Annotated in this window: 51 protein-coding genes and 8 pseudogenes (1 of these 59 only partly in view); 37 read left to right on the top strand and 22 right to left on the bottom strand. The window is 64.5% G+C overall.

The window, feature by feature from the left end; all coding sequences use genetic code 11:
* The 8 genes and pseudogenes from ccoN to ccoS all read left to right on the top strand — a co-directional run.
* Positions 1-291, top strand: the 3' portion of a protein-coding gene (gene ccoN, locus ABIF91_RS03555) for a cytochrome-c oxidase, cbb3-type subunit I (RefSeq protein ID WP_284281466.1). It extends 1,359 nt beyond the left edge of the window; the window shows 291 of its 1,650 coding nt (coding positions 1,360-1,650); its start codon lies off the left edge, out of view; its stop codon occupies positions 289-291.
* Between the two features lie 12 nt (positions 292-303).
* Positions 304-1,038, top strand: a complete 735-nt coding sequence (gene ccoO, locus ABIF91_RS03550; protein ID WP_028179362.1) for a cytochrome-c oxidase, cbb3-type subunit II — start codon at positions 304-306, stop codon at positions 1,036-1,038.
* 13 nt (positions 1,039-1,051) lie between these two features.
* Positions 1,052-1,216, top strand: a complete 165-nt coding sequence (locus tag ABIF91_RS03545) for a cbb3-type cytochrome oxidase subunit 3 (RefSeq protein WP_028179361.1) — start codon at positions 1,052-1,054, stop codon at positions 1,214-1,216.
* A gap of 6 nt (positions 1,217-1,222) precedes the next feature.
* Entirely contained in the window at positions 1,223-2,098 is an 876-nt protein-coding gene (gene ccoP, locus ABIF91_RS03540; RefSeq protein WP_035674806.1) for a cytochrome-c oxidase, cbb3-type subunit III, read from the top strand.
* A 118-nt stretch (positions 2,099-2,216) separates the two neighbouring features.
* The gene (ccoG, locus tag ABIF91_RS03535) at positions 2,217-3,683 is read left to right on the top strand and encodes a cytochrome c oxidase accessory protein CcoG (protein ID WP_028179359.1); all 1,467 of its coding nucleotides are present in this window, start codon (positions 2,217-2,219) and stop codon (positions 3,681-3,683) included.
* Positions 3,684-3,699: 16 nt separating this feature from the next.
* Positions 3,700-4,185 (top strand): FixH family protein, encoded by a 486-nt coding sequence (locus ABIF91_RS03530; RefSeq protein ID WP_028179358.1) that lies wholly within the window; start codon positions 3,700-3,702, stop codon positions 4,183-4,185.
* 11 nt (positions 4,186-4,196) lie between these two features.
* A pseudogene (locus ABIF91_RS03525) lies at positions 4,197-6,387 on the top strand (cation-translocating P-type ATPase).
* The gene (gene ccoS / locus ABIF91_RS03520) at positions 6,387-6,554 is read left to right on the top strand and encodes a cbb3-type cytochrome oxidase assembly protein CcoS (RefSeq protein WP_028179356.1); all 168 of its coding nucleotides are present in this window, start codon (positions 6,387-6,389) and stop codon (positions 6,552-6,554) included. The pseudogene ABIF91_RS03525 and the gene ccoS overlap by 1 nt, the downstream one beginning before the upstream one ends.
* Here ccoS and ABIF91_RS03515 read toward each other — a convergent pair.
* From ABIF91_RS03515 to ABIF91_RS03500, 4 genes and pseudogenes are all read right to left on the bottom strand, one after another.
* Positions 6,551-7,828 (bottom strand): MFS transporter, encoded by a 1,278-nt coding sequence (locus tag ABIF91_RS03515; RefSeq protein ID WP_424578760.1) that lies wholly within the window; start codon positions 7,826-7,828, stop codon positions 6,551-6,553. The two genes, ccoS and ABIF91_RS03515, sit on opposite strands and share 4 nt — an antisense overlap.
* A gap of 100 nt (positions 7,829-7,928) precedes the next feature.
* Positions 7,929-8,099, bottom strand: a pseudogene (locus tag ABIF91_RS03510) (cupin); the annotation flags it as partial.
* 76 nt (positions 8,100-8,175) lie between these two features.
* The gene (gene istB, locus ABIF91_RS03505) at positions 8,176-8,943 is read right to left on the bottom strand and encodes an IS21-like element IS1631 family helper ATPase IstB (RefSeq protein ID WP_038952109.1); all 768 of its coding nucleotides are present in this window, start codon (positions 8,941-8,943) and stop codon (positions 8,176-8,178) included.
* Positions 8,944-8,947: 4 nt separating this feature from the next.
* Positions 8,948-9,778, bottom strand: a pseudogene (locus ABIF91_RS03500) (Mu transposase domain-containing protein); the annotation flags it as partial.
* Between the two features lie 60 nt (positions 9,779-9,838).
* Between ABIF91_RS03500 and ABIF91_RS03495 the strand changes: the two are divergent.
* A complete protein-coding gene (locus ABIF91_RS03495; protein ID WP_424578759.1) occupies positions 9,839-11,065 on the top strand; it encodes an IS256 family transposase in 1,227 nt (408 codons plus the stop codon).
* A 74-nt stretch (positions 11,066-11,139) separates the two neighbouring features.
* Here the strand turns inward: ABIF91_RS03495 and istA are convergent.
* Positions 11,140-12,075: pseudogene (gene istA / locus ABIF91_RS03490) on the bottom strand (IS21-like element IS1631 family transposase); the annotation flags it as partial.
* Between the two features lie 107 nt (positions 12,076-12,182).
* Positions 12,183-12,497 (bottom strand): annotated as a pseudogene (locus tag ABIF91_RS03485) (cupin); the annotation flags it as partial.
* Positions 12,498-12,735: 238 nt separating this feature from the next.
* On the opposite strand from ABIF91_RS03485, the gene ABIF91_RS03480 reads away from it, so the two are divergent.
* The 4 genes and pseudogenes from ABIF91_RS03480 to ABIF91_RS03465 all read left to right on the top strand — a co-directional run bounded on the left by ABIF91_RS03480 (position 12,736) and on the right by ABIF91_RS03465 (position 15,312).
* Positions 12,736-13,020 (top strand): hypothetical protein, encoded by a 285-nt coding sequence (locus ABIF91_RS03480; protein WP_028179995.1) that lies wholly within the window; start codon positions 12,736-12,738, stop codon positions 13,018-13,020.
* Positions 13,021-13,105: 85 nt separating this feature from the next.
* The gene (locus ABIF91_RS03475; protein ID WP_424578758.1) at positions 13,106-13,822 is read left to right on the top strand and encodes a peroxiredoxin-like family protein; all 717 of its coding nucleotides are present in this window, start codon (positions 13,106-13,108) and stop codon (positions 13,820-13,822) included.
* A 9-nt stretch (positions 13,823-13,831) separates the two neighbouring features.
* A pseudogene (locus tag ABIF91_RS03470) lies at positions 13,832-14,286 on the top strand (DUF3734 domain-containing protein); the annotation flags it as partial.
* Between the two features lie 78 nt (positions 14,287-14,364).
* The gene (locus ABIF91_RS03465; RefSeq protein WP_028179992.1) at positions 14,365-15,312 is read left to right on the top strand and encodes an oxygenase MpaB family protein; all 948 of its coding nucleotides are present in this window, start codon (positions 14,365-14,367) and stop codon (positions 15,310-15,312) included.
* A gap of 165 nt (positions 15,313-15,477) precedes the next feature.
* Here ABIF91_RS03465 and glgA read toward each other — a convergent pair whose 3' ends face one another.
* The gene (gene glgA / locus ABIF91_RS03460) at positions 15,478-16,893 is read right to left on the bottom strand and encodes a glycogen synthase GlgA (RefSeq protein ID WP_035670405.1); all 1,416 of its coding nucleotides are present in this window, start codon (positions 16,891-16,893) and stop codon (positions 15,478-15,480) included.
* 192 nt (positions 16,894-17,085) lie between these two features.
* Between glgA and ABIF91_RS03455 the strand changes: the two genes are divergently transcribed.
* The 10 genes and pseudogenes from ABIF91_RS03455 (at position 17,086) to ABIF91_RS03410 (ending at position 26,498) form a co-directional block, all read left to right on the top strand.
* Complete coding sequence (locus tag ABIF91_RS03455; protein ID WP_028179990.1) at positions 17,086-18,282, top strand: CaiB/BaiF CoA transferase family protein; 1,197 nt, start codon at positions 17,086-17,088, stop codon at positions 18,280-18,282.
* 131 nt (positions 18,283-18,413) lie between these two features.
* On the top strand, positions 18,414-19,949 hold the full coding sequence (locus ABIF91_RS03450) for an ABC transporter substrate-binding protein (protein ID WP_028179989.1): 1,536 nt from the start codon (positions 18,414-18,416) through the stop codon (positions 19,947-19,949).
* A 7-nt stretch (positions 19,950-19,956) separates the two neighbouring features.
* Positions 19,957-20,598, top strand: a pseudogene (locus tag ABIF91_RS03445) (ABC transporter permease); the annotation flags it as partial.
* A gap of 46 nt (positions 20,599-20,644) precedes the next feature.
* Positions 20,645-20,908 carry an ABC transporter permease subunit gene (locus ABIF91_RS03440; RefSeq protein WP_028179988.1) on the top strand — a complete coding sequence of 88 codons (264 nt, stop codon included), beginning with the start codon at positions 20,645-20,647 and terminating at the stop codon, positions 20,906-20,908.
* The gene (locus tag ABIF91_RS03435) at positions 20,895-21,767 is read left to right on the top strand and encodes an ABC transporter permease (RefSeq protein WP_028179987.1); all 873 of its coding nucleotides are present in this window, start codon (positions 20,895-20,897) and stop codon (positions 21,765-21,767) included. The genes ABIF91_RS03440 and ABIF91_RS03435 overlap by 14 nt, the downstream gene beginning before the upstream one ends.
* Positions 21,764-22,756: an ABC transporter ATP-binding protein gene (locus ABIF91_RS03430; protein WP_028179986.1), complete on the top strand. Its 993-nt coding sequence runs from the start codon at positions 21,764-21,766 to the stop codon at positions 22,754-22,756. The genes ABIF91_RS03435 and ABIF91_RS03430 overlap by 4 nt, the downstream gene beginning before the upstream one ends.
* Before the next feature lie 11 nt (positions 22,757-22,767).
* The gene (locus tag ABIF91_RS03425) at positions 22,768-23,724 is read left to right on the top strand and encodes an ABC transporter ATP-binding protein (RefSeq protein WP_424579077.1); all 957 of its coding nucleotides are present in this window, start codon (positions 22,768-22,770) and stop codon (positions 23,722-23,724) included.
* Positions 23,725-23,807: 83 nt separating this feature from the next.
* Positions 23,808-24,875, top strand: a complete 1,068-nt coding sequence (locus ABIF91_RS03420; RefSeq protein ID WP_028179984.1) for an alcohol dehydrogenase — start codon at positions 23,808-23,810, stop codon at positions 24,873-24,875.
* Positions 24,876-25,001: 126 nt separating this feature from the next.
* Positions 25,002-26,081, top strand: a complete 1,080-nt coding sequence (locus tag ABIF91_RS03415) for an isocitrate/isopropylmalate dehydrogenase family protein (protein ID WP_028179983.1) — start codon at positions 25,002-25,004, stop codon at positions 26,079-26,081.
* A 9-nt stretch (positions 26,082-26,090) separates the two neighbouring features.
* A complete protein-coding gene (locus ABIF91_RS03410; protein WP_028179982.1) occupies positions 26,091-26,498 on the top strand; it encodes an ASCH domain-containing protein in 408 nt (135 codons plus the stop codon).
* Between the two features lie 44 nt (positions 26,499-26,542).
* On the opposite strand, the gene ABIF91_RS03405 is transcribed toward ABIF91_RS03410, so the two are convergent.
* From ABIF91_RS03405 to ABIF91_RS03390, 4 genes are all read right to left on the bottom strand, one after another.
* Positions 26,543-26,824, bottom strand: coding sequence for a hypothetical protein (locus ABIF91_RS03405; protein ID WP_035718118.1), 282 nt, complete (start codon positions 26,822-26,824; stop codon positions 26,543-26,545).
* A gap of 104 nt (positions 26,825-26,928) precedes the next feature.
* On the bottom strand, positions 26,929-27,750 hold the full coding sequence (locus tag ABIF91_RS03400; protein WP_028179981.1) for an enoyl-CoA hydratase: 822 nt from the start codon (positions 27,748-27,750) through the stop codon (positions 26,929-26,931).
* 288 nt (positions 27,751-28,038) lie between these two features.
* Positions 28,039-28,410: a helix-turn-helix domain-containing protein gene (locus ABIF91_RS03395; protein ID WP_028179980.1), complete on the bottom strand. Its 372-nt coding sequence runs from the start codon at positions 28,408-28,410 to the stop codon at positions 28,039-28,041.
* A 29-nt stretch (positions 28,411-28,439) separates the two neighbouring features.
* Positions 28,440-29,489, bottom strand: a complete 1,050-nt coding sequence (locus ABIF91_RS03390; protein WP_028179979.1) for a LysR family transcriptional regulator — start codon at positions 29,487-29,489, stop codon at positions 28,440-28,442.
* Between the two features lie 483 nt (positions 29,490-29,972).
* Here ABIF91_RS03390 and ABIF91_RS03385 point away from each other — a divergent pair, with 483 nt between their 5' ends.
* The 5 genes and pseudogenes from ABIF91_RS03385 (at position 29,973) to ABIF91_RS03365 (ending at position 34,333) form a co-directional block, all read left to right on the top strand.
* Positions 29,973-30,239, top strand: a complete 267-nt coding sequence (locus ABIF91_RS03385; RefSeq protein WP_028179978.1) for a hypothetical protein — start codon at positions 29,973-29,975, stop codon at positions 30,237-30,239.
* Positions 30,240-30,445: 206 nt separating this feature from the next.
* The gene (locus tag ABIF91_RS03380) at positions 30,446-31,177 is read left to right on the top strand and encodes a cytochrome c biogenesis CcdA family protein (RefSeq protein WP_035718117.1); all 732 of its coding nucleotides are present in this window, start codon (positions 30,446-30,448) and stop codon (positions 31,175-31,177) included.
* Between the two features lie 140 nt (positions 31,178-31,317).
* Complete coding sequence (locus tag ABIF91_RS03375) at positions 31,318-31,590, top strand: hypothetical protein (protein WP_028179976.1); 273 nt, start codon at positions 31,318-31,320, stop codon at positions 31,588-31,590.
* 261 nt (positions 31,591-31,851) lie between these two features.
* Positions 31,852-33,399: a peroxidase family protein gene (locus ABIF91_RS03370; protein ID WP_028179975.1), complete on the top strand. Its 1,548-nt coding sequence runs from the start codon at positions 31,852-31,854 to the stop codon at positions 33,397-33,399.
* Between the two features lie 160 nt (positions 33,400-33,559).
* Positions 33,560-34,333 (top strand): annotated as a pseudogene (locus ABIF91_RS03365) (IS5 family transposase).
* A gap of 9 nt (positions 34,334-34,342) precedes the next feature.
* On the opposite strand, the gene ABIF91_RS03360 reads toward ABIF91_RS03365, so the two are convergent.
* From ABIF91_RS03360 to ABIF91_RS03330, 7 genes are all read right to left on the bottom strand, one after another.
* Positions 34,343-35,398, bottom strand: coding sequence for an ABC transporter substrate-binding protein (locus ABIF91_RS03360; RefSeq protein WP_028177798.1), 1,056 nt, complete (start codon positions 35,396-35,398; stop codon positions 34,343-34,345).
* Between the two features lie 4 nt (positions 35,399-35,402).
* Positions 35,403-35,735 carry a hypothetical protein gene (locus ABIF91_RS03355; protein WP_028177799.1) on the bottom strand — a complete coding sequence of 111 codons (333 nt, stop codon included), beginning with the start codon at positions 35,733-35,735 and terminating at the stop codon, positions 35,403-35,405.
* Complete coding sequence (locus tag ABIF91_RS03350) at positions 35,732-36,490, bottom strand: ABC transporter ATP-binding protein (protein WP_028177800.1); 759 nt, start codon at positions 36,488-36,490, stop codon at positions 35,732-35,734. The genes ABIF91_RS03355 and ABIF91_RS03350 overlap by 4 nt, the downstream gene beginning before the upstream one ends.
* Entirely contained in the window at positions 36,487-37,293 is an 807-nt protein-coding gene (locus ABIF91_RS03345; protein WP_080659888.1) for an ABC transporter permease, read from the bottom strand. Before ABIF91_RS03345 ends, ABIF91_RS03350 begins: the two co-directional genes overlap by 4 nt.
* The gene (locus tag ABIF91_RS03340; RefSeq protein WP_424578757.1) at positions 37,290-38,105 is read right to left on the bottom strand and encodes an ABC transporter permease; all 816 of its coding nucleotides are present in this window, start codon (positions 38,103-38,105) and stop codon (positions 37,290-37,292) included. Before ABIF91_RS03340 ends, ABIF91_RS03345 begins: the two co-directional genes overlap by 4 nt.
* Before the next feature lie 156 nt (positions 38,106-38,261).
* The gene (locus tag ABIF91_RS03335; RefSeq protein WP_028177803.1) at positions 38,262-39,083 is read right to left on the bottom strand and encodes a FadR/GntR family transcriptional regulator; all 822 of its coding nucleotides are present in this window, start codon (positions 39,081-39,083) and stop codon (positions 38,262-38,264) included.
* A 172-nt stretch (positions 39,084-39,255) separates the two neighbouring features.
* Complete coding sequence (locus ABIF91_RS03330; RefSeq protein ID WP_051393887.1) at positions 39,256-40,713, bottom strand: sensor histidine kinase; 1,458 nt, start codon at positions 40,711-40,713, stop codon at positions 39,256-39,258.
* Positions 40,714-41,092: 379 nt separating this feature from the next.
* On the opposite strand from ABIF91_RS03330, the gene ABIF91_RS03325 reads away from it, so the two are divergent.
* The 3 genes from ABIF91_RS03325 (at position 41,093) to ABIF91_RS03315 (ending at position 44,005) form a co-directional block, all read left to right on the top strand.
* Positions 41,093-42,091 carry a TRAP transporter substrate-binding protein gene (locus tag ABIF91_RS03325; RefSeq protein ID WP_028177805.1) on the top strand — a complete coding sequence of 333 codons (999 nt, stop codon included), beginning with the start codon at positions 41,093-41,095 and terminating at the stop codon, positions 42,089-42,091.
* An 82-nt stretch (positions 42,092-42,173) separates the two neighbouring features.
* On the top strand, positions 42,174-42,689 hold the full coding sequence (locus tag ABIF91_RS03320; protein WP_028177806.1) for a TRAP transporter small permease: 516 nt from the start codon (positions 42,174-42,176) through the stop codon (positions 42,687-42,689).
* On the top strand, positions 42,686-44,005 hold the full coding sequence (locus ABIF91_RS03315; protein WP_028177807.1) for a TRAP transporter large permease: 1,320 nt from the start codon (positions 42,686-42,688) through the stop codon (positions 44,003-44,005). Before ABIF91_RS03320 ends, ABIF91_RS03315 begins: the two co-directional genes overlap by 4 nt.
* A gap of 64 nt (positions 44,006-44,069) precedes the next feature.
* Here the strand turns inward: ABIF91_RS03315 and ABIF91_RS03310 are convergent, their stop codons facing one another.
* The gene (locus ABIF91_RS03310; protein ID WP_028177808.1) at positions 44,070-45,344 is read right to left on the bottom strand and encodes a serine hydrolase domain-containing protein; all 1,275 of its coding nucleotides are present in this window, start codon (positions 45,342-45,344) and stop codon (positions 44,070-44,072) included.
* A 164-nt stretch (positions 45,345-45,508) separates the two neighbouring features.
* On the opposite strand from ABIF91_RS03310, the gene ABIF91_RS03305 reads away from it, so the two are divergent.
* Positions 45,509-46,426, top strand: a complete 918-nt coding sequence (locus tag ABIF91_RS03305; protein ID WP_028177809.1) for an intradiol ring-cleavage dioxygenase — start codon at positions 45,509-45,511, stop codon at positions 46,424-46,426.
* A gap of 24 nt (positions 46,427-46,450) precedes the next feature.
* On the opposite strand, the gene ABIF91_RS03300 is transcribed toward ABIF91_RS03305, so the two are convergent.
* Positions 46,451-47,341 carry a LysR family transcriptional regulator gene (locus ABIF91_RS03300; RefSeq protein ID WP_424578756.1) on the bottom strand — a complete coding sequence of 297 codons (891 nt, stop codon included), beginning with the start codon at positions 47,339-47,341 and terminating at the stop codon, positions 46,451-46,453.
* Between the two features lie 102 nt (positions 47,342-47,443).
* Between ABIF91_RS03300 and ABIF91_RS03295 the strand changes: the two genes are divergently transcribed.
* A complete protein-coding gene (locus ABIF91_RS03295) occupies positions 47,444-48,313 on the top strand; it encodes an SDR family oxidoreductase (protein WP_028177811.1) in 870 nt (289 codons plus the stop codon).
* 77 nt (positions 48,314-48,390) lie between these two features.
* Here the strand turns inward: ABIF91_RS03295 and ABIF91_RS03290 are convergent, their stop codons facing one another.
* Together ABIF91_RS03290 and ABIF91_RS03285 are read right to left on the bottom strand one after the other, a co-directional pair.
* Positions 48,391-50,121: a bifunctional protein-serine/threonine kinase/phosphatase gene (locus tag ABIF91_RS03290; RefSeq protein WP_035694847.1), complete on the bottom strand. Its 1,731-nt coding sequence runs from the start codon at positions 50,119-50,121 to the stop codon at positions 48,391-48,393.
* A 60-nt stretch (positions 50,122-50,181) separates the two neighbouring features.
* Positions 50,182-51,021: a formate/nitrite transporter family protein gene (locus tag ABIF91_RS03285; RefSeq protein WP_028177813.1), complete on the bottom strand. Its 840-nt coding sequence runs from the start codon at positions 51,019-51,021 to the stop codon at positions 50,182-50,184.
* A 673-nt stretch (positions 51,022-51,694) separates the two neighbouring features.
* On the opposite strand from ABIF91_RS03285, the gene ABIF91_RS03280 reads away from it, so the two are divergent.
* From ABIF91_RS03280 to ABIF91_RS03265, 4 genes are all read left to right on the top strand, one after another.
* Positions 51,695-53,017 (top strand): CmpA/NrtA family ABC transporter substrate-binding protein, encoded by a 1,323-nt coding sequence (locus tag ABIF91_RS03280; RefSeq protein ID WP_028177814.1) that lies wholly within the window; start codon positions 51,695-51,697, stop codon positions 53,015-53,017.
* Positions 53,018-53,076: 59 nt separating this feature from the next.
* Positions 53,077-53,973, top strand: a complete 897-nt coding sequence (gene ntrB / locus ABIF91_RS03275) for a nitrate ABC transporter permease (RefSeq protein WP_028177815.1) — start codon at positions 53,077-53,079, stop codon at positions 53,971-53,973.
* A 13-nt stretch (positions 53,974-53,986) separates the two neighbouring features.
* Positions 53,987-54,781, top strand: coding sequence for an ABC transporter ATP-binding protein (locus ABIF91_RS03270; protein ID WP_028177816.1), 795 nt, complete (start codon positions 53,987-53,989; stop codon positions 54,779-54,781).
* Positions 54,782-55,120: 339 nt separating this feature from the next.
* On the top strand, positions 55,121-56,500 hold the full coding sequence (locus ABIF91_RS03265) for an MFS transporter (RefSeq protein ID WP_028177817.1): 1,380 nt from the start codon (positions 55,121-55,123) through the stop codon (positions 56,498-56,500).
* Positions 56,501-56,538 lie beyond the last annotated feature (38 nt).

Below are 56,538 nucleotides of genomic sequence, written 5' to 3'. Positions count from 1 at the left end.
GTCAACTGGCACTTCTGGATCGCGACCCTCGGCATCGTTCTCTACATCTCGGCGATGTGGGTGTCCGGCATCCTCCAGGGCCTGATGTGGCGCGCCTACACCTCGCTCGGCTTCCTCGAATATTCCTTCATCGAGACCGTCGAGGCGATGCATCCCTTCTACATCATCCGCGCCGCCGGTGGCGGGCTGTTCCTAATCGGCGCGCTGATCATGGCCTACAATCTCTGGATGACGGTTCGCGTCGGCGAACAGGAAGCCCAGATGCCCGTCGCTCTTCAGCCGGCGGAATGAGGAGCTAAAGAAATGTCGTTCTGGACACGCCACCAAATCTTCGAAAAGAACTCGATCATCCTGGTCGTCGGCATCCTGCTGGTGATCGCGATCGGCGGACTCGTCGAGATCACGCCGCTGTTCTACCTCAAGAGCACGATCGAGAAGGTCGACGGGGTCAGGCCCTACACGCCGCTGGAGCTCGCCGGACGCAACGTCTATGTCCGCGAGGGCTGCTATCTCTGCCATTCGCAGATGGTCCGGCCGCTGCGCGACGAGGTCGAGCGCTACGGCCACTTCTCGCTCGCCGCCGAGAGCATGTTCGACCATCCGTTCCAGTGGGGCTCCAAGCGCACCGGTCCGGACCTTGCCCGCGTCGGCGCCAAATATTCCGACGACTGGCACGTGACCCATCTGACCAACCCGCGCGCGATCGTGCCGCAGTCGGTGATGCCGGGCTATCCGTTCCTCAGCAGGGCCGAGGTCGACCCGGATGCGATCGCCGGCGACATGCGCACGCTCAGGACCGTCGGCGTACCCTACAGCGACGAGCAGATTGCCAATGCCGCCGCCGACCTGAAGGCTCAGGCCGATCCGGACAACGCCGGCACCGATGCCTTCGGCAAGCGCTACGCCAAGGCCGTCGTGCGCAATTTCGACGGCAAGACCGGCACGCCGACGGAGATGGACGCGCTGATCGCGTACCTGCAGATGCTCGGCACGCTGGTCGACTTCAAGATCTACAACGAGAAAGCCAATCTTCGCTGAGAAGGCATGAACGATGAAAGCCATCCTGACCGTCCATAATCTTGCGTCCGATCTCGTGACGACGATCTGGACACCGGTGTTCGTCGCGATCTTTCTCGCGATCGTCGCCTACGCATTCTGGCCCCGTAACAAGGCTGTGTTCGACAAAGCGGCGCACCTGCCGTTGCGGGAGGAGTAGAGAACCATGACCGATCATTCTAGCGACATCGATTCCGTCTCCGGCAAGTCCACGACCGGACACGAGTGGGACGGCATCAAGGAGCTCAACACACCGCTGCCGCGCTGGTGGGTGATCACCTTCTACCTCACCATCGTCTGGGCGATCGGCTACTGGATCGTCTATCCGGCTTGGCCGCTGATCTCCAGCAACACGACCGGCGTGTTCGGCTACTCCTCGCGCGCGGACGTCGCGGTCGAGCTCGCCAACCTCGAGAAGATCCGCGGTGACAAGATGGTGGCACTGGGCGCGGCCTCGCTCGCCGACATCGAGAAGGACCCGGCGCTGCTGGCGCTCGCCCGCGCCAAGGGCAAGACCGTGTTCGGCGACAATTGCGCGCCGTGCCACGGCTCCGGCGCCGCCGGCGCCAAGGGCTATCCCAACCTGAACGACGACGACTGGCTGTGGGGCGGCACGCTCGACCAGATCATGCAGACCATCCAGTTCGGCGCGCGGTCCGGCCATGCCAAGACGCATGAGGGCCAGATGCTCGCCTTCGGCAAGGACGGTGTGCTGAAGGGCGACGAGATCGTCACGGTCGCCAACTACGTGCGGTCGCTGTCGGGCCTTTCCACCCGCAACGGCTACGACGCCGCCAAGGGGCAGAAGATCTTTGCGGAGAATTGCGCCGCCTGTCACGGCGATGCCGGCAAGGGCAACCAGGAGCTCGGCGCACCGAACCTGACCGACAAGATCTGGCTCTACGGCTCCGACGAGGCGAGCCTGATCGAGACCATCGGCCAGGGCCGCGCCGGCGTGATGCCGGCCTGGGAAGGCCGGCTCGATCCCGCCACCATCAAGGCGATGGCGGTCTATGTCCACTCGCTCGGCGGCGGCAAATAGCCGATCCGCGACCGACGACTTCCGGCGGGGGCGAAGAAAAGCGCCCCCGTTTGCGTTGGATCAAGGGGCTTGCCGGCGCCGGGTCTAGGTTTAATCGCACCTCTTGAAAGATTCAGCGATGAACAAGGCCGTCAATCCGAACGAACTGAAGCCAGCGGACGACAGCGGGCCACTCTATGCGGCCCGCAAGAAGGTCTACCCGCAGAGCGTCTCGGGCACGTTTCGGCGGATCAAATGGACCCTGATGGCGATCTGCCTCGGCGTCTATTATTTCCTGCCGTTCGTACGCTGGAATCGCGGCCTCGGCGCCCCCAGCCAGGCGGTGCTGATCGATCTTCCCAACAGCCGCTTCTATTTCTTCTTCATCGAGCTGTGGCCGCAGGAGGTCTACTACTTCACCGGCCTGTTGATCGTGGCCGCGGTGGCGCTGTTCCTGATGAACTCGGTCGGCGGCCGCATCTGGTGCGGCTATCTCTGTCCGCAGACGGTGTGGACCGACCTGTTCTATGCCGTCGAACGTCTGGTCGAGGGCGACCGGCGCGAGCGGATGAAGAAGGACAAGTCGTCCGATCCGCTGAAGCTCGAGCGCATCTCCGAGATCGTGCTCAAGCATTCGATCTGGCTCATGATCGCCTGGTGGACCGGCGGCGCCTGGGTGCTCTATTTCAACGATGCGCCGACCCTGGTGAAGGAGCTCGTCACCTTCCAGGCGCCGATGATCGCCTATATCTGGATCGGCATTCTCACCGCGACGACCTACGTCCTCGCCGGCTTCATGCGCGAGCAGGTCTGCACCTATATGTGCCCGTGGCCGCGCATTCAGGCCGCGCTCACGGATGAATGGGCGCTCAACGTCACCTATCGCTACGACCGCGGCGAGAAGCGCACCTCCGTCAAGAAGGCCGCCGAGCTGCGTGCGCTCGGCCAGCAGGTCGGCGACTGCGTCGACTGCTATCAGTGCGTCGCGGTCTGCCCGACCGGCATCGACATCCGCAACGGACCGCAGCTCGAATGTATCCAGTGCGGGCTCTGCATCGACGCCTGCGACAACGTGATGGCGAAGATCGGCCGGCCGAAGCGCCTGATCGGCTACGACAACGACATCAACATCCACCGCCGCCAGGAAGGCAAGGCGCCGATCTACCGCATCGTCCGCGCTCGCACCGTCGCCTACAGCGCGATCATCGCGGCGGTCGGCGGCATCATGATCTACACGCTCGCGACCCGCAGCCTGCTCGACGTCAATGTGCTGCACGACCGCAATCCGGTCGCGGTCAAGCTCAGCGACGGCTCGATCCGCAACGCCTACACGGTGCGGCTGCTCAACAAGAGCGGCTATGACCGCGTCATCGCGATCGACGCTGACGGGCCGGTCAATTCGACCGTTCACGTCGTCGGCGTCGATTCGGTGACCCCGGATCGGCCGATGATCGTGATCCCGCGCGACTCGACGAGCGAGCTCCGCCTTCTCGTCACCGCGCCGGCCGACAACAACCCGGAGAAGTCGATTCCGGTCCGCTTCCACGTCACGGACATCGGGCTCGGCGTCGTCGCGTCCGCCACCGATAATTTCGTCGCGCCTTGAGGATCAGGAGACTGCCATGGCTACCAAGCCTCTGACCGGAACCAAGGTCTTGCTGATGCTGGTCGCTTTCTTCGGCGTCGTGATCGGAGTCAACGGGACCATGATGAAGCTCGCGATCGCGACGCTGCCCGGCACCGACGTCGACAGCCCCTACGCCGCGGGTCTCGTCTATGACCGCGAGATCTCTGCGGCGCAGGACCAGGCCGCGCGCAAATGGAAGGTCAACGCCCATATCGAGCGCCGCAGCGACGGCGGCGCCTCGGTCCAGGTCGAAGCCCGCGATGCCGGCGGCCAGCCGATCTCCGGGCTCAAGTTCGGCGGCCGGCTGGAACGGCCGACCGACAAGCGTGCCGATCTCGCCGTCGAGCTCACCGAATCCGGCATCGGTCTCTATCGCGGCAGTGCCGCGTCCGTCGCGCCGGGCCAATGGGACCTGGTGATCGAGGGCGAGGCGCGGGGAACACGCGTGTTCCTGTCGCGCAACCGCGTGATCCTGAACTGAAGGACTTCGTCATGCACGTCACGCGGGATTTCTCGCACTACGTCCGAAGCGCGGGTGAAGGCATCCAGCACATCGATCTCGCGGTCGAAGGCGTTCACTGCGCCGGGTGCATGGCCAAGATCGAACGCGGCCTGTCCGCCATCCCCGACGTCACGCTGGCGCGCGTGAACCTCACCGACCGCCGCGTCGCGCTGGAATGGAAGGCGGGCACGCTCGATCCCGGCCGTTTCATCGATCGCCTCGAGGAGCTCGGCTACAAGGCCTATCCGTTCGAGACCGAAAGCGCGGAGGAGGCCGAGGTCGCCGAATCGCGTTTCCTGCTGCGGTGCCTCGGCGTCGCGGCATTCGCCACCATGAACGTGATGATGCTGTCGATCCCGGTGTGGTCGGGCAACGTCTCGGACATGCTGCCCGAGCAGCGCGACTTCTTCCACTGGCTGTCGGCGCTGATCGCGCTGCCGGCGGCGGCCTATGCCGGCCAGCCGTTCTTCCGCTCCGCCTGGCGCGCGCTGTCCGCCAAGACCACCAACATGGACGTGCCGATCTCCATCGGCGTGATCCTGGCGCTCGGCATGTCCGTGGTCGAGACCATCAATCACGCCGAGCACGCCTATTTCGACGCCGCGATCATGCTGCTGACCTTCCTGCTGGTCGGCCGCTTCCTCGACCAGAACATGCGGCGGCGGACCCGCGCGGTCGCCGGCAATCTCGCGGCGCTGAAAGCGAAGACGGCTGCGAAGTTCGTGGGTCCCGGCGAGATCTCGCAAGTGCCGGTGGCGGCGATCCATCCCGGCGACATCGTGCTGCTGCGGCCGGGTGAGCGCTGCGCGGTCGACGGCACCGTGATCGAGGGACGTTCCGAGATCGACCAGAGCCTGATCACCGGCGAGACGCTCTATGTCACGGCGGAGCAGGGCACGCCGGTCTATGCGGGATCGATGAACATCTCGGGCACGCTGCGGGTGCGGGTCTCGGCCGCCTCGGAGGCGACGCTGCTCGCCGAGATCACGCGGCTGTTGGACAACGCGCTGCAGGCGCGCTCGCGCTACATGCGGCTCGCCGACCGCGCCTCGCGGCTGTACGCGCCGGTGGTGCATGCGACGGCGCTTCTGACCATCCTCGGCTGGGTCATCGCCGGCGCGAGCTGGCATGATGCGATCGTCACCGGTGTTGCCGTCCTCATCATTACCTGCCCCTGTGCGCTGGGCCTTGCCATTCCGACCGTGCAGACGATCGCCTCCGGCGCGATGTTCAAGTCCGGGGTGCTGCTGAATTCCGGCGACGCGATCGAGCGGCTCGCAGAAGCCGACCACGTCATCTTCGACAAGACCGGCACGCTGACGCTGCCCGATCTCGAAGTGATGAATGCGGCCGAGATCCCCGCCGATATCTTCGAGCTCGCCGGCCGGCTCGCACTGTCGAACCACCATCCGGTCGCTGCCGCCGTCGCTCAGGCTGCCGATGCGAAGTCTCCGATCGTCGGCGCGGTCGAGGAGCCCGGGCAGGGCGTCCGCGCGACCGTGGACGGCGTCGAGCTTCGCCTCGGCCGTCCGTCCTTCTGCGGTGCCGAGGCGCTGGTCGGCGGCGCCACGCTCGATCCCGAAGCCTCCATCGTCGCCTTCAGCAAGGGCAGCGACAAGTTCGTCCTCTCGGTACGCCAGGGCCTGCGTCCGGATGCGCAGGCCGTGGTCGCGGCCCTGAAGGCGCGCAACATCGGCATCGAGATCCTGTCCGGCGACCGCGAGCCGGCGGTGAAGGCGGCGGCGCATGCGCTCGCCATTCCCGAGTGGCGCGCCGGGCGTCACGCCGGCCGACAAGATCGCGCGGATCGAGGAGCTGAAGCAGCGCGGCGCCAAGGTGCTGATGGTCGGTGACGGCATGAACGATGCGCCGTCATTGGCGGCTGCCCATGTGTCGATGTCGCCGATCTCGGCCGCGCATCTCAGCCAGGCCACCGCCGATCTCGTCTTCCTCGGCCGGCCGCTCGCCCCCGTGGTTGCCGCGATCGATGCTTCGCGCAAGGCGCTGCACCTGATGCGGCAGAACCTCTGGCTTGCGATCGGCTACAACGTGCTTGCCGTTCCGGTCGCGATCAGCGGCATCGTGACGCCCCTGATCGCGGCAGCGGCCATGAGCGGATCCTCGATCCTGGTCATGCTGAATTCGCTGCGTGCCCGCAGCACCTCGCGGGAGATCGTGTGATGGAGATCCTGGTCATCCTGGTGCCGCTGGCTTTGATGCTCGGAGGTGCCGGTCTCGTCGCCTTCCTCTGGTCGCTGCGCAGCGGCCAGTACGACGATCTCGACGGTGCCGCCTGGCGCGCCATCGCCGACGACGACCCGCCGCAGGAGGCCCCAGTCGAGCGTTAAAGTACGATCCGGAAAAGTGCGCAGCGGTTTTCCGAAAAGATTATGCTTAAACAAAAACCTAAAGCGCGATGATGATTCATCCCAATCGCATCGCGCTTCAGGGCGAAGGTGAGCAAGGCCGCCAGCGCGAGCGCCACGCCCACACCGGCGACGCAGGCCTGCCAGCCGAAAGCATCGAACAGCCGGCCGAGCACGGCCGTGCCGACGAGCCCGCCGCAGAAATAACACGCAAGATAAGTCCCGCTGGCGATGCCGCGGTTGTCGGTTGCGGCCTGTCCGACGAAGCCCGTCGCGGCCGCCTGCGCGAAGAATGTGCCGATGCCGACCAGAACCATGCCGGCGAGCACTGCGCCCAGATGCGGCGCCAGCATCAAGGGCAGGCCCAGCCCGGCGACAGCGAGCGCGCTCCAGATGGTGGGCCTCGTTCCCAGCCGCGCGGCCGCCTTTCCGGCCAGCAGCGTCGTGACGACGGATGGCAGGAAAACCAAATAGACGAGGCCCAAATCCATCATGCCGAGCGACAGCGGCGGCCGGACCAGAACGAAATTGACGAAGGTGAAGGTGCCGATGAAGGCGAACAGGATACAGAAGCCGATGCCGAAAGCGGCGCGCAGCCGCCGATCGCGCCAATGCGCGATGGTGGCGGAGAAGGGCGAAGCCGCCGGCATCATCGCATGCATCGGCCGCACGCGCTGGATGGTGAAATAGACCAGCAACGCGCCGGCAAGATTGAGCCCCGCGAAGAAATAGAAGTTCCAGGCAAGGCCGAGGCCATCGGCTACCGCCGCCGAGACCACCCGGCCGACGAGATTGCTGGCGACATTGCCCGTGATGTAGGCGGCAAACGCGCTGCCGGCATCCGTGGAGCTGCATTGCTCGCCGAGATGAGCGAGGGTGAGTGCGAAAGCGGACGCCATGCACAGGCCCTGCGCGACCCGCAAGGCGGCCGGCGCGGACGCCAGCAGGCCGGTGGGAATTGCAAGAAGCGTCAGGCTGAGCAGGATGCCGGTCCGCCGGTCGATATGCGGGCTGAAGAAGCCGACGACGAGGCCGGCGACCGCCATGCCGAAGGTGCTGGCATTGACGGCAAAGCCCATCGCTGCAGGGGTGACGCCGTAGTGCCGCGTCAACGAGGGCAGGATCGCCTGCGTCGCGAAGAGATCGACGACGGTCAGGAAGGCGGTGAGGCCGATCACGAGCGAGCGAAGCGCGAGACCAGGGGAATGCGCCTCCATCGTCATTGCGCGGGGTTTGATGGCCGAAAGATCGGTCATGGCCTGATTTTCCTGTGAGGGATGTGGCGCCCGGCATGCGGGCAGCGTGGGCGATCCCGGGCGCCACACCCGGTGACGAGTGCTGGGGCTGGGGCGCTCGTCACATGTGATGGTCGTTGGGATCCTTGCGGACGTCGCCGACGTAGAGGATGACAGTGTCCTTGCCGAGATTCTTCCACCAATGCGAGGTGCCGTAGACTTCGGGGCGGATGTCGCCGGCCTTGTGCACGATCGGATCGACGCAGTTGGAAGCGTATTCGACGATCTCGCCCCCCCGCGGGTCACTTCAAATTCCTCCGGGTGTGGTCAGTCAAATTCCTCCACCCGCGAGGCAGGACAAGGGACTGTTAGTTTGAGTTTGTTTCCCGGGCAAGAGCTTCAGCGGCTTCTTTGAGCCGATAGCTGCGTCCGTCGAACTCAAGCAGATGGCAATGATGCATAAGGCGATCGAGGATCGTCGTGCTCATAGTGTTGTCCCCAAGGTATGCCCCCCAATCCTGCACGACGCGATTGGAGGTGACGATGACGCTGCGGCGCAGTTTGTAACGCTGATGGATCAGGGTCTGCAGCAAAGTGCCGGCGTCGTCGGGGATGGCGCGTGCGAGGAATAGATCGTCCAGCACGAGGAGATCGCAGTCGATGATGGTTCGCAGCCGGACCTCGCGTTGTGCCGGAGAGTTCAGGGCGTAGCGGTGGAAGAAGTCGTCGGTCTCAAGATACTGGACCTTGTGGCTTTGCAGGATCGCCTGATAGGCAATCGCCTTGGCGATGTGCGACTTCCCGGTGCCAGGTTTGCCAACAAGCAGAGCGTTCTCGCCAGCGGCAATGAACGCCAGGGTGTGGAGCTGGAAGCAGGTCTGACGTGGCAGTTTGGGATTGAAGGACCAGTCGAACTCGGCGAGCGTCAGCTTTTCGTCGAGCCCGGATTGCTGGTATCGCCGCTCGATAAGACGGGACTGACGACGGTCCAGTTCATCCTGCAGGATAAGGGAGAAGGTCTCGAGGAAGGGCTGGTTGGCGCCCTGCGCCTGGAGCACGCGCGTCTGCAGCGTGTCGCGGACACCCGACAGGCGCAGCTGTCGTAGGCAACGCTCAATTTCCGGCATGGTCATCATGTGGCTAGGTCTCCAGTTTAAGGTGAGAAGGTGCAGCGGGAGCGCTCGTGGCGCCGGAGTTGGCCGGGGTTGCGCAGGGGACACGAGCGCGGATTGCCGTGGCGTGATCGTCGTGAGCCTCGGCCTGCCGACCATTGTCGTCGGCGTCGCGCCGCACAGCGCGGCTGAAGAGGTCGCCGTATTCCGCGGGGGTACGGATCAGCGGATGATCCTGGGTGAGCGGCGATGCCGGCTGTGGCGTCACTCCAACCTGCTCGATCGCCTGTTCGAACAACCGCTCGACGGTCGCACGCACGTGCTTGTAGCGGTAGATGCGGTTGTCGATGGCGTGCGCGCAGGCCTGCTCGACCAGCCGCGCCGGATACTTCCGGCCCAGCCCGACAATGCCCCACATCGCGCGCTGTCCGGGGCGCCCTTCGGTGTCGAACACCTGCTGGCACAAGGCCCTGGTCTGCGGTCCGATGCGCTCGGCGCTCGCCAGCAGCACGGCGGTTTGCCGCGACGGGTTGAACGGCCGTTCGCTGGTCGGCAGGACGACAGAACCGGGGTGCGCCATCCGGGAATGAACACGCAGCAGCGCACGGGTGTGGCGATCACGGATCTCGATCGTGGTGGTGTAGATGCGCACGACGACCTGGCTGCCGATCGGCGCGGGCCGCGCGGCGTAATAGCTGTTGTCGACGCGTACGGTGGTGTCGTCGCAGACAGTCCGGACGACTTCGGTGAAGATGCGGAAGGGAGCGACAGGCAGCGGCCGCAGGTGCGGCTTCTCTTCCTGGAACATCGCCTCGACCTGACGGCGCGTGCTGCCGTGGATGCGTTTGGAAGCCCAGGAGGGTGTCAGTAACTCGGTGTAAGATGGTTTCTGTGAGTTTACCTTTGACAGGAGACTCACATGGCTACGGATTTTTCACCTGAGATTTTGGACCAGCTTCTTGCCGGGGGCAGCCTCAAGCCAGAAGACTTAGCCGGCGAAGACGGGCTTTTCAGACGACTGAAGAAGGCGCTTCTGGAGCGCGCACTGGGTGCGGAGCTGACCCACCACCTTGGCTATGAGAAGGGCGACCCGGCGGGCCGCGGGTCGGGCAACAGCCGCAACGGCACAAGCAGCAAAGCGCTGTTGACGGACGACGGCGAGATCGAGATCGAGGTGCCGCGCGACCGCGCCGGCACGTTCGAACCGGTGATCGTCGCGAAGGGCCAGACCCGCTTCGACGGCTTCGACGAGAAGATCATCAGTCTCTACGGGCGGGGCATGACGGTACGGGAGATCCAGGGCCATCTGGCCGAGCTCTACGGCACCGAGGTGTCCCCCGATCTGATCAGCAAGGTCACCGACGCGATTCTCGACGAGGTCCGCGAATGGCAGAGCCGGCCGCTGGAAGCGATCTATCCGGTGGTCTTCTTCGACGCGCTCAGGGTCAAGATTCGCGATGAGGGGATGGTCAAGAACAAGGCAGTCTACGTCGTGCTGGGCATCACTGCATCGGGCGAGAAAGACGTGCTCGGGCTTTGGATCGAGCAAACCGAAGGCGCCAAATTCTGGCTCAAGGTCATGAACGATCTGAGGAACCGCGGCGTCGCCGACATCCTGATCGCCGTCGTCGACGGTCTGAAGGGCTTTCCCGAGGCGATCAACAGCGTCTTTCCCAAGGCGATGGTCCAGACCTGCATCGTGCATTTGATCCGCAACAGCCTATCCTTCGTGTCCTGGAAGGATCGCAAGGCGATCCTTCCCTCGATCAAGGCGATCTATCATGCCGAGAATGCCGACGCCGCTCTGCTCAGGCTCGAGGACTTCGAAGCCGAGTGGGGCAAGCGCTATCCCGCGATCGGGGCGGCCTGGCGCCGGGCGTGGGAGCACGTCATTCCGTTCTTCGCCTTCGCGCCGGAGATACGCAAAATGATCTATACCACCAACACGGTCGAGGCGCTGAACCGTTCGCTGCGCAAGATCATCAAAACACGCGGCAGCTTCCCCAACGACGAGGCGGCGATGAAGCTGCTTTACCTCGCCATCAGAAATGCCGGCATCCATTGGCGACGACCGGTTGCATGGACGGCCGCAATGGGCCAGTTTGCCATCCAGTTCGGCGAGCGCTTTGCAGGCTCAGCGGACTGACCCTATGGGGTCAGTCCGCTGACCCCGCAAACCCCTCACAGAGACGCTCTTACACAAAACTTCTGACACTCCCAAGCCCAGTTCTCCTCCCAGTGCCTCAAGAACTCGTTTTGCGCCTCCAGCGTCTCGAAGCGCCGTCCGGCCAGCGCAGTGCCCTGGGTATGTTGAATCGCATTCTCGACGCATCCTTTCCGATTTGGATCGGCCACGCGCGCGGGATCGGCGACCACGGCGTAATGAGCCAGCATCGCGCTGTAAATCGGGTTGAGCTGGGGCTCGTACAAATCCGGCTTGAGGACGCCTTCCTTCAGGTTGTCGAGCACGACATAGCTGGGGACCCCGCCAAAATACCGGAACGCCTCTTCGTGGAGCTGCGCCCAGACTTGTTGGCTGGACTTCCAGACTACCCGCCGGAAGCTGCGCCGCGAGTAGCGTAGCGTCATCACGAACAGGCGGGGACGACGGTACCGCCCGCTCTTCGGATCAACCGTCGGCGCGCCCTCGCCATAGTCGACCTGAGCTTCCTCGCCGGGGAGGAACTCAAGACGATCAAACTGCTCAGGATCAGCGTGCCGCAACCGGCGCACAAACCGCTTGACACTCTGGTAGCTGGACGGAAAGCCAAATTGATCAACCAGGTCCTGGTAAATCGCCTGCGCGTTCCGCTTCAGCCGGACCTGTTCTTCGATCCACGTCCGATGCGCTTCGCAAGCCGAACGGGCCAGGCTGCTGGTGACCGTCGCTTCCGATGTCCCAAAAGCCGGTGGTCGGGGTGGAGGAATTTGGCCGTCCGCGCTCACCGAGCCGGTGGTCACTTCCCCGGGGGAATTTGCCTCCGCACCGGCCCGCAGCGCCTGATAACGCCGGATCGTCTTGCGATCGACACCCGTCAGCCGGTGAATCTCGCGCTGGCTGGTGTTGCGATCAAGTAATGTAAGTACGGTGCTTTGCAGATGTCGCTTCAAGACGTTCAACTCCCCGGCCCCTTGCTGGCTAAAGGGGTCGAACATAAACGTCCTGCCTGACCGGCTACTGCTGTTCAGCGGCGCTGACGGCGATCATCAGGTGGGGGAGTTTCAAGTGACCATACCCGGGGGATTTTGACCGACCCACGGGGGCCCTGTTGCACGAAGATCAGGGCGGGGCGATCGTCATGGCTGTGCCAGGGCACGATGCCGCCGGGCGCGATGGTCAGCTTGCGGAAGCGCAGCTCACGGCCCTCGATATGCGCCGGCTGCTTGCCGAGATCGATCGCCCCGAGCGTGACGTCGGTAACGCCGACGGGTTTGTGGTCGACCATCTGCTGCGCGTTCGGCTTGATCTTGCCGGCCGGGCATTCGCCGGCGAATACCGGCTGCGCCGAGAGGGTCAGCGCGCCGATCATTGCAAGGCCTGGCCAGGTCAGGCGCGACAGAGCGTGGCTCGTGAACATGGGGAGGTCTCCTGTGTTGGCCGCAACCTCGCTGGTTGCCGGCTGTGGCAGGAGTTTCTTCGAGCCGCGGCTCGTCCTGAAATGCCCTTTCGCTCTCGGTGCAATAGCTCGGCGCTATGCCGATAGGCGGCGGCTATCGAACCGATTGTGGATCGGCATTTCCGCTCGCGCGGCTTCCGCCGTTCGATGGCAAAGCGCCCGATTGGCGGGCGTTCACGTCAATCCGGAGGAGCATCCCATGACAAGACTGTCCAAGACCCTGATCGCCACCGCCGCGTTTGCGGTCATCGCCACATCGGCCCTCTCGGAGGCCGCCTGGGATTTCAAGGCCGGCATGGCCTATGTCTATGGCGGGCCCGGCAAGATGTCGGCGATGGCGATGGCGCCGGCCGAGAAGAACCACGAGACCATGATGAAGCACGCGAAGAAGGTACCCGAGAACACGGTCTTCTTCATGGACAACGGCACGCTGTACTCTACCTCGGGGCGGCTCGATCCCACCGGCAACTTCTACGTGAACTGAACCGATCCTGGCATCGCGGCCGCCCCCTTGCGGGCGGCCAGACCGGGAAACTACTATTCGCCCCAAGGAATGCCGGAGCAGAAAGATGACGTCTCTCTCGCCAGCCGACGCCGAACAGCTCAGGCTCGCCTTCCGGCGCTGCCGCGACATGGACGGCACGCTGAACGAGCAGCTCCGCGCCTATGCCGATGCCAGCCGCGAAGTCTTCCCGGCCTATGGCGAGGCGGTCGATCGGCTGGTGGCGCGATTGGACGGAAACGGCGGCGGCGCGACGGCGCCGCGCCCGGGCGATGTAATGCCGCCGTTCATGCTGCCTGACGATGCCGGGCGTCTCGTCGCGCTGCCTGCGCTGCTGGCGCGCGGCCCGCTTGCCGTGATGTTCTTTCGCGGCCATTGGTGCCCCTATTGCCGGCTCAATGTCCGCGCCGTGGTCCAGGCGCTGGACCGCATCAAGGCGATGGGGGCGCAGGTGGTCGCGATCATGCCGAAGACGCAGGAATATACCGGACAGCTCAAGGCCGAATCCGGCGCGCCGTTTCCGATCCTGACCGATCTCGACAACGGCTACGCGCTGTCGCTCAATCTCGCGATCTGGCTCGGCGCCGAGATTCAGCAACTGTTGTCCTATCAGGACATGGCCAAATTCCACGGCAATGACGGCTGGATGCTGCCGATCCCGGCCGTGTTCGTGGTCGGCCGCGACGGCATCGTGAAAGCCCGCTTCGTCGATCCGGATTTCCGCAAGCGCATGGAGATCGACGATCTGATCGAAGCGCTGGAGAGCGCGAGCCGGGAGAACTGAGCTTCTCATTCGCTGATCTTCTCCGTGCATCTGTGAATCCCGTCGGGCCCGAGCCGACCACGATGGCGGAGGTGCTGAACCGGCACAAGGACGTGCAATATTCCAGCCGCATCGCGAGCCAGATCGTGCGACAGCAGCAGGCCCATCGCCTGCGCCATGTGATCAACCAGCTTGCGGCGCGGCTACCCGAGAGCGAGCGCAACGACCCCGCCGTGCGCGAGCTGACGAGCTACGGTTGCCCGACCCGCATGCATGTGGTGCGGCTGCTGGCGCCGCAGCTCGAGCGCGAGACCCATACCAAGGACATCGATTTCAGTCCGTCCGGGATCACGCGGCGGTGGCACGCTGGCTATGCTCACACGAAGGCGGTGCTGGCGCGCAAGCCGTGGATCGGCGAGTTCGATCCGCTCGCCGGCGTGGTGCTGCACGAGCATATGGACGAGATGCCGATGGCGGCGGAGTAGGAGCGGCGTCCCTCTTCATCGAATTGCCACGGGCCTTGCGGATCGTCGGTGTTGGCCCGCAGTCGAAAGTTCTCGCAATTGGTGTCCGGGAGCGATCTGGAACTGTCCCTCGATCAGGTCCGTGCTCGCGCGGCGGGCCCGGTTGCCGGCGTGTTCGGCCCTGACACGGTCACCTGGCGGATCGACCGCGAGGCCGTGATCTTTCTCGGCGCGGGCCGCGCGCTGTTGCTGCAACTGGCCCACCCCTGGGTCGCCGCGGCGATCGCCGAGCATTCCAGAACCTTCGCCGATCCGATCGGCCGCTTCCATCGCACCTTCGGCATCGTGTTCGCCATGGTGTTCGGCTCGCTCGACCGGGCGCTACTGTCGTCGCGGCAGCTGCACCGGCGCCACGACATGATCCTCGGCGAGATGCCCGAGAGCGTCGGCCCGTTCGCGGCAGGCTCGCGCTACTGCGCCAATGACATTCCGTCGCTGCGCTGGGTCCACGCCACGCTGGTCGAGACCGCGTTGATGGCGCATGACCTCGTTCTGCCGCCGCTGTCTGCGGAAGAGCGCGAGCGTTACTGGGCCGAGAGCCGGATGTTCGGTGCCCTGTTCGGGCTGACAGGGAATGACCTGCCCGCGGACTGGGCCGGCTTCGCCGACTACACCGCGGCGATGACGCAGTCGGAGACGCTGACGGTCAGCACGGCGGCACGCGAGATCGCCACGCAGATCTTCACGGGTGCGCGACCCTGGTTGCGGCCACCGCGATGGTATCGCGCGCTCACGGCGAGGATGCTGCCCGAGCGCCTGCGTGCCGGCTTTGGTTTCGAGCTTGGCGCGCGGGATATCCGATCCGCCGACAATGCGCTGCGATGGATCAGGCGCGTCTATCCGAGATTGCCTGATAGGCTGCGCTATGTCGGTCCCTACCAGGAGGCGCAGGCGCGGCTGCGGGGCGAGACGCAGCCTGATTGGATGACACGGTGTCTCAATCGCGCCTGGATCGGAAGGCCGCAGATGGACGTACGCGGGAAGTAGGGTCTTGGAAGTCGGTTATCCGCGCAGTTCACGGCCCGCCGTCATTCCTCGGTCATTCCGGGGCGCGCGGAGCGCGAGCCCGGAATCCATTTCTCAGAGCATTCCGGCCGCACGATGGATTCCGGGCTCGCGCCAAGCGGCGCGCCCCGGAATGACAGCGGCGCCTCACACCGACGCCAGCTTCCGGTACAGTGCGCTGTAGCTGCCGGCCGAGATGCTCCAGGAGAACGATCGTCCCATGGCACTGCGGCGCATGGTATCGAGCTGGTCCTGCGCCATGAAGGCCGAGAACGCCCGGCGAACGCCGCCGAGGAAAGATTCGCGCGAGGGCCTCGAGAACAGGAATCCGGTCTCGCCGTCGGTGATGGTCTCGGCGAGGCCGCCGGTCTGGTGCCCGATCGGCAGCGAGCCGAAGCGCTGGGCATACATCTGGCTGAGGCCGCATGGCTCGAAGCGCGACGGCATCAGCGTGAAGTCGCTGCCGGCGAAGATGCGGCGAGCCTGGGCGTCGTTGAAGCCGATCACGACGCCGATGGCGTCGGGGCGGCGGCGGTGCGCGTCGATCAGGGCCTGCTCAAGCGCCGGCTCGCCGGAGCCGGTGACCACGATCTGCCCGCCGGCGTCGACGATCTCGTCCGCCGCCGACAGCACGAGGTCGATGCCCTTCTGGTGCACGAGCCGCGCGACGATGCCGAACATCGGGCCGCGCGAGACCGCAAGCCCGAACTGCTTGCGCACGTAATCCGCATTGGCCCTCTTGCCGGCCCAGTCGCCGGCGCCGAACTGCTGGGCGAGCTGGGCGCAGGAGCGCGGGTCCCAGCTCTCGTCGATGCCGTTGAGGATGCCGGTGAGCTCGGCCGCATCCGAGCGCAGGCGAAGCAGGCCTTCGAGGCCGCAGCCGAATTCGGCCGTGGTGATCTCGCGCGCATAGGTGCCGCTGACGGTGGTGAGGTGCGAGGCGTAGACCAGCCCGGCCTTGAGGAAGGAGACCTGGTCGTAGAACTCGACGCCGTCGATGTGGAAGGAGCTCTCCGGTGCGCCGATCCGCCGCAGCGAGTCCTTCGGGAAGAGGCCCTGATAGGCGAGGTTGTGAATGGTCAGGATCGACGGCAGCTTGGCGCCGCGCCAGGCAAGGTACGCCGGCACGAGCGAGGCCGGCCAGTCATTGGCATGGATCAGGTCCGCTGCCCAATTCTTGTCCAGCTTGCCCATGGCGAGCTCAGCCGCCGCGGAGGCAAAGCGCGCGAAGCGGATGTCGTTGTCGGGCCAGTCGCGTCCGGCCTCGTCGCCATAGGGATTGCCGGGCCGGTCGTAGAGCTGTGAGCACAACAGCACATAGACCGGCAGGCCGTCCTTGGTCGCGGCCCGGCCGAGCGAGCAGGCCGGCATCTCCGCGAATGCAGGGCAGCGGCCAACGATCTGGATATGCGTGAGTTGCTCGATGATGTCGCGATAGCCGGGCAGCATGATCCGGATATCTGCGAAGGAGCGAAGCGCACGGGGAAGAGCGGCAGAAACGGCGCCCAGTCCGCCAACGCGGATGAAGTCATCCATCTCAGTGGTGACGAACAAGACCCTCAAGAACAGCTGCCCTCTTCCGATCCCGCTTGCTGCTATGCAAGAACGGGTCCAGTTGTCCTGGAATTCCCAAGCCCGCCCGCGCGACGCGTCCGTGTGGTAACCACTTTCCTACTCGGCCGCCGCCCTCTAGGGTCGCCGCATCAACAACAAAGCACTTCGTTGGTTCCTAAGAGACCCAAGGCGTGAGCAGGCATGCAATTATCAGATAAGCATGAGGGGACGTTGACAAAGGTCATGGCAGGTTTGCGGGTCCTGGATTTCTCGACCACCATCGCCGGGCCCCATTGCACGCGGATGCTCGCCGACATGGGCGCCGAGGTCATCAAGATCGAGACCGACGGCGGAGAGACGATGCGGACCCGGCCACCGCTGCGCAAGGGGTGCAGCACCGTGTTCGGCCAGCTCAATGTCGGCAAGAAGAGCGTGGTCCTCGACCTCAAGTCCGAGGACGGCAGGGAGGCGGTGCGCCGGCTGGCCGCGACGGCCGACATTCTGGTGGAGAATTTCCGCCCGGGCGTGATGCATCGGCTGCGGCTCGACTACGACAGGCTGTCTCAGGTCAATCCGAGGCTGATCTACTGTTCGATCTCCGGCTACGGCCAGACCGGCCCCTCGGCCGAGCTGCCGGCCTACGCGCCCGTGATCCATGCGGCCTCCGGCTACGACATGGCGCATCTGGCCTACCAGCCGGGCCGCACCCGTCCCGATTATTGCGGCATCTACCATGCCGACGTCGTCACTGGCATCTACGGCTTCGGCGCGATCGCCTCGGCGCTCTATCAGCGCACGGTCACCGGGCTTGGCCAGAACATCGACGTCTCCATGCTGGAATCGATGCTGACCTTGACCGTGATCGAACTGCAGAGCGCGCAATTCGCGGTGAAGCCGCCGCCGCGCCCGATGTTCGGCCCGACCGAGACGGCAAACGGCTATGTCATGATCACGGTCGCCAGCGAGAAGACGTTTCAGGGATTGATGGGCGTGATCGGACGCCCCGAATGGATCTCCGATCCACGCTTCGCCACCTACGCCGCGCGCCGCGAGAACTGGGCGGACTTGATGGATGGCGTCGAAGTCTGGTCGCGTCAGCTCACGACCGATGCATGCCTGCTCGCGCTTGGCGCTGCCGGCGTGCCGGCCTCGGCCTATCGCACCGTGTCCGAGGCCCTGGCAGATCCGCAGCTCGCGCATCGGCAGGCGCTCTCCGAGGTGCGGGACGAGGGTGGCTCGTTCCGGGTGCTCAATCTGCCGTTCCGGATGTCCGGCGCCGATACCACACCGGGCAAGACGATGGCCGCGCTTGGCGAGCACACGGATGCGCTGCGCGACGAGATCGGCCTCGCAGGCGATGGGCAAATTCCGCCAGGCAAAACAGCCGCGACATATTGAGCAACATCGCCGCCGCGTGCGGCGTTTGAACTCCCGTGCGTTCCTCTTGCGGTGGCGAGCATTTGTCGCCAATCTCGCCCTCAAGTCGTTCAGCGATCCGAAACATCGGACGCGGGATCCCGGGAGGAACCATGACGAACATTGCCGCCGCGACGCGTAAGCACGTGCCGATTCTCCTCGTTGCGGCGTTTGCACTAGCTGTGCCCGCCCAGGCTCAGAAGCCGGGAGGCAGCATCACGGTCGGCCAGGAGCTGGATATCCCGGGCTTCGATCCGCTCAAGGTCGGTGTCTACGACACCTCCACCTTCACCGCGGCCGCCGCGATCTTCGACACGCTGACCACGCTCGACGACAAGGGCGCGGCCGCGCCAAAGCTCGCGGTGTCCTGGACCCATTCCGACGATTACATGAGCTGGACCTTCAAGCTCCGCGAGGGCGTGAAATTCCACGACGGCACGCCGTTCAATGCGCAAGCCTTCAAGGAGAACTTCGACCGGCAGAAGGACCCCGCCAACAAGTGCCGCTGCGCCTTCTACATCACCAACGTCAAGGAGGTGCTGGCGCCGGACGAGTATACCGTCGTCTACAAACTCACCGACCCCTCCGTGAACCTGCCGGCGGTGATCACCATCCAGAGCCAGAACAATGCGGTGCACTCTCCGACCGCCTGGAAGACCAAGGGTGACGACTACAATCGTAATCCCGTCGGCACCGGTCCCTACATCCTGAAATCATGGACTGCCGGCGACCGCATGGTGCTGGAGAAGAATCCCAACTACTGGGACAAGAGCCGTCCCTATCTCGACCGCATCATCCTGAAGCCGCTGCCTGACGCGCAGTCGCGCTTCGCCTCGCTGCAATCGGGCGAGGCCGACATCATCTGGGACGACGAGAACGACGCCGACAACATCATGAAGGCGCAGAAGGACCCCAAGCTCACCGTGCACACCTACAAGGGCTCGGGCGCGCAGGTCTACGCCTTCAATACCAAGGTCGCGCCGTTCGACGACGTCCGCGTGCGCCAGGCGCTGGTGATGGCGATCGATCGTCCGAAGATGTCGCAGGCGATCAGCAACGGCCTGAGCCGGCCCGCGAGCAATCCTTACGGCGACGGCTCCTGGGTCAAGTGCAAGGACGACGGCGCGCTGCCGTTCGACGTCGAGAAGGCCAAGGCGCTGATCAAGGACTACGGCAAGCCGGTCGAGTTCAAGATGCTGGTGACCGCGACGCCCCGCGGCCGCGTGGTCGGCCAGGTGCTCCAGCAATTCTGGAAGCGCGTCGGCGCCAACATGGAGATCGAGCAGGTCGACCAGGCCACCATTCCGTCGCGTGCCTTCACGCGGCAGTTCCAGCTGACGCCGTGGCGCATCGTCGATCTCGCCGATCCAGATCCGCAGATGTACGCGAATTTCCGCAGCGGCAGCCCGCTGGCACTCTCCGGCTTCTCAAATCCCGAGCTCGACAAGCTTCTGGACCACGCGCGCGTCACCGCCGATCTCGGCCAGCGTACCGAGGACTACTGCGCCATCAGCCGCCTGATCAACAAGGAGGCGATCTGGTTCTGGACCTTCCAGAACACCTATTACGCGCTGTCGAGCGCCAAGCTGAAGGGCTTTCCGAAGATCTACAACGGCGTGATCGACGTCTCGAACACCTGGCTGGAATGACCACGCGATGCTGAACTTCGTCGTTCGGCGGCTCCTTGCCATCCTGCCGGTTCTGCTGGCCGTCTCGCTGCTCACCTTCCTGATCGCCTCGCTGCTGCCGGGCGATCTCGCCTTCGTCATCCTCGGCGATCAGGCGACGCCGGAGAATGTCGCGGCGCTGCGCCGTGACATGGGGCTGGATCAGCCGCTGTGGTGGCGTTACCTGAGCTGGCTCGGCCACGTGTTGCAGGGCGATCTCGGCCGTTCGTTTCGCACCGGGCAGACTGTGTTGCAGGCAGTCGCCGAGCGCGTCCCGGTCTCGCTTCAATTGATGCTGATGGCCGAATTCATCGGGCTCCTGATCGGCGTTCCCGTTGCGATCGCCTGCGCCGCGCGTGCCGGCGGCGCCTTCGACCGCTTCATGACCGGCAGCGCCTTCGCCATGCTGTCGATGCCTTCTTTTCTCACCGCGATCCTGCTGATCTATCTGTTCGCGGTCGAGCTGCACTGGCTGCCGGCGACCGGCTATGTGCCGTTCACCGAGGAGCCGCTTGCGAATCTGCGCTTCTTCGTGCTGCCGGCCCTGACGCTGGCGCTCGCGGAATGGCCGGGCATCATGCGGGTGCTGCGCTCCGACATGATCGCGACCTTGCAGGAGGACTATATCGCGCTCGCGAAAGCAAAAGGCCTCAAGCCATCCCGCATCCTGTTCGTGCATGCGCTCAAAGCCTTCGTCGCTGACCCTGGTGACGGTGACAGGCATCAATATCGGCCGCCTGCTCGGCGGCACGCTGATCGTGGAATCGATCTTCGCGCTGCCCGGCATCGGCCGGCTGCTGGTCGGCGCGATCTACACCCGCGACCTCGTCATTCTCCAGGGTGTGGTGCTGCTGGTCGCCTGCGGCTTCGTCATCGTCAATTTCATCGTCGACATGCTCTACGCCGTGCTCGACCCGAGGATCCGCCATGGCCACGCTTGAGCTGTCAATTCAGGACGAGGCAGCGTCCGCGCCCGTTCGCGGCAGGCGCAGGCTCGGCTTCCTGTTCTGGCTCGCGAGCGGCTGGGTCGCGATCATTCTTGCGCTCGCAATCCTCGCGCCGGTGCTGCCGCTGCAGAACCCGACCGACATGGACATGCTGGAGCGCCGCGCCGCGTTCTCTGGGGAGCACTGGCTCGGCACCGACGGGCTCGGCCGCGACGAGCTCGCCCGGCTGATCTTTGGTGCGCGCGTGTCGCTGACCGTCGGGCTGATCGCGCCGATGATCGGCCTCGTCGTCGGCGGCGCGCTCGGGCTGCTCGCCGGCTATTTCCGCGGCAGGTTCGAGACGCTGGTGGTCGGCAGCATGGACGTGCTGCTCGCCTTTCCGCCGCTGATCTTCGCGCTTGCCGTGACGGCCTATCTCGGCCAGTCCATTCCCAATCTCACCTTGATCCTTGGCGTGCTCGGCATTCCCGCCTTCATGCGCGTGGCGCGCGCGGCGACGCTGACCCTGGCGCGGCGCGAGTTCGTGATCGCCGCCGAAGCGCTCGGCGCCAGCCACGCGCGTATCCTGCTGCGCGAGTTGCTGCCCAACGTGATCCTGCCGCTGCTCGCCTTCTTCCTGCTCGGCGTCGCCGTCACCATCGTGGTCGAGGGCGCGCTGTCCTTCCTCGGTCTCGGCGTTCCGCCGCCGATGGCGAGCTGGGGCAGCATGATCGGCGAGGGCCGCGAGAGCCTCGACGTCGCGCCGCGGCTGGCGTTCCTGCCGGCGGCCGGACTTTTCGTGACCGTGCTGGCCTTCAACCTGGTCGGCGACACCTTGCGGGCGCTGACCGACCCGCGGCAGGGGGCGCTGTGAGCGCGCCGCTGCTGACGATCGAGGACGTCGCGGTCGAGCTGCCGACCTCGCGCGGCAATTTGCGCGCGGTGGATCATGTCGATCTGTCGCTGGAGGCCGGCCGCACGCTCGGTATCGTCGGCGAGTCCGGCTGCGGCAAGACCATGCTGTCGCGCGCGGTGCTTCAGCTGCTGCCGAGGAAGGCGAAGCTGACGGGGCGCGTGATGTTCGATGGCCAGGACCTGGTGCGGCTCGCGCCTGAAAGACTGCGTCGCCTGCGCGGGCGCGATCTCGCGGTCGTCTTCCAGGACCCCATGACCTCGCTCAATCCGGTGTTGACCATCGGCACGCAGTTGATGGAGACGATCCAGGAGCATCTCGAGCTGGACGCCCCGGCGGCGCGCAAGCGCAGCATCGAGCTGCTCGCGGCTGTCGGCATTCCCGCGCCGGAGCAGCGGCTTGCGCAATATCCGCACCAATGTTCCGGTGGCATGCGCCAGCGCATCGCGATCGCGATCGCATTGTCCTGCGAGCCGAAACTGCTGATCGCGGACGAGCCCACCACCGCCCTCGACGTCACCATCCAGGCGCAGATCCTCGATCTGCTCGCGCGCGAGCAGCGCCGCCGGCATATGGCCATGATCATCATCACCCACGATCTCGGCGTCGTCGCCGGCCGTGCCGACGAGGTCGCGGTGATGTATGCGGGCAGGGTGGTGGAGCGCGCGCCGACACAGGCCTTGTTCAAGCGCATGCACATGCCCTACACCGAGGCGCTGCTGGCCGCGATCCCGAAGCTGGAGATCGCGCCGCATACGCCGCTGCCTGCCATCTCCGGCCGACCGCCCGATCCGACCCGGCCGCTTCGTGGCTGCTCCTTTGCGCCGCGCTGCCGCTATGTCGGGGAGCGCTGCCGTGAGGTCAAGCCCGAGCTGAAGAGTGCCGAGATGCCCGGGCACCTCTATGCCTGCTTCCATCCGATCCGAATGACGGAAAGGATCGGCGCATGATGCAGCTTGCGGTGCGCCCCGAGCCGCTTCTGAATGTCGACAATCTCGTCGTCGAATATGGTCTCGGCAGCAAGACGGTGCACGCCGTCTCCGGTGTCAGCCTCGAGGTCGCACGCGGCGAGACGCTGGGCTTGGTCGGCGAATCCGGTTGCGGCAAGTCGACGCTGGGACGCGCGGTGCTGCAGTTGCGCCGCGCCAAATCTGGTCGCGTGCTGTTCGACGGTGAGGACCTCACGGCCATGGAGGGCGAGGCGCTGCGCAGGATGCGCCGCCGCGTGCAGCTCATCTTCCAAGACCCGATCGCCTCGCTCAATCCGCGCCGTCGCATCGGCGATATCGTGGCCGAGCCGCTGATCATCGCCGGCGTCAGGGATGCTGCCGAGCGCAAGCGGCGGGTTCACGAGGTGCTCTCCGCGGTCGGGCTCGATCCCGATCTCGTGGCGGGCCGTCTGCCGCACGAGTTCTCCGGCGGCCAGTGCCAGCGCATCTGCATCGCGCGAGCGCTGGTGCTCAACCCTGAGTTCATCGTCTGCGACGAGCCGGTGTCGGCGCTGGACGTTTCCATCCGCGCGCAGATCCTCAACCTGCTGGAGGAGATGAAGGCGCGCTTCGGTCTGACGCTGCTGTTCATCGCACATGACCTCGCGGTGGTCAAAGCGGTCAGCGACCGCGTCGCGGTCATGTATCTCGGCCGGCTCTGCGAGGTCGGGCCGTCGGAGCAATTGTTCGCAAGACCCGCACATCCCTATACCGGGCTGTTGTTGCAGGCGATCCCGGTGCCTGATCCGGACGTTCGTCCCGCCGAGAGCGTGGCGACCGGCGAGCCGCCATCGCCGATTGCACCACCGTCCGGCTGCCGCTTCCGCACCCGCTGCCCGCGCGCCGATCAGCGATGCAGCGCGGAGATACCGGAGTTGCGAGAGATCGCACCCGGCCAGTTCGCCGCTTGCCATCATCCGCTGGCCTGAACTAAGACCGCTCCCGGGTTTGTCTCGTCGCGCCGGCCATGGCATGCTGTGCCGCGAACGAGAAGCATTCCGGGAGGACGCCAATGAAGAGTTTCAAGGTTGCCGATTTCAAGGCGCCGCTGCAGGAGGTCGACGAGGCGACGCCGCAGCCATCGGGCACGCAGGTGCTGATCAAGGTGAAGGCGGCCGGCGTCTGCCACAGCGATCTCCACATCTGGGAAGGCGGTTACGATCTCGGCCATGGCCGCAAGCCGTTGTCACTGAAGGACCGCGGCATCAACCTGCCGCTCACGATGGGCCACGAGACGGTCGGCGAAGTCCTCGCCTTCGGTCCCGACGTGAAGCCGACCGATCAGGGCGAGCTGAAAATCGGCGATGTCGGGCTGGTCTATCCCTGGATCGGCTGCGGCAAGTGCCCCACGTGCCTGGCCGGCGACGAGAATATGTGCCTGACGCCGCGCTCGCTCGGCGTCTATTGCGACGGCGGCTATGCCGACCACATGCTGGTGCCGCATCCGCGCTACCTGCTCAACCTCCGGGGGCTCGATCCCGCGACGACAGCGCCTTATGCCTGCTCGGGCGTCACCACCTATAGCGCGCTGAAGAAGGTCGAGCAGCAGTTCGACACGCCGATCGTGATGTTCGGCGCCGGCGGCCTCGGCCTGATGGCGCTGTCGCTGCTCAAGGCCATGGGCGGCAAGGGTGCGATCATGGTCGATATCGACGCGAAGAAGCGCGAGGCGGCCGAGAAGGCGGGCGCGCTGGCGACCGTCGATCCCAAGGCGCCGGATGCGCTCGAGCAACTCGCCAAGAAGGCGGGCGGTCCGATCCGCGCCGTGATCGATCTGGTTGGCAATGCCGCGACGACGCAGCTCGGCTTCGACTGCCTGACTAAGGGCGGCAAGCTCGTCATCGTCGGCCTGTTCGGTGGTGGCGCGACCTGGGCGCTGCCGCTGATACCGATCAAGGCGGTGACGATTCAGGGCAGCTACGTCGGCAATCTGCGCGAGACGCAGGAACTGCTCGAGCTCGTGCGAACCAAGAAGGTGCCGCCGATCCCGGTGACGCGGCAGCCGCTCGCCAAGGCCAATGACGCGCTGGTGCAGTTGCAGCAGGGCGCGGTGGTCGGACGCACGGTGCTGACGCCGTAATTCATTGTTGGTTTGTCGTCATGGCCGGGCTCGACCCGGCCATCCACGTCTGGCCACAGAGACAGCATTGAGACGTGGATGCCCGGGTCAAGCCCGGGCACGACGGTTGAGAGAGCAGGAATCCCCATGTCCGCAAACAACGCCTTCCACATTGCCGTGCTCGCCGGTGACGGCATCGGTCCCGAAGTCATGGCGCCGGCGCTCGAGGTGCTGCGCAAGGTCGGCGAAAAATCCGGCCTGCGCTTCCGGTTCACCGAGGCGCCGGCCGGGGCCAACAATTATCTCGCCACCGGCAAGTCGATGCCGGACACCACGATCAAGCTGTGCGAGGAGGCGGATGCGATTCTGCTCGGGGCCTGCGGGCTGCCGTCGGTGCGCTACCCTGACAATACCGAGATCGCGCCGCAGATCGAGCTGCGCTTCATCTTCGATCTCTATGCCGGCGTGCGCCCGGCGCGCCTCATTCCGGGCGTGCCGAGCCCGATCGTCGGCGCCGACCAGCGCGGCATCGATCTCGTTGTGATCCGCGAGTCCACCGAGGGCCTGTTCGCCTCGATGGGCAAGGGCGTCGTCACCCATGAGGACGCGCGCGAGACCATGGTGATCACCCGCAAGACGTCCGAGCGCCTGTTCGAGTTCTCGTTCCGCCTGGCCGAACGGCGCAAGGCGCGGGGCAAGCCGGGAATGCTCACCTGCGTCGACAAGGCGAACGTGTTCAAGGCGTTTGCCTTCTTCCGCGGCATCTTCGACGAGATCGCCAGGAAGCATCCCGAGGTGAAGACCGACCGGCTCTATGTCGATGCCTGCTCGGCGATGCTGGTGAAGCGTCCCTGGGATTTCGACGTGATGGTGATGGAGAACATGTTCGGCGACATCGTCTCCGACATCACCGCCAGCCTGATCGGCGGCCTCGGCATGGCGCCCTCGGCCGACATCGGCGACAAGTATGCGGTGTTCCAGCCGTGCCACGGCACCGCGCCCGACATCATGGGGCAGGGCAAGGCCAATCCGACCGGCATGATCCTGTCGGCCGCGATGATGCTGGACTGGCTCGCCGACAAGCACGGCGTGGAGAGCGCGGCCGAGGCGGGCGAGACCATCGAGCGCGCGGTGGACCAGGTCTATGCCGGCGGCATCAAGCCGATGGAGTTCGGCGGCAGCAACGGCACGGCGGAGATTACGAAGGCCGTGCTCGCGGCGCTATAGAGCTTGATCATGAGCAAGCCAGTCCCGGAACGGTATCGGCACTTGCGGACGTTTGCCTTCGGCGACGGTCCCGAGCTCGCGGACGAATTGCTCGAGCTCGTCGTCAGGGGAGTCAAGACAGCAACGTGCAGCACGGAAGACGAACCCAATGTTTCGACGCCCGGTGAGCGCTGGGTCGTGCTCAACGGACGGGGCGAGCCGCGCTGCGTCATCGAAACCACCGAGATCGCCTATCGACGATTCAACGATGTCGATGCAGCCTTCGCTTACGAGGAGGGCGAAGGCGATCGGAGCCTGGCTTATTGGCGCAGCGCCCACCGGACCTATTTCGGCCGGCTCGGACGGTTCAGCGAAGACATGATGCTGATGTGCGAGCGCTTCCGCTTGGTCGAGGTGTTCGACGACGGCCCTCGGTAGCGTCGCGCTCCGAAAAGCGAAGGGGCCGCGGGGCCCCATCGTAATCACCAGCGGTGCCAGTGGCGGTGGCCCCAGCCCCACGGGCGTGGGCCATAGAAGCGCCGCGGGCCGCCATAGTAACCGTAAGCGCCGTAATAGTTCGGGCGCCACCAGCAGCGGCCCCAAGGGTTACACACCCACCGCACCTGATCAACGTCAGCGGCCGGTCCGCTTGCAATCTTGTCCGCCTGCGGGATGCCGTTCGGCATTGCTGCGAGGGTCGGTCCCGACGCGAAGGCCACTCCGCCCATGGCAGCCAGACCAAGAACAGCAGATTTCAGTGTCATCGTAGTCTCCCTCGTTGGTGGCGGGAGAACTTTCGCGACATCAAGTGGTTGCGGCTGTGTTGAGTTGCACGAAGAATTTAATCTACCTGAACGCGGGTTCAGCTTCAGCGACCCCGGAACTTCGGTTTGCGCTTCTCCATGAAGGCCTGCCGGCCCTCGCGGAAATCCTCCGAGTCCATGCAGGCGTTGCCGATCGCCTTGATCGCCGCCATGTCGCGCGCGCTTTCGTCCTTCAGCACCTGCGCGATGGTGATCTTGGCGGCCTTGATCGCGAGCGGGGCGTTCTGCGCGATCGTCTCGGCGATCGTCATGGTCTCGCCCCAGAGCTCGTCGACCGGGAGCAGGCGCTCGACGAGACCGATGCGCAGCGCCTCGGCGGAATCGATCCGCATGCCCGTGTACATCAGAAGCCGCGCCCAGGCCGGGCCGACCAGCGACACCAGATGCCGCAAGCCGTCATAGCCGTAGGCGATGCCGAGCTTGGCTGCGGGAATGCCAAACTGGCTGCCGTGCGAGGCGAGGCGGATGTCGGCGAGCATCGCGACCTGCATGCCGCCGCCAAGGCAATACCCGTCGATGCAGGCGATGGTCGGCTTGGGATAGTCGGCGAGCAGCGCGCGCTGGGCGGCGCTGCGCCTGGCGTACTCCTCCGACGCCGCTGCATTGTGCCTGACTTTCTCGAACTGGCTGATGTCGGCGCCCGAGACGAACGCCTTGCCCCCGGCGCCGCGCAGGATCACGACGCGCACGGTGTCGTCGTTGCGCAAGGCCGTCAGCGCATCGCCAAATCCCTCCCACATCTCCAGCGACATCGCGTTGCGCTTGTCGGGATTGTTGAAGGTGATCACGCCGACGCCACCGGCCGAGTGCTGGAGGATCTTGCCGTCGGCGTAAGGAGTTCCGGTCGTGCTGGAAATGTCGGGCATCGCGCGCTCGCTTGTCGGTGGCCGAGCGCAATGTGCGGCGTCGCCGCCGCCGCGGTCAACCGGCGCAGGGGAGGAGAGCTTGCATCCGCCTGTGCTGTGATTGCATGGCGCGCGAAGTTCGACGAATGGCGGTAAACCGCCAAGAAGAAAGGGCGTCAGACCGCCCCGAGACAGACCGCGCAAGCGCGCGGGCGCAGAGATATCTCGTCGGATCTCGTTCGATCCGGCCGCGCCCCCGTGACGCGGCGGATTGAACATCGGCCGTAAAGGCCAGATCGCCGATCGAGCTCAGCTCTCGTTCGCCGCGATCGATTCCATCAGCGAGACGAGCTGACGCTGCACCGTCTGGTCCTTGATCTTGCTGTAGGCGCGCAGCAGGCGGAGGCTGAAGGCGGAGTCGAGGAAGAGCAGGCTCTCGACTTCGCGGGCCTTGTTGTCGCCGTCGTAGAAGAAGGTCACGGGCACATCGAGGGCGGTGGCGATCTGCTGAAGCCGAGCCGCGCCGACGCGATTGACGCCCTTTTCGTATTTCTGGACCTGCTGGAAGCTGACACCCAGCTTCTCGCCGAGCTCGGCCTGCGAGATCTTCATCTCGACGCGCCGCAGACGGATCCGCTTGCCAAGCTCAATGTCCGGCTTGCCGGCACTGCGCTGCTTCATTCTTTTTGCCGCTGCTTTCATCTCTGTTCTCACCTTTGTTCTTCGGTTGAAAATCCCCCGAAGAGCTGGGTCAGGGGTTCGCCCATATACGAGTCCTTGAATTCATGCGGGTGCACGAACTCTTCCTTAAACCACGGGAAGCGAGCCGGATTGAAAGCGTCGATCAGCCAGTCAATCATGTGCCGCACGCGCGGAATACGGCCGCTACCAGGATGGTAGGACAGCCAGATATCCAGCGGCCGGTTCAGCTCGACCTCCAGTGGAATCAACTTCCCGCCAAGCGCAATGGCATAGCTCGGGAATACGCCTATGCCGGCGCCATTCGCGACCGCCCAGTAATTGGCGCTCGAGACATTGGTCTTCATGACCAGGAGGTCGCGTTCCGAAACGCCGGGGAAGAAGCTCTCGAATGTCTCCTTGGCGGCAAGCTGGTCGGCGAATTGCAGCACCAGGCGGTGCTTGATCAATTCCGCCGCCGAGCGCGGCGCGCCATGCTTTGCGATGTATTTCTCGGAGGCCCAGAACATCAGATGCATGCGGCCGAGCCGCACCAGCTTGACGTCGAGCGCAGAGGGACGCGACAGATGGATGGCGACGTCGGCCTCGTGGCGGGAGACGTCGGCCGAGCGCATCGCGCAATGCAGGTCGACCAGGATCTTCGGATAGGCCTGCTGGAATTCGACCAGCCGCGGGGCGAGCCAGAACGTTCCGAGGCCTTCGGTGACGGCGACGCGGACCTCGCCGGACAGGACGTTGGCGGTCGAATCGCTGGTCCGCAGCACGTCGAAAGCCGCGGCCTCCATGCGCTCGACGGCGGAGACCACCATCGCACCTTCGTCGGTCAGGTGGGTGCCGTGAACGTCGCGGGTGAACAGGGTGGTGCCGGTCTGACGCTCGAAATCATCGATCCGGCGGCGGACAGCGTTGATCGACAGCGACAGGCGTTCGGCTGCCGAGCGGAAACTTCCGCATCGGACGACTTCCAGGAAAATGCGGGCCGCATCCCAATCGGAGAGGCCGCTGATATTTGTCTTTGGGCGTTCTTCCAGCGGAACGCCCCTTTCCGCCAAGGAGTGCATACAATTCCCTTTAGGTAGCTAAACTGGCAGAATCTGACGCAAACCACAATCACGACGGGTTGGGGAATGACGAGTTTTGAACGTCATCCTTATCAACTTGTAGGCGGTATTGGGGTGCTGTCTTGGGGTGGGATTGGGCAGGCTATCGCCCGGCTAAGGGGAATGTGGCGTGAGTTCCGTTGCGAGCCGTGAAGTGGCTGCGGGATGGCCGGCGCTGTCCGTGATGGAAATTCATGCGCGAAGGCAGATGCCGTCTCACGCGATGGATCGATCGCATCGCGCAAGACGTTTGCTCCCGGACCAGTTCGGCGATCGCCAATGCTGCTGCGGGGTGACTGCGGCCGGAACCACGGTCTCACGGCAGAAACACGCTGAAATCAGGTTCGGAGGCGCAGTAGCCTCGTGCTATCTTTGGCCGTCCATGCGGGCCAAAGGGGGCGCCACAAATACGTCTCGCAGGCCGAATTAACGGAAAGAACGCAAGTGTCGCATTCAGACGAACAGTTGCAGTCGGTGCTGGGAACGCTCGAGGAGTGCCGCAGGGCTCTCAACGAGTGCAACAACCGTGAGTCGGCCGAGATGCTGTCCATTGTCATCCTCGACGTGCGGATGAAGCTGAAAGGAATTGACAGTGCCGATCTCAAGGCGCTGTGCGACGAAATGCTGCGGAGCGCTGCGAGCGAGCCGCCGACCCCTTCCAAGCAGACGCAGGACCAGCCCCGGCGTCCGCTGCTCCGCGTGGTGAAGTAGCCGCGCCGCCGAATCTCGCTTTTTGGCGAGATTTGTGCGCGTCCCGGTGCCGCATCTGTGATCACGGATGGCATCGGGAGGAGCCTTGGTTTTCGTGCGCCTCTGTTGCGCATTCTCAGCCATCGGCTACACCAGAGCCGGTTCGGCTCCGGTCGGGCGCATTCCTTGCGCGCCGTACCGGTGCCTGAGATGGCTTCGACTGCATCATGCAAAATGTTTCGATCCCGGCGGCGCTGATTGCCGGCCTCGTCAGTTTCCTCTCGCCTTGCGTCCTGCCTCTGGTTCCGCCCTATCTGGTCTACCTGACGGGCGCCACGATCGAGCATGTCGAAAGCGATGAGCCGGTCGCGGCCTCCAAGCGCGCGATCATGATGTCGGCGCTTCTGTTCGTGCTCGGCTTTTCCACGGTGTTCGTGGCGCTCGGGGCCAGCGCTTCGCTGGTCGGCGGGCTGATCCGCGCCTGGTCGGCGGAGCTGTCGATTCTCGCCGGCATCGTCATCATCATCATGGGCCTGCATTTCCTCGGCCTGACGCGCATCGGCCTGCTGATGCGCGAGGGACGGCTGCCGATCCCCAAACCGGTCGGCCTCTGGGGCGCCTATATCATGGGCCTCGCTTTCGCCTTCGGCTGGACGCCCTGTATCGGCCCGATCCTCGCCGCGATCCTCTCGATCGCCGCGGCCGAAGCCACGGTGACGAGGGGCGCCGGCCTGCTTGCGGTCTATTCCGCGGGCCTCGGCATTCCCTTCCTGATCGCCGCGCTGATGATCGAACAGTTCTCCGCGCTGTTCGCGCGCATGAAGGGCCACCTCGTCAATGTCGAGCGCGCCATGGGCGTCTTGATGGTGATCACCGGTATCGGCTTTCTCACCGGCGCGGTCTCGAATGTGAGCATCTGGCTGCTCGAGACGTTTCCGGCGCTGCAGACGATCGGTTAGGGCGCGGAGACCGGGTTCTCACGGACAAAAAAGTAGAGGAACCTTTGAAATCCGTCAGGCATGCTGTCGCGGAACGACGATGCCAAACCTTTCCAGTCCCGAGGCGTTGCATCGGGGACAACTCGCATGGTGGAGATCACGTGACCAAGACACTGCGCATAGAGCCCTTGTCGGACAACGCTGCTTTGGTTGCCTGGCAATTCTTGGGGCAGCCGTTGCAGGAGTGGCCGAGCTGGGTTCAGTCGAATTGCTCGCTGCAGAAGGATGTCGATGGAAAATTCGAGCTTCGGCACGAGCGGCGCAGCGGCACCCAGATCGTCTATCTCGGCGAGTGGCTGGTGAGAGATCTCGATGGGGGCGTGGACTTCTACACGGACGCCGAGATCTGGTCGCGGTTCGCAGCCAAACGCTGACGCGTGAAGAAGATTGAGCGGGGCTCGTCGATCGCGCCTTAGTCTTTCCTGCTCGAGCTCCAGGCAATCAAAAGCCTGTGTCGTTGGTGGGGCAAAAAGCCTCGCCGGTAGGACTCACCGACAGAATGCAATCTGTAGTAATATTTCGTTGTACTGCACCCTGAGGGGCAATTCTTCAGAACATATACTAAAACGAGAATTTTAGACCAAGCGACATCTTCGGCGCCCCTCTCCCTTAAGCATTCTGAGCAGGAGCAAGCGATGGGAACCGACGTGAATGTTCATCCCGGTCATGGCAAGGCCGGACGTCAACCGACGCGACAATTTCTTGATACGCTTTCCGGACACGACGATCCGGGCATGTTTGGCCGGATGTTTCCGGCACTGGAGCCGCTGGCTGTCGACGACGGTCCGCTGCATGAGCTCGCCGACGCGATGAAGGATCCCGCTCCCGGCGATGCCGCGGGAAACAATCTCAACGTCCCGGCCGGCTTCACCTATCTCGGGCAATTCATCGACCATGATATCACGCTCGATCTGACCTCCTTCGGCGAGAAGGAAGCCGATCCGATGGCGGTCACCAATTTTCGCACGCCCGCACTCGATCTCGACAGCATCTATGGTCTTGGTCCCGATGGAAGCCGCCATCTGTACGCGCGCAATTCGGCGAGCGACAACGGCAAGACACCGGGCCCCAAGCTGCTGATCGGCAAGACCGTCAACGTCGACGCCATCACCGGCGATCATCGCAACGACCTGCCGCGCAATCCCGAGGGGTTTGCGCTAATCGGCGATCACCGCAACGACGAGAACCTGCTCGTCGCGCAAACCCATCTCGCGATGCTGAAGTTTCACAACAAGGTCTGCGATCAGCTCGCAGCGTCGGGCAAGCCGGCGGGCGAGATCTTCGAGGAAGCGCGCCGCATCGTGACCTGGCACTACCAATGGATGGTCCTGCACGATTTCGTGGAGCGGATCACCGAGAAGGGCATCGTCGCAAAGATCCTTGAGCAGGGTCGGCGCTTCTATCGCTTCAAGAAGATTCCCTACATGCCTGTCGAGTTTTCAGGGGCGGTCTATCGTCTCGGTCACAGCATGGTTCGCCAGGTCTATAGCCACAACAGGATCTTCACGCCCGGCCCGGGCGGTATTCCTGCAACTCTCGATTTGCTGTTCAGGTTCACCGGGCTTTCGGGAGGAATCATCGGAGACCTCGCACCCAATCCGATTCAGCCGCCGCTCCCGCTTCCGGTGCTTTCGAGCAACTGGATCATCGACTGGCGGCGCTTCTTTCAAGTGCTGCCGAACAATCCTGCGGGCGTGACGCTCAATCTGTCGCGCAAGATCGACCCGTTCATCGTGCCGCAACTCCACACCCTGCCCGGTGACGGCGGCAGCCTGCCGTTCCGCAACCTCAAGCGCGGCGTGTTGCTGGGATTGCCATCAGGGCAGGACGTCGCCAAGGCCATGAAGATCAAGAATCCGCTGACGCCGGAAGAAATCTCGAAGGGGAGCGACGGCGCCGTGGCGAAAAAGCATGGCCTGCACCAGCATACCCCGCTCTGGTACTACATCCTCAAGGAGGCGGAGCAGCGGGGCGGCGGTGAGAAGCTCGGGCCGGTCGGCGCGACCCTGCTTGCCGAGGTCTTCGTCGGCCTCGTCCATGGCGACCACCAGTCGTATCTTTGGGTCAAGGGCAAAAGCTGGAAACCGACGCTTCCATCGCAAGTGCAGGGCGAATTCACGATGGCCGATCTCTTGCGTTTCGTCGGGGATATCAGCCCGATCGACGGCATTACCACGGTGTGAACCAGACGCCCGGCGATCGCCGATCGCATAAATGAAATTGGCCTGGAGACAGTCCCGGCATTGCGATCAGTCAGGCCGGCGCGCATCGCGCGCCGGCCTCGACGTGTGCAGCAGGCTTAGGGTCTGTACCTAAATAGCGCCACGTGATTCTCTTGCCTACGTGTTGATTCGGGGGCGAGAGAATGCGCGCTGGTTTGTTTTGGCTGAACGACAGGCAATGTGAACCGCATCTGCCGAGGGGACTGACGGGGCCGGATCGGGACGACGACCGACGCATCGTCAGCGGCATCATTCACATGCTGCAATCGGGTGCACGATGGCGTGATTGTCCACGTGAATACGGCCCTTACACGACGATCTACAATCGCTTCAATCGCTGGGCCAAGCGAGGACGATGGTGCGCAATCTTCGAAGCGCTGGCCAAGCCTGGCGAAGACGGCGTCGTACTGTCGCTCGACTCGACCTCGATTAAAGCTCACCGGTGTGCCTCCGGCGGAAAAGGGGGGAGCACAATCAAGCAATCGGCCGCTCGCGCGGAGGCCGCACGACAAAAATCCATGCGCTGAGCGATCCGCTCTGCCGGCCGGTCGTCCTGCATCTGACTCCAGGCCAGGATGCCGATATCGCTGCGGCTCCCGATGTCCTGGCGCTCGCGCCACCCATGAGCGTGCTCCTCGCCGACAAAGGGTATGATGGCGACAAGCTTCGCGGCGAAATCATTCGTCGTGGCGCCAAGCCCGTAATCCCCAATAAATCTAACCGTGTCGTCATCCATCGCTTCAACAAACGCGCCTACAAAGGACGAAATGTCATCGAACGCTGCTTTTGCAGGCTCAAGGACTTCCGGCGCATCGCCACGCGATATGACAAGCTCGCCCGTAATTTTTTGGCCGCTGTGCATCTCGCCGCTCTCGTCGCATATTGGCTCAATTGAGTCTGGACCCTAGGGCTTGAACACGTAGCCCGGCGTGATCGCCGCCGTCTCCGGGATCGGCGGCAGGTCGGCGAACAGCTCGGGACGATCCTTCATGACCTTGAGAATGTGCTTCGGCTCGATATGCGCATTGACGTCGAAGGTCGATTTGAGGATGCCGAGCCGGGAGAGCCGGTCCTCGGCGCTCCACAGCGCGCGGTAGTTGTTCGCCGACAGCCGGCGATCCGCCTGCTGGATGTTGAACTGCATCGCGGTCTCGGCGACGTCCTGCTTGAGCCCCGGAATCCAGCGTGTGGCGACTTGCGCCGCCAGCTTCGGGTTCTTGCGCATCCATTGGTCGGCCTCGGAGACGGCCGCGAGGAATTTCTCGATGGTCTCGCCATTGGCCTGCACCCAGGGGCGAAGCGCGACATTGAAGCCGATATAGGAGATCACGTCGCCGCCGCGGATGATCTCGACCGCGCCCGGCACATCCTTGCCGGCGACGATCGGCCAGGGGTCCCAGCCCGAGAACGCATCAATGCCCTTGGCCAGCAGGGCGACGGTCATGTCCGGCGGCGGCGTGTTGACCAGCGTCACGTCGTCGGGCTTCAGCCCGGCCTTCTCCAGCGTCGCCAGGATGTAGAGATGGTTGATCGTGCCGAAGGACGCCGCGATCTTCTTGCCCTTCAGCGTCGACAGGTCGCCCTTGACGATGCCCGAACCTTCGCGCGCGATGATCGCCATCGTCGCGTCGGAGCCGGCCTTGGTGGCGTTGCCGCTGTAATTGCCGAGCGCGACGAGGTCCATGCCGCGCAGCACGGCGCCGATCATGGGCACGCCGACCTGTACGATCTCGCTCTCGCCGGCCTGCAGCGCGTTGAGCGCGTCGACGCCGGTCGCGTAGGGGCGTGCGATCGTGACGTCGAGCCCGTACTTCTCGAAGAAGCCGCGCTCGAGCGCGATCGGCAGGCCGATCTGGTCGATGCCGGTGACCATGCCGGCCTTCACTTTCGTCAAGGTCTGGGCGCTCGCCGGCACCATGCCGGCTAGAAGCGCGATCGCAAGCAGCAAGAGTCGTTTCATGTCCTCAGCCTCCCTCTTTTATCGGCCCCACCGCCGTCACCCAGTAAGGCCGGGCGACGGCGTTGAGGTCCGTTCTTTTGACACCGCGAAGTTCGATCGAGTGCTCGTCCGTGCCCGAGACGCGTCCGTATTGCTGGAACGCGAGCACGTGGAAGCGCTCCGGCATGAACGGCAGCTCGATCTGCGCGTTGACCTTTTCCGATGTTCCGGTGAGCTCCGGTGAAATCTTTCCCGGCGCGGCGATCGTCAGCCAGAGCTGAAACAGCGCCCATGCGGCGATCGTGCCGAGCACGATGCGGCCCTTGGGCGAGCGCAGGACCTCGGAGGCGATGCTCATGCTGCGCGCACCATCTGCAGCACGCGCGCCGAGAGCTGCTTGAAGCGGTCGTCCTTGACGAGGTCGTCCCAGACCCGGGGCCGCGGCAGGTCGACCGCGATCTCGTCGAGCACGCGTCCCTTCGACAGCACGACCACGCGGTTGGCGAGAAACACCGCTTCCGCCACGTCGTGGGTGATGAAGATCACGGTCGGCTTGCGCTCCTGCCAGATGCGGGTCAGTTCCTCCTGGAGCGTCATGCGCGTCTGCGCGTCGACGCTGGCGAAGGGCTCGTCCATCAGCAGGACGTCGGGGTTGTTGGCGAGTGCGCGCACCACGCCGACCCGCTGCTGCATGCCGCCGGAGAGCTCGTTGGGATAGCGGTGCGCCGCGTGCGAGAGCCCGGCGAGCGCCAAATATTCGCGCGCGATGCGGTCGCGCTCGGCCTTCGGCACGCCGCGCATCTTCGGGCCGAAGCCGACATTGTCGAGCACAGTCTTCCAGGGAAACAGCGCGAATGACTGGAACACGACGCCACGCTCGGGGCCGGGCCCGTGCACCGGCTTGCCGTCGAGCAGGATGTCGCCCTTCGAATAGGGAATGAAGCCCGCGATCATGTTCAGGATCGTCGTCTTGCCGCAGCCGGAGGGGCCGACCACCGAGATGAATTCGCCGGGCTCGACGTCGAGCGAGACGTCGTGGACGGCGGTGACATGCGCGCCCGCATAGGGATCGAAATAGGTCTTGCCGAGATTGCGCAGCGAGAGCGTCTTCATGATGTCACCAATCCCCAACGCTGGCCGGTCGCGCGCTCGAGCGGCGCGAGGATCCAGGCGTCCACGATGTACCAGAGCAATCCGAGAATGATCATGCCGAGCAGGATCTCGACGGTCGAGCCGGCGCGGCGGGCGTCGAACATCATGAAGCCGATGCCCGAGGTGCCGACGATCATCTCGACCGCGATCAGCGCGCGCCAGCCATAGCCGAGCCCGTTGCGCAGGCCCGTGATGATGTTGGGCAGCGCGCCCGGCAGCGTCACCTCCCACAAGACGCGCGCGCGCGAGGCCCCGAGGCTCAAGGCGGCGCGCGAGAGGTCGCGCGGCACGGATTCGACGCCGAGCACGGTGTTGAGCACGACCGGGAACAGCACGGTGTAGACGATGACGAAGGTCATCGTCGTCAATCCGAAGCCGAACCAGATCAGGAGGATCGGCAGCCAGGCGATGTCGCCGATGGCCTGGAAGAACAACAGCACCGGCCAGCAGATGCGGTGCGCCCAGCGGCTGGTGCCGATCAGGACCCCCAAGGGAATGCCGAGCGCCATGCCGACCGCGGCGCCGGTCGCGAGCCGGATCAGGCTGTCCTGGAGATAGTCGGGCAGGATGCCCTTGTAGGTGAGGGTGAAGAACGCGCGCATGACGTCGGCCGGGCCCGGAAAGAACGCGCGCGGAAACAAGCCGGCCTCGCTCACCGCCGTCCACAGCGCCAGCACCGGGATGAAGGGAATGATCGCGGCGAGCCCCGGCCAGCGCCGGGTCAGGCGCGTATAGCCGGCCCAGATTTGCAGCATCAGATTCATGCGCGCCTCACCATGCCCCAGCGTTCGATGGTCGCGCGTTCCAGCGGGACCAGCAGCAGACGGTCGATCAGAAGCCAGAGAACGCCGATCACGATCATGCCGAACACGATCACCTCGGTGCGGTAGAAGTCGCGCGCGACGAACAGCATGTAGCCCAGCCCGACATTGGTCGCGATCATCTCGGCGGCGATCAGCCCGCGCCAGGCGAAGCCAAGGCCGGTCCGAATGCCGGTGACGATGTTGGGGAGCGCGCCCGGCAGCAGCACTTCGGTCAGCAGCGCCCAGCGGCCGGCGCCGAGCGAGGCGGCGGCATTGCGCAGCGTGTGTGGGATGGTCCTGACGCCGAGCAGGGTGTTGTAGGCGACGACGAAGAACACGGCGTTGAAAATCACGAAGACGATCGCGCCGAAGCCGTAGCCGAACCACAGCGTCGCGATCGGGATCCAGGCAATGCCGGCGAGCACGGAGAAGAAGCGGAACAGCGGCGTCAGGAAGGCCGCAACCGTCGGGCTGACGCCCATGGCGATGCCGAGCGGCACGGCGGTTGCGATCCCGATCAGCGTGCCCAGGCCGACACGCAGGAGGCTCGCGCCGACATGGGCCAACAACGTGCCGTCGCGGATCGAGTCCAGCGCGGCCGCGCCGACCGCACCGACCGAGGGAAACACGCGCGGATTGACGTTGAACAGCGGCACGACGATGGCCCAGATCGCGACCAGCGCAAGCAGCGGCGCGACGAACATCGCGGCGCCCGCCAGCGAATTGACGCTGCGCATCAGCCGCGACGATCGCCCCTTCAGACTGCCCGTCACCTGCATTTGACCTCCCTGCGCTCAGCTATGCCTGTGCCGGCATTTCACGCTGATCTTCCTGCCATCGTAACCACGTCTCGCGCGATGGCATATCTCCGTCGGTGTGCGAGCCTTACGATTCCCGGCGGAGCGAGGATCTGGGCTGAGCCCTTCGCGTCACGGTCCATGGCGTTTTCTCTTGTTCTTGAGGTTCGTTTTCTTGGGCGAGCGCACGGCCGATCCGACCGTTTTACGGGTCGCCGCGGCGATGGCCGTCTTCCGGTTCGAAAGCTTCAATCGGGTGTAGCCCAGCAGGCGTTCCATCGCGGCGCGCGCCTTCTCCGGGTTGCCGCTCTCGATGGCTCGCGCCGCCGCCACGTGGTTCGGCAGGTTATCCCTGAACCAGCCGCCGGTGCTGACGACGGCGACGGTGAAGACGGTGCTCAGGATGGTATCGATCGCGCCGCGAAAGCCCTGGAGGACCGGGTTGTGGGTCGCGTCCAGAATGGCGAGATGGAATGCCTTGTCAGCGGCGAGGGCGCTGGCCTGGTCCTTTGCACTCTGCATCGCGGCCAAGGCCGTGTCGATCCGCCAGCGGTCGTTCCGGGTGGCGCGTTCTGCGGCGAGAGCTGCGGCTGCAGGCTCGATGATCGAGCGCACCTCCTGGATCGCCAGCAGGAGGTCGCGGTCGGGCTCGTCCTGGCCGACGAGCCAGCTCAGCACGTCGCGGTCGAGCAGGCTCCATTCGTGGCGCGGCAGCACCTGCGTGCCGTGGCGCGGTCGCACGCTGACGAGGCCCTTGGCGGCAAGCGTCTTGATGGCCTCGCGTACCACGCCGCGCCCGACGCCGAAACGGGTTTCGAGCTCCGGCTCCGGCGGCAGGGTCGTCCCGACGGGAATGAGATCCTGGGCGATCTCGCGGCCGAGCGTCGTCAGCACGGCGCGAATGCGGCCGGGCTTGACCAGCTTGTCGACGGGGCTCGGGCGCGCTCTTGCCACTCGTACGTTTCTCCCGTCCGGCCTGTCGCGGCCGGTTCATTTGTCGTTGGCTGCCACGCCCGGCAGCTTCACAATCATCCGATGTTTAACATCGGATGATTGGGTGCGGGCAAGCGCAATTGTCGCAGCATGACCGTGCTGCGTTGCGATATGCGCTGGGGGAGGCCGTGGATCAGGGCGCCTCGTCCAGCGTGCAGATCACCGTGCAGACCACGCCGCGCGGCAGGAAGTCGACGGTTGCCTCACCGTCGAGCTGGTCGCGCGCGCTGCGCTCGATCAGGCGCGAGCCGAAGCCGCGTTGCACCGGTGCCGTCACCGGCGGCCCGCCGGTCTCGGTCCATATCAACCGCAGTCGCGGCTTCGGCGCATCAGCGATGACTTCCCAGTCCAGCGTCACCCGGCCGGTCTCGTTGGACAGCGCGCCGTATTTCGCGGCGTTGGTGGCGATCTCGTGCACGATCATCGACAGCACCACGGCGAGCCGCGGCGACAGCGGCACGGCCGGGCCGGCCATGCGGATGCGGTCGTGATTGCTCAGCAGGAACGGCTGGAGCGCGCGGGCGATCACGTCCCGGAGCTCCGATCCCGCCCATTTCTCCTGGCTCAGGAGATTATGCGCCTCGGCCAGCGCGCCGAGCCGTCCCTCGAACTTGGTCCGCTCGTCCCGGCTGGCGCTGCGGAAGGTCTGCACCGCGATCGCCTGCATCAGGGCCAGCGTGTTCTTGACGCGATGGTTGAGCTCCTCGATCAGGAGATTGTGCAGCATCTCGCCGCGTGCGATCGTGGTCGCCATCCTGACTGCAAAGGTGAGGCCGACCAGCAGCAGGATGCCGCCGATCAGGCTGGTGATCGCGATGTCGCGCCAGAGCGGCGCGACCAGCGAGCTCTCGCTGACGCCGGCCACGACCGTCCAGCCGGTCAGCTGCGATCTGGTGAAGGCGGAGGACAGCGCGACGCCGTCGAGCGAAACGGTCGAAAGCGCGGCCTCCGGTGTGTGGGACATCGCATCGTAGAGTGCGCCGGAAGCCTGCTTGCCGAACGTCTCGGCAGGGTTGGGTGTACGCGCGAACACGCGAGCCTTGGTATCCAGCAGCGACACCGTCCATTGATCGTTTGGCCGCTGCTGCTCGACCAGTTTCTGGAATATCGCGATCGGCGGACTGAAGGAGAGCGCATAGGCCACTTCGCCATTGCGAAGCACGGGAACTTCCACGGTCACGATCGGCCGTTTCTCGGTCGAACCGACGAACAGGTCGGAATATTGCGGCGCCTTGCTTGCAAACACCCGCTCGACGATCTCTCGATTGTTGCGCGGCGGCAGGCTCGCTGCTTCCGTCGTCACGGTCGAAAACAGCTGCTGGCCGGATCTGTCGGCCAGCAGCAGGACGCTGTCGCCGCCATACTGGCTCGTGAATTCGACCGCCAGCCGGCGGAAGCCGTCGAAATCGCCGCTTTGCAGGGAATCGCCGAGCGCGAGCACCTGCAAGCCGCCCGTCATCCGCTGCACCTCGGAGTCGAGCACGAGGCGCATGCTTCGCACGGTCTCCAGCACCCGGCGCGTTGCCTCGCTGCGATCCTGGCGATAGTTGGAATAGGCGAGGCCGACGGCAAAGACGATCAGCGGCAACATCGTTCCCGCGACCAGGAGGGCGAGCCGGACCGGCAGGGTAAGCTTTGACAAGCGTGGGCGTCCCGGTTCCAGCGCAGCGGCGCCGGATCATGATTTTGGGAGGACCATAAGGGCAGTACTTGCCCGGTGCCACGATTTTCGCGTCCGGAGCGATCCCGCGAAAGACGCTGTGACGCAGTCTGGAGTGGCGTCAGACCATCGCGATCGCGGCAGTGCAGCAGGCGGCACCGGCGGAGCTCCGCGACGAAGAGGACGTCCAGCCCAAGCGAAATAACTTCCGTCCCGCCGTAGTTTTTCATACGCTCCATGAATGCAAGCCGCATAGCGGCTGCGCTCACGCCCCGGCGACAGGGGCGGAGCCTCAAAGGGAGGGGAGACGATGAAGCGAAGGTCATTTCTCGCTGGTATCGGTGCGACCACTGCGGCGGCTACGCTCGGCATGCCGTCGATCCTCAGGGCGCAAGCCCCGGTCACGCTGAACGGCGCGGTCCAGTTCAATGACGACCATGCCTTCAACCGGGCACTGATCCGGTTCGAGGAACTGGTGAAGAAATACTACGGCAAGGCGGTCAACTTCACCCTGCACAAAAACTCCTCGCTCGGCCTCGAGAAGCAGTATTTCGAGTACATGTCGCAGGGCAAGGCTGTCGATTACGGCATCGTCTCGCCGGCTCACATGTCGACCTTCGCCAAGGCGGCCCCGTTCATCGATGCGCCCTTCGTGTTCAAGGGCATCGAGCACATGAACAAGGTCGTCGAAGCCAACATCCTGGCGCCGGTCGCCGACGAGGTTGCGGCGAAGGCCGACGTCGTTCTGATCGGTTATGCCGGCGGCGGCATCCGCAACATCTTCGCCAACAAGCCGCTCAAGAACCTCGCCGACCTCAAGGGACTCAAGGTCCGCGTGCAGGGCGCGCCGATCTGGTCGAAGACGTTTGCGGCCGTCGGCATGAGCCCGACCGTGATCGCCTACAACGAAATCTACAACGCGATCCAGAACGGCGTGATCTCGGCCGGCGAGAACGAGGCGGCCGGCGTCGAGGCGATGAAGTTCTACGAGGTGGCCCCGCATCTCAACCTGACCCAGCACGCCGTCTCGATCCGGCCGATCTGCTTCTCGGTGAAGACGCTGAAGACCTTGCCGAAGGATCTGCAGGACGCGATCATGAAGGCCGGCAAGGAGGCCGGCGACTACGGTCGCCAGCTGGAGTCGAGCGAAGAGGTCGTCAAGCTCGACACGCTCGAAAAGGCCGGCAAGCTCAAGCGCGTTCCGTTCGAGGAGCGGGACGCCATGAAGAAGCTCGCCGATCCCGTGATGGCCACCTACGCCAAGGAGATTGGCGCGGAAGGCATCTTCGAGAAGATCAACGTCGTCTGAGGTCGCTCTGTCCGCCGGCGATCGTCCGGGCAGGCCCCGCTTCCTGCCCGGACCTGGCGGATGAGCGCCGTACGGAGCCCCAATGTCCGACATGCCCGTCCCGTCCACACCGTCGCTGTGGCGTCGCCTCACCGCGGCCTATGCGAAATTGCTGGAATTCCTGCTGGCCGCCTGCGTCGGCATCCTCGTTATTCCGGTCACGCTGCAAATCGTCTCACGCTACACGCCGTTCATTCCGTCCTACATCTGGACCGAGGAAATGGCGCGCTTCCTGTTCATCTGGACGATCATGATCGGTGCCATGGTGGGAATCCGGGAGGCGCAGCATTTCGAGGTCGACGTGTGGCCCGACCTGTCGCGGCGGTCGGAGGCCGCGGTGCGGATCCTCGCACGGCTCGGCGTGCTGGCGCTGGCGCTGGTGTTCGTAACCGCCGGCATCGAGTTCACCCGTTTTGCCTGGAGCAGGACGTCGGAATTGGCCGATCTGCCGCTCTGGCTGATCCACGTCGCCTGGCCGGTGGCCGGTCTGACGTGGATCGTCTTTGCGGGTGAACAGATCATCGATGAAATGCGCGTTCTGGTCGGGGCACAGAGATGAGCGGCACCGTACTTTCTGCCGGACAGGCTGCGATGGTGCTGTTCGGGGTCTTCATCGGCCTGCTTATCGCGCGCGTGCCGGTCGCTTTCGCGCTCGGCCTTGCCTGCGTGCCGATCCTGCTGATCGAGCCGCGCCTGTCGCTGATGACGCTCGCGCAGGAGACCTTCAATGCGTACAATTCATTCATCCTGCTCGCGGTGCCGTTCTTCCTGCTGACGGCGAACCTGATGAGCATCGGCGGCATCACTGATCGCCTCGTGACGCTGTCGCGCTCGATGGTCGGGCACTGGCCGGGATCCCTGGCGCAGATCAACGTCGTGCTGTCGGTATTCTTTGCCGGTATCTCGGGCTCCTCCACCGCCGATGCGGCGAGCCAGTCCAAGATCTTCATCGATGCGCAGAACAAGGAGGGCTACGACCTTTCGTTCTCCATCGCCATCACCGCGGTGTCGGCGGTGCTTGCAGTCATCATTCCGCCGTCGATCCTGATGATCGTGTGGGGTGGGCTGATCTCGACCTCGATTGCGGCGATGTATCTGGCCGGCATCGTGCCGGGCCTGCTGATCGCTGGCGCGCAGATGGTGACGGTGCACATCTATGCCGTGCGCCGGGGCTACCCCACCTATCCGAAATCGACCTGGGTCGAGATGGGATCCGCTATCTGGCGGTCGATACCGGCGCTGATGACGCCGTTCATCGTCGTCGGCGGCATTCTGCTCGGCTGGTTCACGGCGACCGAGTCCGCCTGCGTCGCGGTGCTCTATTCCGTCGCGCTCTCGACATTCTTCTACCGCGAGACGGGGCCACGCGAATTGTACAAGGCCTTGCTCGACACCGGGCGCCTTGCCGGCGTGGCGCTGTTTTGTGTCGGCACCGCAAGTGCGTTCGGCTGGCTGCTCGCCTATTACAAGATCCCGCAAGAGCTGCTGGCCAATGTCTCGACCTGGGGCATGGGCGCTGTTGCGGCCGGCTTCTTCATTTCCTTCTGCTTTCTGGTCGTGGGCTGCTTCCTCGACGCCATCCCGGCGATCATCATCGTCGGCACCGTGCTGGAGCCGCTTGCCAAGTCCGTCGATCTCCATCCGGTCCAGTTCGCGATCATCTCCATCGTATCGCTGGCCTTCGGGCTGGTGACGCCACCCTACGGCCTCTGTCTGATGATCGCCTGCTCGATCGCGGGTGTGCGGCTGCGCTACGCCCTGAAGGACACCGTGATCATGCTGATACCGATGCTGCTCGTGCTTGCGGCGGTCATCGTCTGGCCCAGCGTGTCGCTGTTCCTGCCGCGTCTGATCGTGCCGGAGATGCTGAAATGAGCGTCGGCAAATGAGCTTCTGAGTGCGATCCCGCGGCGGACGGCCGCGGGATCGATTTGACCGGTTACAGATTGCTCTCGGTGATGGCCGCGTAGACCATGCTGCGCAGCTCGCGGCGGATCGGATAGGCGCTCGACGGCAGCACCTGCGTCATGAAGATCGTGATCAGCTCCTCGGCCGGATCGATCCAGAACGAGGTCGTGGCCGCGCCGCCCCAATTGTATTCGCCAGGGCTGCCGGCGATCAGCGTCTCGGCCGGGCGCATGGTGACGGCGAAGCCGAGGCCGAAGCCGATGCCGTTATAGGTGGCTTCGGAGAACAGCGAGCGCGACACCTCCGGCAGCGCGCGTCCGCCCGGGATGTGGTTCGTCGTCATCAGCGCCAGCGTCTTCGGCCCGATCAGCCTGACACCGCCGAGCTCACCACCGTTGAGCAGGGCGCGACAGAAGGTGAGATAGTCGGCGACCGTCGAGCACAGCCCGCCGCCGCCGGAGATGAAGGAGGGCGATGACAGGAACGAGCTCGTCGTCGGATCGTCCTGCAGCGTGAGGCCCTCGCGGCGTTGTCCGGCATGAAAGGTCATGCCGCCGCCGGGGTCCGCGGAGTAGCAGGCGGCGAAGCGATGCGCCTTCGAGGCCGGCACGTGGAAATCGGTGTCGGTCATGCCGAGCGGATCGAGAATCCGCTGCTTGAGAAACTGCTCGAAAGGCATCCCCGAGATCTTGCCGACGAGGTAGCCGATCACGTCGGTTGAGACGGAGTAGTTCCAAGATTCGCCCGGCGAGAATTCCAGCGGGATCTTTGCCAATCCCTCGATCATGGTCTGGAGCGTGCCTGACTTCTCGACCTCGCCGATCTTCTCGCTGCGATAGGCGGCATCGACATTGGAGCGCTGCTGGAAGCCGTAGGTCAGGCCGGAGGTGTGGCGCAGCAGGTCGACGATCAGCATCGGCCGCGACGGCGGCCGGGTCAGGAAGGCCGGGTAGGTGCCGGCCACGAATACGCCGAGATCCTTCCATTCCGGAATGTACTTGGCGACGGGCTCGTCGATCGCAACGAGGCCTTCCTCGACCAGCATCATGAAGGCGACGCTGGTGAGCGGCTTGGTCATGGAATAGATGCGGTAGATGGTGTCGTCCTTCACCGGCGCCTTGCGTTCGACGTCGGCAAAGCCCTGCACCGAGCTGTGAGCGATCTTGCCGCGGCGATAGACCAGGAGCTGCGTGCCGGGGAAACGGCCGGCATCGATGTACCGGTTCTTCAGATGGGCATCGACGCGGTCGAGCGCGGCCTGGGACATGCCGACGGATTCGGGCGAAGCGGGGGTGGGGGCGAGCATCAGTTCCTCCGGGGCGTTTTGTCGGAAAGTTGATACCGAAATGGCGGCCCCATTCCAAGTCGGTTGCGCTTAACGCGGCCGGGCCGACTGGTGTAGGCTCGGCGGCGGAACGCCTCCAGGGAGCCCGCCCGGGCCAACGAGAAAAACGCGAGGGCAGACGCATCATGACCCAGTTCAACGAGACCGAACTCACCGAAGCCGTCGTTCGGAGCTTCGACCAGACGCCTGATACGCGGGCAAAATTCCTGCTGCAGGAATTGGTGAAGTCGCTGCACGATTACGTGAGCAAGACCGGCCTGACCTTCGAGGAATGGGAATACGCCATCGATTTCCTGACCCGGACGGGGCAGAAATGCACCGACACGCGCCAGGAGTTCATCCTGTTGTCCGACGTGCTCGGCGTCTCCATGCTGGTCGACGCCGTCAACCACCGCGACCGCGAGGGCGCCACAGAGACCACGGTGCTCGGTCCGTTCTATGTCGGCGAGCACAAGGTGACCGCGCACGGCACCGACATCTCGCCGCACAATCTCACCGGCGAGAAGATGTTCGTGCAGAGCCGCGTCACCGATCTCAAGGGCAAGCCACTCGCGAACGTTCCTGTGGACGTCTGGCATGCCGACGATGACGGCTTCTACGATTCCCAGAAGCCGAACTATGACGAGATCGGCGCCTCGGCGCGGGCGCGTTTCATCACGGACAGCGACGGCCGCTTCTTCTTCCGGACTATTTTGCCGTGCAGCTACCCGATCCCGACCGATGGCCCGGTCGGCGAGATGATCGTTCAGACCAATCGCCACCCGATGCGCCCGGCGCATGTGCACTTCCTGGTCAATGCGAAGGGCTATGAGCCGCTGATCACCCACGTCTTCATCGGGGGCGACAAGTATCTGGACTCGGACGTGGTGTTCGGCGTCAAGGACGATCTCATCGCCAAGGTCGAGCCGCGCAACGATGCTGCGATGCCCGACGGCACCAAGGCGGCCGGACCGTGGCACCTGATGAGCTACGAATTCCTCCTCAAGCCGGGCGGCGGCATGGCGCCGAAGCCGCTGGGGACGAAGGCGGCTGAGCCGGCCTGAGGCTCCATATCGCCGGATGTGCGGTCATCCCCGGATGTAGGCTGCCAGCTCGTCCGGGGTTCCCTTCGGAAAGGCGTCCTTGAGATGATCGAGGAAGGCGGAGACGCGCGCACTGAGCAATCGCCGCGAGGGATAGAGCGTCCAGAGGGCGATGTCGGGTCCTTCGACGTCGCCCCAGCGCACCAGTGTGCCTTCTGCCAAATCGTGACTGACGAGCGACAGGGGTAGCCGTGCAGCGCCGACGCCGGCTCTCACGGCATCGCGAACCATCATCAGGGATGACAGCCGAAGCACGGGATCGACCGCGATGCGCGATGGCCCGCTTGACCGCCTGATGTCCCAGATCGCAGCCGCGTCATCGCCGCGCACGATGGCCGGAGCGGCGAGGTTTCCTTTCGGGCGTTTCAGGGTGGGGCTGGCCACAACGAGCATTCGGTCGCGCAAGAAGATGCGGCCGACGAGGCTTTCATCTGGATCTGGATTGACCCGGATCACGAGGTCAAAACCCTCCTCGATCATATCGACTTGGCGGTCATCCGTGGTGACCTCGAGCCGGACCTGCGGATGCCGAAGGGCGAAGCCGGCCGCGAGCCGGCCCATCGCGGTTTGCGAAAAGAGCAGGGGTGCGTTGATCCGCAACCTGCCCCTCGGCTTGTCTCCGCCGGAGGCGATCGCGGCCGCCGTCTCGTCGAGCTCGGTGAGGAGCGCGCCCGTCCGTTCGTAGAGCGCTCGACCTTCCTCGGTGAGCTTGAGACTCCGTCCGCCGCGCTCGAACAGACGCAGATCGAGACTGCTCTCGAGGTCGGACACGCGCCGCGACAAGGTCGCTTTCGGCCGTCCCGCGGCGCGTGCGGCCTTTCCGAACCCTCCGTGGCGGGCGACGAGATTGAAGTCGGCGAGGGCAAGCAAATCCATCTGTTCCACCCATGAGACGGTCTGTCCAGATATAGCGTCTATCGGTTCACATGTGGATCACTAATTTTCGGGTGTCTTCTAAACCCAAACCGGAGTGATCCCATGACTATCCTCGTTACCGGCGCAACTGGCATGATCGGCCGCAACGTCGTCGAACAACTCGTCAAGCGCGGTGCCGATGTGCGCGCACTTGTCCGAAATCCCGAGAAGGCGAACTTCCCGGCAGGTGTCGCCGTCGCTCAGGGCGATTTGCTGGACGTCGATTCCCTGCGCAGCGCGTTCTCGGGCGTCTCGACGCTGTTCCTGCTCAACGCCGTGGTGCCGGACGAATTCACCCAGGCCCTGACTGCGCTCAACCTCGCCCGCGAGGCCGGCATCGATCGGTTCGTCTATCTGTCGGTCATTCACAGCGACCGCTACGTGAACGTGCCGCACTTCGCCGGCAAGTTCGGCGTCGAGCGCATGATTGAGCAGATGGGATTCAACGCGACCATCCTGCGTCCCGCGTATTTCATGAACAACGAGCTCATGATCAAGGATGTGGTGACCGCGCACGGCGTCTATCCCATGCCGATCGGCAGCAAGGGACTTGCGATGATCGACGCGCGCGATATCGGCGAGATCGCGGCGATCGAGCTGATCCGCCGCGAGACATCCGCCAAGCCGCTTCCGCTCGAGCGCATCAATCTTGTTGGACCCGATACGATCAGCGGCGGGAAGGCTGCCGCGATCTGGTCGGACGTGCTCGGACGCGCCGTCGCCTATGGCGGAGACGACACGGCGGGGTTCGAGAAGACCCTCAGGCAGTTCATGCCGCCCTGGATGGCTTTCGACATGCGGGCAATGAGCGAGCGTTTCCTCACTGTGGGAATGATCCCCGAGGCCGGCGACGTCGAGCGTCTGACCGGCATGCTGGGCCGTCCATTGCGCACCTACCGCGACTTCGTCGCCGAGATCACGGCGTCTTTCTGAAGGCTTGCCCCAGCAGTGCGCGCTGATGCCAGGGCTGCATCGCTCGCCATTGATCATTTGGCGAGAGATGCAGTCAATCAGCGCGTGTGCAGCAGGGCCACCAGCACGACGACGGCGCAGGCGAGTGCTGCCGTCGTCAGCTTCCAGAACATCAGCGGGTTGCGCTCCAACAGGGGCGTCATCCGGGTGTCGAGATAGGCCGGGTTGGGAGTGCGAAGCTCGAAGACGAACTCCGAGAGATCCTCGTGCCGCTTGTAGGGATCAGGATGAAGCGCGCGCCGGAGTGCGCCGTCGATCCAGGCGGGGACGTTGCGGCCGTCGTCGGCCGGGCGGTATTTGAGCTTTCGTACATCCGCCTTGCGCCGGATTTTCGCGACTTGGGTCCCGTAGGGCAGCTTTCCCGTCAGCATCTGGTAGCAGATCACGGCGAGTGAAAACATGTCGGAGCGCGGTGAGCCGCCCTGTCCAAGAAAATACTCCGGTGCCGTATACTGGACCGTTCCCAGGATTTCGTCGGCCTCGTCGCGAGGTGCGGCCTCCGCGACGCCGGCCACCCTGACCGATCCGAAGTCGATGATCTTGGCGGTGCCGGTCTTGTCGATCAGGACGTTGTCGGGCCTGAGATCCTGATGCAGCATCTCCATGCGATGGAAGGCGCAAAGCCCGGCGGCGATCTGCTCGATGATCCTGCGCACCGTCTCCAGATCGGGACGCGGATTGTCGAGCATCCATTGCCGCAGCGTCCGCCCCTCGACGAACTCGGTCGCGACGTAGAGATAGTTGCGCCGCGTCGATCGCAATCGCGGCTTGAGCACGTACGGACTGTCGATCCGTCGCGCGATCCACTCTTCCATGAGGAAACGTTTCAGGTAGGCCTGGTTGTCGCGCAGGTCGATCGAGGGAATCTTCAGCGCGACCGTTTCCTCGGTCTCTGCATCGACCGCAAGATAGATGTGGCTGCGGCTGCTGCCATAGATCTCCCGGATGATCCGGTAGCCGTCGAACACCGCGCGCGGCTCCAACAGAGGCGGCAGCGGCAGCGTCGCGGTCCGGTCGAAAACGCCCGTTTCCTCCGGCACCGCATCGATCCGCAGGATCTGCACGGTGATGTTGTCGTCGCTGCCGCGCCGATACGCCTCCTCGACGATGGCCTTCGCCGCCGCGTCGAGATTGCCCGCATGCTCGGTGATCGCGCTCGTGACGAAGCGTGCGTCGACAAATTCGTAAGCGCCGTCGGTTGCCAGCAGAAAGATGTCGCCGGCCTCGACCTCGAAGGCCTGATAGTCGATCTCGAGCTGCGGATTGATGCCGAGCGCGCGGCCGAGATAGGTCTGCTCGGACGACACGATGATGCGGTGATCGTCGGTCAGCTGCTCGAGCGCCTTGCCGGCGACGCGGTAGACGCGGCAGTCGCCGACATGAAAGATGTGCGCGGTGGTCGCCTTGATGACCATGGCGCTGAGGGTGCAGACATAGCCCTTGTCCCGGTCATAGGCATATTGGCTCTTGCGCGTCTGCGCATGCAGCCAGGAATTGGTCGCGTCAAGCACGCGGCGGGCGGAGGTCTTCACCGTCCAGGATTCCGACGTGCAGTAATAGTCCATCAGGAAGCTCTTGACCGCCGACTCGCTGGCGATCTGGCTCACCGCGCTGGAGGAGATGCCGTCGGCGAGGACGGCCGCGATGCCCTTCAGGCTGAGCAGCGGCTCTCCCGGAATCAGGACGCCGTGAAAGTCCTGGTTGACGGGCTTGCGGCCCTTGTCGGAATGCTGGCCGACCGAAATCAGGAGTCCGCGGGGCATCGTCATCACCGGCGAAGGGGAGCCTCACCCTGATCGGGCGAGGCCCCTCTGTCGAGATGGATTCGATCAGGCCGCAACGCGGGGCTTCGCAACCCTGGTGGCCTGGCGCTTCGGCAGGGTCATGACGTGCGTGGCATAGAGCGTCATGCCGGTGAAGGCGAGGCCGCCGACGAGGTTGCCGAGCACGGTCGGGATCTCGTTCCAGATCAGATAATCCATGATCGAGAACTTCGCGCCGAGCAGTAGCCCGGACGGGAACAGGAACATGTTCACGACGGAATGCTCGAACACCATGTAGAAGAACACCAGGATCGGCATCCACATCGCGATGACCTTGCCGGGGACCGAGGTCGAGATCATGGCGCCGACGACGCCGGTCGAAACCATCCAGTTGCAGAGCATGCCGCGCAAGAACAGCGTCGCCATGCCTGCCGCGCCGTGCGCGGCATAGCCCAGCGTGCGCCCTTCGCCGATATTGCCGATGGCGGCGCCGACCTTGTCCGGCGCCTGGGTGAAGCCGAAGGTCGTGACGAAAGCCATCATGAAGGCCACCGTAAAGGCGCCGGCGAAGTTGCCGACGAACACGAGGCCCCAATTGCGCAGCACGCCGCCGATAGTGACGCCCGGACGCTTGTCGATCAGGGCGAGCGGGGAAAGCACGAAGACGCCGGTGAGGAGATCGAAGCCCAGCAGATAGAGCATGACGAAGCCGACCGGAAACAGCAGCGCGCCGATCAGCGGCTGGCCCGTGTTGACGTTGATCGTCACGGCGAACCAGGCCGCCAGCGCCAGGATGGCGCCCGCCATATAGGCTCGGATGATGGTATCCCGGGTGGACATGAAGATCTTGGACTCGCCCGCATCCACCATCTTGGTGACGAATTCCGAAGGCGCGAGATACGACATCAGTGGTTCCTTTGCTTCCTAAGGGAGATCGACACGCTCCGGAGAGCGCGGCTGAACGTGATCGGCCGTGCGGGCAGGCCTGCCGCGCACGAGGGCTATGGAAAATCTGGAAGCTTTGGGAATCGCGTCACGAGGACTTTGAGCCGGAGGGCCGCGAAGCAGTTGAGCTTCCGGGATGCGGCCGCCAGAGGCTGCATCAATGCGGCAAGCCGCAGTCTTCGTTGACAGCGAAAGAACAGCAAGTTGCGTGCCGGCGCGTAGTGTTTAAAATATCTAGTAATATCAATGCGATGCCGTTCTGCTCGATCTGATTCTAACGCCGCCTCGGCCTTTTCCTTAAGCTGTTGCACAAGCTTTGTGCGCCGCACAAGCAATGTGCAGGTCGCAAATTTCTCATGCGGAACCGACCTGCGACAGTCTGGCGCGACCGCTATAACAAATTGATTCGTTTGTTCTTTTCATAACGCCGGGCTTGGCATGAAGCTTGAATGGTTCCAGCCGACGCCATTGAAGCCGTCCCGCGAGAATTCTCATCCGATTTGCTGACGCCACCAGACGGGGGTCCTCCCCGTCGCGCGTTCGCATGCGCCAAATTCGGCGCAACCGGACGGACGGGCCGCTCGCGCGCACAGCCGCAAATCATTCCGCAAAGACGCAAAGGACGACACAGCCTATGACCAAGCGCACCCGCCGGCCCTCCGAAACGACTGGCCTCAGCCGCCGTCAATTGTTGAAGGCCACCGGCTCGACCGCGGCACTTCTCGCCGCCGCAAAACTGAACTTCCCTGCCGGCGCCTTCGCGCAGGACGCAGGCCCTGAGGTCAAGGGCGCCAAGCTCGGCTTCATCGCGCTCAGCGATGCGGGCCCGCTCTTCGTCGCCAAGGACAAGGGGCTCTTCGCCAAATACGGCATGCCCGACACCGACGTGCAGAAGCAGGCGTCCTGGGGCACGACGCGCGACAACCTCGTGCTCGGCTCCGAAGGCAACGGCATCGACGGCGCGCATATCCTCACCCCGATGCCGTATCTGATCTCGGCCGGCAAGGTGACGCAGAACAACCAGCCGACGCCGATGTACATCCTGGCGCGGCTCAATCTCGACAGCCAGTGCATCTCCGTCGCGAACGAATATGCCGACCTGAAGCTCGGCGTCGATGCCGCGCCGTTCAAGGCCGCGCTGGAGAAGAAGAAGGCCTCCGGCAAGGCCGTGAAGGCCGCAATGACCTTCCCCGGCGGCACCCACGATCTCTGGATCCGCTATTGGCTCGCCGCCGGCGGCATCGATCCCGACAAGGACATCGAGACCATCGTGGTGCCGCCGCCGCAGATGGTGGCCAACATGAAGGTCGGCACCATGGACTGCTTCTGCGTCGGCGAGCCCTGGAATCTGCAGCTGATCCATCAGAAGATCGGCTATACCGCGGTCAATACCGGCGAGCTCTGGAACAAGCATCCGGAGAAGTCCTTCGGCATGCGCGCCGCCTTCGTCGACAAATATCCAAAGGCGGCGAAGGCGTTGCTGATGGCGGTGATGGAAGCCCAGCAATGGGCCGACAAGGCCGAGAACAAGGCCGAGCTCGCCGCCATCATGGGCAAGCGGCAGTGGATGAACTGTCCTGTCGAGGACGTGCTCGACCGCACCGCGGGCAAGTTCGACTACGGCATCCCCGGCAAGGTGGTCGAGAACTCCCCGCACATCATGAAGTACTGGCGCGACCATGCCTCCTATCCGTTCCAGAGCCACGATCTCTGGTTCCTCACCGAGGACATCCGCTGGGGCAAGTACGAGCCGAACTTCGACACCAAGGCGCTGATTGCCAAGGTCAACCGCGAGGACATGTGGCGCGACGCGGCCAAGACCCTCGGCGTCGCGGCTGCCGACATTCCGACGTCCACCTCGCGCGGCAAGGAGACCTTCTTCGACGGCAAGGTGTTCGATCCGGAGAATCCGGCCGCCTATCTGAAGTCGCTCGCGATCAAGCGCGTCGAAGTCTGATGGAGCCAGCGGCCGCTTTGGGCGGCCGCATCGTCCCTTGAAGCCGGAGAGAGATTGCGATGAACATGCCTGCCGCCAAGATCGAGATTGAAACCGCGACGCCTGCGGCCAGCTCCGCGCCGGTCGTCGCGATGACGCCAAGGCGTCCCCCGCGCGCCGAAGCTTATGCACGCATGGCACGGGAGACAGCGGTGCGCGTGATCCCGCCGCTGGTCGTGATCGCGCTGCTGACGCTGGTGTGGGAGCTGGTCTGCCGCCGCGCCGGCTCGGCACTGCCGCCGCCGTCCAAGGTGTTCACTGACACCAAGGAGCTGATCCTCGATCCGTTCTTCGATCATGGCGGCATCGACAAGGGCCTGTTCTGGCATCTTTCCGCCAGTCTCCAGCGCGTCGCCTTCGGCTACTCGCTCTCGGCGATCGCGGGCATCGCGCTCGGGGTGCTGGTCGGGCAGTCGGTCTGGGCGATGCGCGGGCTCGATCCGTTGTTCCAGGTGCTGCGTACCATTCCGCCGCTCGCCTGGCTGCCGTTGTCGCTCGCGGCGTTCCGCGACGGCCAGCCTTCCGCGATCTTCGTCATCTTCATCACCTCGATCTGGCCGATCATCATCAACACTGCGGTCGGCATCCGCAACATTCCGCAGGACTATCGCAACGTCGCGGCCGTCGTGCAGCTCAATCCGCTCGAGTTCTTTGCAAAGATCATGATCCCGGCGGCCGCGCCCTACATCTTCACCGGCCTTCGCATCGGCATCGGCCTGTCGTGGCTTGCGATCGTCGCGGCGGAAATGCTGATCGGCGGCGTCGGCATCGGCTTCTTCATCTGGGACGCCTGGAACTCCTCGCATATCAGCGAGATCATCCTGGCGCTGTTCTATGTCGGCATCGTCGGCTTCGTGCTGGACCGCCTGATCGCGGGCCTCGGCAAGTTCGTCACCCGCGGCACCGCGCAGAGCTGAGAGGAGAGGGCACATGACCGCTTATTTGAAGCTCGACCACATCGACAAGGTCTTTACCCGCGGCGCCGCCACCACGGAGGTGCTGAAGGACATCAACCTCACGATCGAGAAGGGCGAGTACGTTTCGATCATCGGCCATTCCGGCTGCGGCAAGTCGACCCTGCTCAACATCATCGCAGGGCTGACCGGCGCCACCACGGGCGGCGTGCTGCTGGAAAACCGTGAGGTGAACTCGCCGGGGCCCGATCGCGCCGTGGTGTTCCAGAACCACAGCCTGCTGCCGTGGCTGACCGTCTACGAGAACGTCAGGCTCGGCGTCGACAAGGTCTTCGCCAGGACCAAGTCCCGCGCCGAGCGCGACGCCTGGGTGATGCACAATCTCAACCTCGTGCAGATGGCTCATGCCAGGGACAAGCGTCCTTCCGAAATCTCCGGCGGCATGAAGCAGCGCGTCGGCATCGCGCGGGCGCTCGCCATGGAGCCGAAGGTGCTGCTGCTGGATGAGCCGTTCGGCGCGCTCGACGCGCTGACCCGCGCCCATTTGCAGGACTCGGTCATGGCGCTGCATCAGAAGCTCGGCAACACCATTCTGATGATCACCCACGACGTCGACGAGGCCGTGCTGTTGTCCGACCGCATCGTGATGATGACGAACGGGCCGAGCGCGCGCATCGGCGAGGTGCTGGAGGTGCCGCTGGCACGGCCGCGCAAGCGGCTCGAGCTCGCGACCAACGCCACCTATCTGAAGTGCCGCCAGCGCGTGCTCGAATTCCTCTACGAGCGCCACCGCTTCGTCGAGGCCGCGTAAGCGAAGCGTTCAACGCAACGACATGCGCGCGCCCAAATAATCGACACCCCGCTCAATCCTTGTGCGTCGCACAAGGATTGAGCGAATCGCAAACTAAGCGTGCGAAAAAGCCCTGCGAACATTTCGGGCAACACGAACAACATCCTGAAATCCCTGCGTTTCCAGGATGCGCGCAACTGGCACGGAAATTGAAGCGTCTTTGCGCGACGCCAACGACGACGTCCCTCAACATCATCAATCAGCATCGTGAACTCGCCACCGGGGTGAAGCCTCGGAGCGCCTCCGTGGCCGGAGGCTGAGCCTGCAACGACGCAGCGGTGAGACTGGAAGGGATATGCAATGACGAAGAGTCCCACTTGGATTTCTGACTGGCGCCCCGAAGATGAGGCGTTCTGGAACGCGACCGGCAAGACGATCGCGCGGCGGAACCTGATCTGGTCGATCGTAGCCGAGCATATCGGCTTCTCGGTCTGGCTGATCTGGAGCATCGTCACCACCAAGCTGCCGCAGGCGGGCTTCCACTACACCACCGACCAGCTGTTCCAGCTCGTCGCCGTGCCGGGGCTGATCGGCGCCTTGATGCGCTTTCCCTACACCTTCGCAGTGACGACCTTCGGCGGCCGCAACTGGACCATCTTCAGCGCGGCGATCCTGTTCATTCCGACCTTGTCGCTTGCCTATTTCGTGAGCCAGCCCGACACGCCGTTCTGGCTGATGCTGCTGGTCGCCTCGACCGCGGGTCTCGGCGGCGGCAATTTCGCCTCCAGCATGACCAACATCTCCTTCTTCTTCCCCGACCGGATGAAGGGATGGGCGCTTGGCCTCAACGCGGCCGGCGGCAATATCGGTGTCTCCAGCGTGCAGCTCCTGACCCCGATCCTGATGACGCTCGCCGTCTTCAACCTGTTCCAGGCAACGCCCGTCGACGGCATCTTCCTGCAGAATGCCGGACTCATGTGGGTGCTGCCGATCGCGATCGCGGTGTTCGGGGCGGTGTTCTTCATGAACAATCTCACCACGGCGAAATCGTCGGTGAAGAACCAGCTTGCGATCGTCAAGCGCAAGCACACCTGGATCATGGCGTATCTCTACATCGGCACGTTCGGGTCTTTCATCGGCTACTCCGCGGCGTTTCCGCTTCTGATCAAGACGCAATTCCCCACCGTGACGATCTCGATCGCCTTCCTGGGCCCGCTGGTCGGCTCGCTGTCGCGTCCGCTCGGCGGCTGGCTCGCAGACCGTATCGGCGGCTCCATCATCACCTTCTGGAATTTCATCGCGATGGCGGGCGCCACGGTCGGCGTGCTCTACTTCGTCGGGCAGAAGGATTTCATCGGCTTCCTGTCGATGTTCCTGATCCTGTTCGTGACGACGGGCATCGGCAACGGCTCGACCTACCGCATGATCCCCTCGATCTTCCGCGAGGAGAACCTGTTCAAGGTGCGCGGCAAGGGCGATGTCGCGCGTGCGGCTGCGCTGAAGACCGCGAGCATCGAAAGCGGCGCGGCGGTCGGCTTCATCGGCGCGATCGGTGCCGTCGGCGGCTATCTGATCCCGAGCGGCTTCGGCAAGTCGATCGCCATGACCGGCGGGCCGCAGCTCGCGCTCGCGGTCTATCTCGCCTTTTACGCCTCCTGCCTCGCTCTGACCTGGTGGTTCTACCTGCGTCGCAGCCCGCAGGGTGAAGGCGCGCCAAGCCTCGCCGAAGCACGTGTGTGAGCGCGAGCACTTGGCACGAATGTCGCTTCTCCCCGTAC

The organism is Bradyrhizobium sp. USDA 241, from assembly GCF_049739505.1.
GTDB classification, from domain to species: domain Bacteria; phylum Pseudomonadota; class Alphaproteobacteria; order Rhizobiales; family Xanthobacteraceae; genus Bradyrhizobium; species Bradyrhizobium liaoningense.
The sequence above is the reverse complement of the archived record's forward strand: the minus strand, read 5'-3'. Positions and strand labels throughout refer to the sequence as shown.

Coding starts and splice junctions, on each gene's coding strand:
- ccoO (WP_028179362.1), top strand. CDS start 304: ATGTCGTTCTGGACACGCCACCAAATCTTCGAAAAGAACTCGATCATC.
- ABIF91_RS03545 (WP_028179361.1), top strand. CDS start 1,052: ATGAAAGCCATCCTGACCGTCCATAATCTTGCGTCCGATCTCGTGACG.
- ccoP (WP_035674806.1), top strand. CDS start 1,223: ATGACCGATCATTCTAGCGACATCGATTCCGTCTCCGGCAAGTCCACG.
- ccoG (WP_028179359.1), top strand. CDS start 2,217: ATGAACAAGGCCGTCAATCCGAACGAACTGAAGCCAGCGGACGACAGC.
- ABIF91_RS03530 (WP_028179358.1), top strand. CDS start 3,700: ATGGCTACCAAGCCTCTGACCGGAACCAAGGTCTTGCTGATGCTGGTC.
- ccoS (WP_028179356.1), top strand. CDS start 6,387: ATGGAGATCCTGGTCATCCTGGTGCCGCTGGCTTTGATGCTCGGAGGT.
- ABIF91_RS03515 (WP_424578760.1), bottom strand. CDS start 7,828: ATGACCGATCTTTCGGCCATCAAACCCCGCGCAATGACGATGGAGGCG.
- istB (WP_038952109.1), bottom strand. CDS start 8,943: ATGATGACCATGCCGGAAATTGAGCGTTGCCTACGACAGCTGCGCCTG.
- ABIF91_RS03495 (WP_424578759.1), top strand. CDS start 9,839: ATGGCTACGGATTTTTCACCTGAGATTTTGGACCAGCTTCTTGCCGGG.
- ABIF91_RS03480 (WP_028179995.1), top strand. CDS start 12,736: ATGACAAGACTGTCCAAGACCCTGATCGCCACCGCCGCGTTTGCGGTC.
- ABIF91_RS03475 (WP_424578758.1), top strand. CDS start 13,106: ATGACGTCTCTCTCGCCAGCCGACGCCGAACAGCTCAGGCTCGCCTTC.
- ABIF91_RS03455 (WP_028179990.1), top strand. CDS start 17,086: ATGCAATTATCAGATAAGCATGAGGGGACGTTGACAAAGGTCATGGCA.
- ABIF91_RS03450 (WP_028179989.1), top strand. CDS start 18,414: ATGACGAACATTGCCGCCGCGACGCGTAAGCACGTGCCGATTCTCCTC.
- ABIF91_RS03440 (WP_028179988.1), top strand. CDS start 20,645: ATGCGCTCAAAGCCTTCGTCGCTGACCCTGGTGACGGTGACAGGCATC.
- ABIF91_RS03435 (WP_028179987.1), top strand. CDS start 20,895: ATGGCCACGCTTGAGCTGTCAATTCAGGACGAGGCAGCGTCCGCGCCC.
- ABIF91_RS03420 (WP_028179984.1), top strand. CDS start 23,808: ATGAAGAGTTTCAAGGTTGCCGATTTCAAGGCGCCGCTGCAGGAGGTC.
- ABIF91_RS03415 (WP_028179983.1), top strand. CDS start 25,002: ATGTCCGCAAACAACGCCTTCCACATTGCCGTGCTCGCCGGTGACGGC.
- ABIF91_RS03410 (WP_028179982.1), top strand. CDS start 26,091: ATGAGCAAGCCAGTCCCGGAACGGTATCGGCACTTGCGGACGTTTGCC.
- ABIF91_RS03405 (WP_035718118.1), bottom strand. CDS start 26,824: ATGACACTGAAATCTGCTGTTCTTGGTCTGGCTGCCATGGGCGGAGTG.
- ABIF91_RS03400 (WP_028179981.1), bottom strand. CDS start 27,750: ATGCCCGACATTTCCAGCACGACCGGAACTCCTTACGCCGACGGCAAG.
- ABIF91_RS03395 (WP_028179980.1), bottom strand. CDS start 28,410: ATGAAGCAGCGCAGTGCCGGCAAGCCGGACATTGAGCTTGGCAAGCGG.
- ABIF91_RS03390 (WP_028179979.1), bottom strand. CDS start 29,489: ATGCACTCCTTGGCGGAAAGGGGCGTTCCGCTGGAAGAACGCCCAAAG.
- ABIF91_RS03380 (WP_035718117.1), top strand. CDS start 30,446: ATGCAAAATGTTTCGATCCCGGCGGCGCTGATTGCCGGCCTCGTCAGT.
- ABIF91_RS03370 (WP_028179975.1), top strand. CDS start 31,852: ATGGGAACCGACGTGAATGTTCATCCCGGTCATGGCAAGGCCGGACGT.
- ABIF91_RS03360 (WP_028177798.1), bottom strand. CDS start 35,398: ATGAAACGACTCTTGCTGCTTGCGATCGCGCTTCTAGCCGGCATGGTG.
- ABIF91_RS03355 (WP_028177799.1), bottom strand. CDS start 35,735: ATGAGCATCGCCTCCGAGGTCCTGCGCTCGCCCAAGGGCCGCATCGTG.
- ABIF91_RS03350 (WP_028177800.1), bottom strand. CDS start 36,490: ATGAAGACGCTCTCGCTGCGCAATCTCGGCAAGACCTATTTCGATCCC.
- ABIF91_RS03345 (WP_080659888.1), bottom strand. CDS start 37,293: ATGAATCTGATGCTGCAAATCTGGGCCGGCTATACGCGCCTGACCCGG.
- ABIF91_RS03330 (WP_051393887.1), bottom strand. CDS start 40,713: ATGTTGCCGCTGATCGTCTTTGCCGTCGGCCTCGCCTATTCCAACTAT.
- ABIF91_RS03325 (WP_028177805.1), top strand. CDS start 41,093: ATGAAGCGAAGGTCATTTCTCGCTGGTATCGGTGCGACCACTGCGGCG.
- ABIF91_RS03320 (WP_028177806.1), top strand. CDS start 42,174: ATGTCCGACATGCCCGTCCCGTCCACACCGTCGCTGTGGCGTCGCCTC.
- ABIF91_RS03315 (WP_028177807.1), top strand. CDS start 42,686: ATGAGCGGCACCGTACTTTCTGCCGGACAGGCTGCGATGGTGCTGTTC.
- ABIF91_RS03310 (WP_028177808.1), bottom strand. CDS start 45,344: ATGCTCGCCCCCACCCCCGCTTCGCCCGAATCCGTCGGCATGTCCCAG.
- ABIF91_RS03305 (WP_028177809.1), top strand. CDS start 45,509: ATGACCCAGTTCAACGAGACCGAACTCACCGAAGCCGTCGTTCGGAGC.
- ABIF91_RS03300 (WP_424578756.1), bottom strand. CDS start 47,341: ATGGATTTGCTTGCCCTCGCCGACTTCAATCTCGTCGCCCGCCACGGA.
- ABIF91_RS03295 (WP_028177811.1), top strand. CDS start 47,444: ATGACTATCCTCGTTACCGGCGCAACTGGCATGATCGGCCGCAACGTC.
- ABIF91_RS03290 (WP_035694847.1), bottom strand. CDS start 50,121: ATGACGATGCCCCGCGGACTCCTGATTTCGGTCGGCCAGCATTCCGAC.
- ABIF91_RS03285 (WP_028177813.1), bottom strand. CDS start 51,021: ATGTCGTATCTCGCGCCTTCGGAATTCGTCACCAAGATGGTGGATGCG.
- ABIF91_RS03280 (WP_028177814.1), top strand. CDS start 51,695: ATGACCAAGCGCACCCGCCGGCCCTCCGAAACGACTGGCCTCAGCCGC.
- ntrB (WP_028177815.1), top strand. CDS start 53,077: ATGAACATGCCTGCCGCCAAGATCGAGATTGAAACCGCGACGCCTGCG.
- ABIF91_RS03270 (WP_028177816.1), top strand. CDS start 53,987: ATGACCGCTTATTTGAAGCTCGACCACATCGACAAGGTCTTTACCCGC.
- ABIF91_RS03265 (WP_028177817.1), top strand. CDS start 55,121: ATGACGAAGAGTCCCACTTGGATTTCTGACTGGCGCCCCGAAGATGAG.